This window comes from Flavobacterium sp. (assembly GCF_031411595.1).
Taxonomy (GTDB): Bacteria; Bacteroidota; Bacteroidia; order Flavobacteriales; family Flavobacteriaceae; genus Flavobacterium.
This window is the reverse complement of sequence record NZ_JANOBI010000052.1, coordinates 1-57,671: the sequence shown is the minus strand read 5'-3', so window position 1 is coordinate 57,671 and position 57,671 is coordinate 1. Positions and strand designations below refer to the sequence as shown.

General features: G+C 37.1%; 48 protein-coding genes (1 of these 48 running past the window's edge). 19 read left to right on the top strand and 29 right to left on the bottom strand.

The annotated features are described in order from the left end of the window. The 3 genes in view from RMO03_RS12265 to RMO03_RS12255 are tightly spaced (at most 21 nt apart) and all read left to right on the top strand, a layout consistent with a single transcriptional unit that may run on beyond the window. Positions 1–702: the 3' portion of a 2,3,4,5-tetrahydropyridine-2,6-dicarboxylate N-succinyltransferase gene (locus RMO03_RS12265; RefSeq protein ID WP_309642396.1), read on the top strand. The gene continues 114 nt to the left of window position 1, outside the view; the window shows 702 of its 816 coding nt (coding positions 115–816); the start codon falls outside the window, past its left edge; it ends in the stop codon at positions 700–702. Between the two features lie 21 nt (positions 703–723). Next, a complete protein-coding gene (locus tag RMO03_RS12260; protein WP_309642395.1) occupies positions 724–2,595 on the top strand; it encodes a sulfatase-like hydrolase/transferase in 1,872 nt (623 codons plus the stop codon). A gap of 6 nt (positions 2,596–2,601) precedes the next feature. Next, entirely contained in the window at positions 2,602–4,458 is a 1,857-nt protein-coding gene (locus RMO03_RS12255) for a glycosyltransferase (protein ID WP_309642394.1), read from the top strand. On the opposite strand, the gene RMO03_RS12250 is transcribed toward RMO03_RS12255, so the two are convergent. Beyond that, positions 4,459–5,223, bottom strand: a complete 765-nt coding sequence (locus RMO03_RS12250; RefSeq protein WP_309642393.1) for a lipopolysaccharide kinase InaA family protein — start codon at positions 5,221–5,223, stop codon at positions 4,459–4,461. Between the two features lie 171 nt (positions 5,224–5,394). Here RMO03_RS12250 and RMO03_RS12245 point away from each other — a divergent pair, with 171 nt between their 5' ends. Next, entirely contained in the window at positions 5,395–7,245 is a 1,851-nt protein-coding gene (locus RMO03_RS12245; protein WP_309642392.1) for a DUF3413 domain-containing protein, read from the top strand. 67 nt (positions 7,246–7,312) lie between these two features. Here RMO03_RS12245 and RMO03_RS12240 read toward each other — a convergent pair whose 3' ends face one another. From RMO03_RS12240 to RMO03_RS12215, 6 genes are read right to left on the bottom strand one after another with little or no spacing between them, the layout of a single operon-like run. After that, positions 7,313–8,179, bottom strand: coding sequence for a hypothetical protein (locus RMO03_RS12240; RefSeq protein ID WP_309642391.1), 867 nt, complete (start codon positions 8,177–8,179; stop codon positions 7,313–7,315). Positions 8,180–8,187: 8 nt separating this feature from the next. After that, positions 8,188–9,021 (bottom strand): glycosyltransferase family 2 protein, encoded by an 834-nt coding sequence (locus tag RMO03_RS12235; RefSeq protein ID WP_309642390.1) that lies wholly within the window; start codon positions 9,019–9,021, stop codon positions 8,188–8,190. 10 nt (positions 9,022–9,031) lie between these two features. Continuing rightward, positions 9,032–10,012, bottom strand: a complete 981-nt coding sequence (locus RMO03_RS12230) for a glycosyltransferase family 61 protein (RefSeq protein WP_309642389.1) — start codon at positions 10,010–10,012, stop codon at positions 9,032–9,034. Next, positions 10,005–11,297, bottom strand: coding sequence for a glycosyltransferase (locus tag RMO03_RS12225; protein WP_309642388.1), 1,293 nt, complete (start codon positions 11,295–11,297; stop codon positions 10,005–10,007). Before RMO03_RS12225 ends, RMO03_RS12230 begins: the two co-directional genes overlap by 8 nt. A gap of 37 nt (positions 11,298–11,334) precedes the next feature. Continuing rightward, entirely contained in the window at positions 11,335–12,465 is a 1,131-nt protein-coding gene (gene rffA / locus RMO03_RS12220) for a dTDP-4-amino-4,6-dideoxygalactose transaminase (RefSeq protein ID WP_309642387.1), read from the bottom strand. Continuing rightward, on the bottom strand, positions 12,462–13,166 hold the full coding sequence (locus RMO03_RS12215) for a GNAT family N-acetyltransferase (RefSeq protein WP_309642386.1): 705 nt from the start codon (positions 13,164–13,166) through the stop codon (positions 12,462–12,464). Before RMO03_RS12215 ends, rffA begins: the two co-directional genes overlap by 4 nt. A gap of 153 nt (positions 13,167–13,319) precedes the next feature. Here RMO03_RS12215 and RMO03_RS12210 point away from each other — a divergent pair, with 153 nt between their 5' ends. From RMO03_RS12210 to RMO03_RS12195, 4 genes are all read left to right on the top strand, one after another. Next, entirely contained in the window at positions 13,320–13,886 is a 567-nt protein-coding gene (locus tag RMO03_RS12210; protein ID WP_309642385.1) for an L-threonylcarbamoyladenylate synthase, read from the top strand. Next, entirely contained in the window at positions 13,886–15,313 is a 1,428-nt protein-coding gene (locus tag RMO03_RS12205) for an HD domain-containing protein (protein ID WP_309642384.1), read from the top strand. Before RMO03_RS12210 ends, RMO03_RS12205 begins: the two co-directional genes overlap by 1 nt. 166 nt (positions 15,314–15,479) lie before the next feature. After that, positions 15,480–16,502 carry a COX15/CtaA family protein gene (locus tag RMO03_RS12200; RefSeq protein ID WP_309642383.1) on the top strand — a complete coding sequence of 341 codons (1,023 nt, stop codon included), beginning with the start codon at positions 15,480–15,482 and terminating at the stop codon, positions 16,500–16,502. Between the two features lie 41 nt (positions 16,503–16,543). Then, on the top strand, positions 16,544–17,317 hold the full coding sequence (locus RMO03_RS12195; protein ID WP_309642382.1) for a CDP-alcohol phosphatidyltransferase family protein: 774 nt from the start codon (positions 16,544–16,546) through the stop codon (positions 17,315–17,317). Between the two features lie 93 nt (positions 17,318–17,410). Here the strand turns inward: RMO03_RS12195 and RMO03_RS12190 are convergent, their stop codons facing one another. The 6 genes from RMO03_RS12190 to RMO03_RS12165 all read right to left on the bottom strand — a co-directional run bounded on the left by RMO03_RS12190 (position 17,411) and on the right by RMO03_RS12165 (position 23,115). Beyond that, positions 17,411–18,166, bottom strand: a complete 756-nt coding sequence (locus tag RMO03_RS12190) for a LytTR family DNA-binding domain-containing protein (protein ID WP_309642381.1) — start codon at positions 18,164–18,166, stop codon at positions 17,411–17,413. Positions 18,167–18,188: 22 nt separating this feature from the next. Further along, the gene (locus tag RMO03_RS12185; protein ID WP_309642380.1) at positions 18,189–18,497 is read right to left on the bottom strand and encodes a 2TM domain-containing protein; all 309 of its coding nucleotides are present in this window, start codon (positions 18,495–18,497) and stop codon (positions 18,189–18,191) included. A gap of 2 nt (positions 18,498–18,499) precedes the next feature. After that, on the bottom strand, positions 18,500–18,811 hold the full coding sequence (locus RMO03_RS12180; RefSeq protein WP_309642379.1) for a 2TM domain-containing protein: 312 nt from the start codon (positions 18,809–18,811) through the stop codon (positions 18,500–18,502). Beyond that, entirely contained in the window at positions 18,802–20,142 is a 1,341-nt protein-coding gene (locus RMO03_RS12175) for a histidine kinase (protein ID WP_309642378.1), read from the bottom strand. The genes RMO03_RS12180 and RMO03_RS12175 overlap by 10 nt, the downstream gene beginning before the upstream one ends. Before the next feature lie 26 nt (positions 20,143–20,168). Continuing rightward, positions 20,169–20,792, bottom strand: coding sequence for a hypothetical protein (locus RMO03_RS12170; RefSeq protein WP_309642377.1), 624 nt, complete (start codon positions 20,790–20,792; stop codon positions 20,169–20,171). A 160-nt stretch (positions 20,793–20,952) separates the two neighbouring features. Next, positions 20,953–23,115 (bottom strand): TonB-dependent receptor, encoded by a 2,163-nt coding sequence (locus RMO03_RS12165; RefSeq protein ID WP_309642376.1) that lies wholly within the window; start codon positions 23,113–23,115, stop codon positions 20,953–20,955. A 162-nt stretch (positions 23,116–23,277) separates the two neighbouring features. On the opposite strand from RMO03_RS12165, the gene RMO03_RS12160 reads away from it, so the two are divergent. Continuing rightward, on the top strand, positions 23,278–24,297 hold the full coding sequence (locus tag RMO03_RS12160) for a hypothetical protein (protein WP_309642375.1): 1,020 nt from the start codon (positions 23,278–23,280) through the stop codon (positions 24,295–24,297). 20 nt (positions 24,298–24,317) lie between these two features. On the opposite strand, the gene RMO03_RS12155 is transcribed toward RMO03_RS12160, so the two are convergent. Beyond that, positions 24,318–25,355, bottom strand: coding sequence for an acyltransferase family protein (locus RMO03_RS12155; protein WP_309642374.1), 1,038 nt, complete (start codon positions 25,353–25,355; stop codon positions 24,318–24,320). A gap of 51 nt (positions 25,356–25,406) precedes the next feature. Continuing rightward, complete coding sequence (gene corA, locus RMO03_RS12150) at positions 25,407–26,489, bottom strand: magnesium/cobalt transporter CorA (protein ID WP_309642373.1); 1,083 nt, start codon at positions 26,487–26,489, stop codon at positions 25,407–25,409. An 83-nt stretch (positions 26,490–26,572) separates the two neighbouring features. Between corA and hutI the strand changes: the two genes are divergently transcribed. Beyond that, positions 26,573–27,811, top strand: a complete 1,239-nt coding sequence (gene hutI, locus RMO03_RS12145; RefSeq protein ID WP_309642372.1) for an imidazolonepropionase — start codon at positions 26,573–26,575, stop codon at positions 27,809–27,811. Between the two features lie 46 nt (positions 27,812–27,857). Here hutI and RMO03_RS12140 read toward each other — a convergent pair whose 3' ends face one another. Further along, positions 27,858–28,742 carry a hypothetical protein gene (locus RMO03_RS12140; RefSeq protein ID WP_309642371.1) on the bottom strand — a complete coding sequence of 295 codons (885 nt, stop codon included), beginning with the start codon at positions 28,740–28,742 and terminating at the stop codon, positions 27,858–27,860. A gap of 95 nt (positions 28,743–28,837) precedes the next feature. Here RMO03_RS12140 and RMO03_RS12135 point away from each other — a divergent pair, with 95 nt between their 5' ends. After that, positions 28,838–29,935, top strand: coding sequence for a formimidoylglutamase (locus RMO03_RS12135; protein ID WP_309642370.1), 1,098 nt, complete (start codon positions 28,838–28,840; stop codon positions 29,933–29,935). Positions 29,936–29,992: 57 nt separating this feature from the next. Then, positions 29,993–31,243, top strand: coding sequence for a DEAD/DEAH box helicase (locus RMO03_RS12130; RefSeq protein ID WP_309642369.1), 1,251 nt, complete (start codon positions 29,993–29,995; stop codon positions 31,241–31,243). A 77-nt stretch (positions 31,244–31,320) separates the two neighbouring features. Here RMO03_RS12130 and RMO03_RS12125 read toward each other — a convergent pair whose 3' ends face one another. From RMO03_RS12125 to ettA, 3 genes are all read right to left on the bottom strand, one after another. Continuing rightward, on the bottom strand, positions 31,321–31,818 hold the full coding sequence (locus RMO03_RS12125) for a hypothetical protein (RefSeq protein WP_309642368.1): 498 nt from the start codon (positions 31,816–31,818) through the stop codon (positions 31,321–31,323). 9 nt (positions 31,819–31,827) lie between these two features. Beyond that, on the bottom strand, positions 31,828–34,005 hold the full coding sequence (locus RMO03_RS12120) for an ATP-binding protein (RefSeq protein ID WP_309642367.1): 2,178 nt from the start codon (positions 34,003–34,005) through the stop codon (positions 31,828–31,830). Positions 34,006–34,083: 78 nt separating this feature from the next. Beyond that, the gene (gene ettA, locus RMO03_RS12115) at positions 34,084–35,778 is read right to left on the bottom strand and encodes an energy-dependent translational throttle protein EttA (RefSeq protein WP_309642366.1); all 1,695 of its coding nucleotides are present in this window, start codon (positions 35,776–35,778) and stop codon (positions 34,084–34,086) included. Between the two features lie 76 nt (positions 35,779–35,854). Between ettA and RMO03_RS12110 the strand changes: the two genes are divergently transcribed. Then, on the top strand, positions 35,855–39,175 hold the full coding sequence (locus tag RMO03_RS12110; RefSeq protein WP_309642365.1) for a T9SS type B sorting domain-containing protein: 3,321 nt from the start codon (positions 35,855–35,857) through the stop codon (positions 39,173–39,175). A gap of 85 nt (positions 39,176–39,260) precedes the next feature. Here RMO03_RS12110 and RMO03_RS12105 read toward each other — a convergent pair whose 3' ends face one another. The 3 genes from RMO03_RS12105 to holA form a co-directional block, all read right to left on the bottom strand. Further along, positions 39,261–39,452 carry a hypothetical protein gene (locus RMO03_RS12105; protein WP_309642364.1) on the bottom strand — a complete coding sequence of 64 codons (192 nt, stop codon included), beginning with the start codon at positions 39,450–39,452 and terminating at the stop codon, positions 39,261–39,263. Positions 39,453–39,548: 96 nt separating this feature from the next. After that, positions 39,549–39,725, bottom strand: a complete 177-nt coding sequence (locus tag RMO03_RS12100; protein WP_309642421.1) for a CAL67264 family membrane protein — start codon at positions 39,723–39,725, stop codon at positions 39,549–39,551. Between the two features lie 73 nt (positions 39,726–39,798). Further along, positions 39,799–40,803, bottom strand: coding sequence for a DNA polymerase III subunit delta (holA, locus tag RMO03_RS12095; RefSeq protein WP_309642363.1), 1,005 nt, complete (start codon positions 40,801–40,803; stop codon positions 39,799–39,801). Between the two features lie 197 nt (positions 40,804–41,000). Here holA and RMO03_RS12090 point away from each other — a divergent pair, with 197 nt between their 5' ends. The 3 genes from RMO03_RS12090 to RMO03_RS12080 all read left to right on the top strand — a co-directional run bounded on the left by RMO03_RS12090 (position 41,001) and on the right by RMO03_RS12080 (position 43,463). Next, entirely contained in the window at positions 41,001–41,453 is a 453-nt protein-coding gene (locus RMO03_RS12090) for a type I restriction enzyme HsdR N-terminal domain-containing protein (RefSeq protein WP_309642362.1), read from the top strand. A gap of 66 nt (positions 41,454–41,519) precedes the next feature. Continuing rightward, positions 41,520–42,512, top strand: coding sequence for a glycosyltransferase family 2 protein (locus RMO03_RS12085; protein ID WP_309642361.1), 993 nt, complete (start codon positions 41,520–41,522; stop codon positions 42,510–42,512). A gap of 111 nt (positions 42,513–42,623) precedes the next feature. Next, positions 42,624–43,463 carry an OmpA family protein gene (locus tag RMO03_RS12080; protein ID WP_309642360.1) on the top strand — a complete coding sequence of 280 codons (840 nt, stop codon included), beginning with the start codon at positions 42,624–42,626 and terminating at the stop codon, positions 43,461–43,463. Positions 43,464–43,549: 86 nt separating this feature from the next. Here RMO03_RS12080 and RMO03_RS12075 read toward each other — a convergent pair whose 3' ends face one another. The 4 genes from RMO03_RS12075 to RMO03_RS12060 all read right to left on the bottom strand — a co-directional run bounded on the left by RMO03_RS12075 (position 43,550) and on the right by RMO03_RS12060 (position 49,310). Beyond that, on the bottom strand, positions 43,550–44,170 hold the full coding sequence (locus RMO03_RS12075; protein WP_309642359.1) for an L-threonylcarbamoyladenylate synthase: 621 nt from the start codon (positions 44,168–44,170) through the stop codon (positions 43,550–43,552). A 64-nt stretch (positions 44,171–44,234) separates the two neighbouring features. After that, on the bottom strand, positions 44,235–46,559 hold the full coding sequence (locus tag RMO03_RS12070) for a UvrD-helicase domain-containing protein (protein ID WP_309642358.1): 2,325 nt from the start codon (positions 46,557–46,559) through the stop codon (positions 44,235–44,237). Positions 46,560–46,709: 150 nt separating this feature from the next. Next, on the bottom strand, positions 46,710–47,915 hold the full coding sequence (locus RMO03_RS12065; protein WP_309642357.1) for a carboxypeptidase-like regulatory domain-containing protein: 1,206 nt from the start codon (positions 47,913–47,915) through the stop codon (positions 46,710–46,712). A 51-nt stretch (positions 47,916–47,966) separates the two neighbouring features. Beyond that, positions 47,967–49,310 (bottom strand): peptide-N-glycosidase F-related protein, encoded by a 1,344-nt coding sequence (locus RMO03_RS12060; protein WP_309642356.1) that lies wholly within the window; start codon positions 49,308–49,310, stop codon positions 47,967–47,969. 128 nt (positions 49,311–49,438) lie between these two features. Here RMO03_RS12060 and RMO03_RS12055 point away from each other — a divergent pair, with 128 nt between their 5' ends. Next, positions 49,439–49,960 (top strand): hypothetical protein, encoded by a 522-nt coding sequence (locus RMO03_RS12055; RefSeq protein WP_309642355.1) that lies wholly within the window; start codon positions 49,439–49,441, stop codon positions 49,958–49,960. 120 nt (positions 49,961–50,080) lie between these two features. Here RMO03_RS12055 and guaB read toward each other — a convergent pair whose 3' ends face one another. Then, positions 50,081–51,553, bottom strand: a complete 1,473-nt coding sequence (gene guaB / locus RMO03_RS12050) for an IMP dehydrogenase (protein WP_309642354.1) — start codon at positions 51,551–51,553, stop codon at positions 50,081–50,083. A 155-nt stretch (positions 51,554–51,708) separates the two neighbouring features. Here guaB and RMO03_RS12045 point away from each other — a divergent pair, with 155 nt between their 5' ends. Next, the gene (locus RMO03_RS12045) at positions 51,709–54,201 is read left to right on the top strand and encodes a cation-translocating P-type ATPase (RefSeq protein ID WP_309642353.1); all 2,493 of its coding nucleotides are present in this window, start codon (positions 51,709–51,711) and stop codon (positions 54,199–54,201) included. Between the two features lie 142 nt (positions 54,202–54,343). Here RMO03_RS12045 and RMO03_RS12040 read toward each other — a convergent pair whose 3' ends face one another. Together RMO03_RS12040 and RMO03_RS12035 are read right to left on the bottom strand one after the other, a co-directional pair. Then, complete coding sequence (locus RMO03_RS12040; RefSeq protein ID WP_309642352.1) at positions 54,344–55,207, bottom strand: hydroxymethylglutaryl-CoA lyase; 864 nt, start codon at positions 55,205–55,207, stop codon at positions 54,344–54,346. Between the two features lie 45 nt (positions 55,208–55,252). Beyond that, positions 55,253–56,275 carry a quinone-dependent dihydroorotate dehydrogenase gene (locus RMO03_RS12035; protein WP_309642351.1) on the bottom strand — a complete coding sequence of 341 codons (1,023 nt, stop codon included), beginning with the start codon at positions 56,273–56,275 and terminating at the stop codon, positions 55,253–55,255. A gap of 115 nt (positions 56,276–56,390) precedes the next feature. Here RMO03_RS12035 and xerA point away from each other — a divergent pair, with 115 nt between their 5' ends. After that, the gene (gene xerA, locus RMO03_RS12030) at positions 56,391–57,434 is read left to right on the top strand and encodes a site-specific tyrosine recombinase/integron integrase (RefSeq protein WP_309642350.1); all 1,044 of its coding nucleotides are present in this window, start codon (positions 56,391–56,393) and stop codon (positions 57,432–57,434) included. Positions 57,435–57,671: the final 237 nt, after the last annotated feature.

Sequence of the window (57,671 nt, the reverse complement as noted above, 5' to 3'; positions counted from 1 at the left end):
TTGCGCGTCGCTGAACCTATTGCCGGCGGTTGGCAAGTAAATGAATGGGTGAAAAAAGCAGTCGTATTGTACTTCCCAATTCAAAAAATGGAAACTTTCGAAGTGGGTATTTTCGAGTATCATGATAAAATTCCATTGAAAAAAGGTTATGCTGAAAAAGGAATTCGTGTGGTGCCGCATGCTGTTGCAAGACATGGTGCTTACATTTCTAAAGGCGTGATTTTGATGCCGAGCTACGTCAATATTGGTGCTTATGTAGATGAAGGCACAATGGTAGATACATGGGCAACGGTTGGAAGCTGTGCTCAAATTGGGAAGAACGTACATTTAAGTGGTGGCGTGGGTATCGGTGGTGTTTTAGAACCACTTCAAGCCGCACCGGTTATTATAGAAGATGGTGCGTTTATAGGTTCACGTTGCATCGTCGTGGAAGGTGTTCGTGTTGAAACCGAAGCTGTTTTAGGCGCCAACGTCTGTTTGACAGCATCCACTAAAATCATCGACGTTACCGGCCCGACGCCAATCGAAATGAAAGGTATTGTGCCTGCCCGTTCCGTAGTGATTCCTGGAAGTTATACCAAGCAATTTGCAGCAGGAGAATACCAAGTGCCTTGTGCTTTGATTATTGGGAAAAGAAAACCATCTACCGATTTGAAAACTTCTCTGAATGACGCATTGAGAGAATATGATGTTGCGGTGTAAACATAAATTTACCTATCAAACATGAATAACCATCATAGTGTATTGAAAATTCTAATTCGAAGAATTGTTGTCATCTTCTTTATTTATCAAGCTTGCAGGGTTTTATTTATTCTTTTCAATAAAAGTTATTTCCCCAATCTTACGCCAAGTATTTTTTTTGGTGGCGTGATCTATGATTTGTCGGCGATTGGTTATATCAATTTGCTTTTCATATTACTGCATTTAATTCCGGGCCATTTCAAATACAAACCCAATTATCAAAAAGGATTGAAAATTGCTTTTTTTGTGGTCAACATTATTTTCATTGCGACCAATTTTGTTGATTTTGAATACTTTAAATTTACGGGAAGAAGGAGTTCATTTGGTTTGATTACTGCCAAAGGAATGGAAAATGAAATTGGAGGTCTAATTCCTTTATTTTTAATAAATTACTGGTATTTACCTGTTGGATTCATACTGATTTCAATACTGATTTGGAAACTGCTTTCGAAACCCAGAATAGTGATTCAAGAAAAAATTTCTCCAAAACAAATCGCTCAAGAATCTATGGTTTTGGTGATTGCTTTGGGATTTGGTTTTTTGGCGGCGCGTGGTGGTATTCAAGAAAAACCCATACGAATTGTCGATGCGGTCAATTACACATCCATCGGAAATACTGCCGTTGTTCTCAACACACCGTATAGCATTTTAAAAACTTTAGGAAGCAAAGAAACGTTGGTCGACCCTAAGTTTTACAGTAAAAAAGAACTTGATCAAATCTTCAATCCGGTTATAACAAGCAGCCCAACTGGAGCTCCAACCAAAAAAAATTTAGTGATTATCATACTAGAAAGTTTCGGCGATGAAAACATTCATCGCGGTTATTCACCATTTTTAGATTCCCTCATCACCAAATCTTACTATTTTAAAAATGGTTTTGCCAATGGAAGAGTTTCTATTGATGCGGTTCCATCTACCATGTCGAGCATTCCGAGTTTGATGAATACCCCGCTGATTTCGTCGGGATATTCTTTAAATGAAGTGTATGGTTTACCTAAAATTTTGAAGAAGCAAGGTTATAATACTTCTTTTTTTCACGGCGCATTCAATGGCAGTCAAAACTTTGATCAGTATTCTAAAGTGGCCGGTTTCGAAAATTATTACGGTAAAAATGAATACCCAAAGGAAGGTGCGTTCGATGGTTCTTGGGGCATTTTCGATGAAGAGTTTTTACAATTTTTTTGCGACAAAGTGACTGCATTTAAATCGCCTTTCTTTGCATCTATCTTTACCATTTCATCGCACATTCCTTTTACAATACCCGAAAGATATGCCGGAAAGTTCCCGAAAGGAACTACAGAAATTCATGAAAGCATTGGTTATACTGACTATTCATTGCGGCAATTTTTCAAAAAAGCTAAAACGCAAGATTGGTATAATAACACTTTATTCATTTTCACTGCCGATCACACTTCATCTTCAGGTACTGGAAAATACACCACAAATGTTGGTAAATTCAGAATTCCGATTTTCTTTTTCGATCCGTCGAAACCCGAATTTCATGGTGTAATCGAAAAGAATTTTCAACAGATTGATATTTTACCCAGCGTTTTAGATTACTTGAATATCAAAGACACGGTTGTAACATACGGAAAATCATATCTTTCAGATAAAGACTTCGTGGTTTCTTATATCGACAACGTCTACAATTATATTCATCAGGATTATTATTTGGCTTTTGATGGTACAAAATCGATTGGATTGTTTAATTTTAAAAAAGATCCGTTATTCAAAGACAATCTATTAAATAAAGCGCCGCAAATCCGAATCAGTATGGAAAAATTCATTAAAGCCTACATTCAATCTTTCAATGAAAGAGTCAATAATAATCAACTTATTGTAAAGCCAAATTAGTCATTCATGAAAATTCTTGTAATTCAACAAAAGATGATTGGCGACGTTTTGGTGAGCAGTATTATCTGCAACAACCTTAAAAAAGCTTACCCGAATGCACGAATTGATTATTTGGTCTACGAATCGACTACGCCTGTTCTAGAAGGCAATCCGAATATTGACAACCTTATTTTATTTAAAAAAATCCATCGAAAAAGCAATATCGCTTTTATGAAATTGGCTTGGCAAATCCGTCAAGAGCATTACGATTTGGTGATTGATGCGTATTCAAAATTAGAAAGTTGGATTTTTGTACTTCTAAGTGGAGCCAAACGTCGTATTTCCTATAAAAAACCCGGAAGAAGTTTCTTATACACTGACAACCTTCCTTTCACTTCTTTTCCAAAAACCAATTTAGGTTTGGCAATAGAAAGACGACTTTCACTACTAAAACCATTGCACTTAACCATCGAAATCGATCCGTACCCGAAACTTTATGTGACCGAAGCCGAAAACCAACAAGCTTTGGCATTGTTTCGAGAACATGGTTTGCAAGAAAATCGCAAAACGGTGATGATTAGTCTTATTGGTAGCGAGCCGTCGAAAACCTATCCGCTCGATTATATGGCGCAAGTGGTCAACCAAATTGCCGAAAACCACAACGTTAATATACTTTTCAATTATTTTCCGAAGCAAATCGACTTGGCAAAGAAAGTCTATGCACTTTGTTCAAAACCTACACAGGAAAAGATTTATTTTGATTTATTAGGCGATGATTTGCGTTCGTTTATTGCCATTATGAACCAATGTGATATGATTGTTGGTAATGATGGCGGAGCAATCAATATTGCGAAATCTTTGCAAAAACCGGCATTCATTATTTTTTCGCCTTGGATAGAAAAGAAAGTCTGGGCTACATTTGAAGACGGCATCCATCAAACATCGGTGCATCTTAAAGAGTTTCATCCTGAACTTTTGGCCGCATACACTGAAAAAGAACTCAAAGAAAAGACACCCGAATTATACCAGTATTTTATACCTGAACTATTCCGTGACGTATTGAACGAATTTCTCGACACGAACCTCACAGCAAGTTATATTGAATCGACGTTGAACATAGTACAGGTACGATTGCCACTAAGCGCGCTGATTATCACTTACAACGAAGAAAAACACATCAAAGAAGTATTGCAAGATATTGATTTTGCTGAAGAAATCATCGTTATCGATTCCTTTAGTAAAGACAATACGGTTGCGTTGGTGAATGATTTCGAAAAGGTAAAATTGATTCAAAACAAATTCGTGGATTATAGTTCACAACGAAATTTCGCCATCGAATGTGCTAAAAACCCATGGATACTTTTTATTGATGCGGACGAACGATTTACGGAAGAACTCAAAGAAGAAGTCATCGAAACCATCCAAAAACCAGATGCATCAAGTGCTTATTTGTTCTATAGAACTTTCATATTTGAAGACAAAAAACTGAATTTCAGCGGCTGGCAAACCGATAAGATTTTCCGCCTTTTCCAGAAAGACAAAGCCAAATATGTTACCGAACGATTGGTGCACGAAAAACTCACGGTTGATGGGAAAATTGGCAAACTCAAACACAAACTGATTCACTTCTCCTATACCGATTACGAAACTTACAAAAGTAAAATGGTAAGCTACGGAAAGCTCAAAGCCAAGGAAGAATTTGCAAAAGGCATCCGTCCGAATTTTTATCATTTCTACTTGCATCCAGCGTACAAATTCCTGTATCAGTTTATCGTGAGACTAGGATTTCTTGACGGTAAAAAAGGGGTGATTGTTTGTTATTTGAATGCATTGAGCGTAGTAGTACGATATGAGGAACTCAAAAAAATGCGTTCAAATAAGTAACTATTTTCTAAACAAAAAGCGTTTTTTAAACTTGATTTTCTGTTGAAATTTCTTTTGAAAATCATCCGTATAAAACCACATACTTTGCATGATTTCTGATTCCGTTTTGGCTGAGTACAGTTTGGCATATTCATTACTCATCAACACAACCATGTCTTTTTTAGGCGTCAGATGCGATAGGTTTTTCATGCGGGTTTCGAAGTTCAAATGGTCATGAAAATTCATTCGATTCAAATCGACCAAGTAAAATTCGTATTGCCCATTTTCCCTTTTTTTAATCAAGGTATTGCCTGGTGAATGATCTAAAAACTCAATGCCTTTCTCATGCAATCGAAACGAAAACTGTACAAACTGGCGCAAGATATTTTCCGCATCGGGATAATCCGGAATTTCTACCAATTCGCGATAAGTCAAATCTACGGCAAGATGTTCACTCACATAATAGCTGTTTCCAAAACCTAAAAACGTGCGTTTTTCGAAGTAAGCAATGGGTTGTGGCGTCCCGATTCCGTTTTCTAAAAGGCGAGTCGCAAATTCGAACGAACGCTTGGCTTTCGATTTTCTAAAGAACTGATAAGCGACACGATTGATGATATTCGGAACTTTGAATGACTTGATATTGATGGTCATATTACCCAATTCAAACAGCTTAATTTTATTGCGCTCGCCATCAACGAAAACCGTTCCCGAAGTATTGAAGTTCTCAATATATTCGATTAGCGTGGGTTTAAAGCTTTGAAATTGGGAATGAATCTTTAAGTGCATCAATACGTTTATCTGGCAACAAAAGTAGGTATTGCATTATATTTTTCCAATTTAATCGCTACTTTTACTGCAGGTTGCTATCGATTTAACGCAAAAATAATGATTATCATATAGTAGCCTTCTGAAAATTAGACCATTAATTAAAATTGATTTGCCAACAATTTGAATACTATGCAGCAAACCCATACGCCATTTATCAAACAACTTTATTTGGTCTTTCTTTTCAATCTTGTCATATTACTCTTCATTGCATTACAATACATCAATTTTCTAGAAAATATTGACGGCTTTTTTCTGAAGTTGTATTTAGCCATTACTACGGCAAGCCATTTCTTTTTAATTGGGGTTTTGCCGTTGTTATTGAGCTTGCTGATTTATTATTTGACGAAATCGAGTAAAGTCACTCAAGGTATCAACATCGTGCTTTCCACTTTTATTTTGGTTGTTGTCAAACTTGATGCGGTGATTTTCGAACAATTCCGCTACCACATCTCGCCTATCGTTTTAAAATTGGTTTTTGGAAAACGTTCTACTGATATCTTCCAATTTTCAGCAACCAATATTGTAATGGCTGTGCTTTTCATCATCGTTTTATTGGGATTGCAATTTCTTTTCTTTTATCTATCGAAAAAAATCCTTTCGAAAAAATCGAATGTGAAAGTCAAACCTACCATTATGGTATTTTTGCTTTGTATGCTGACAAGTCATTTGGTTTATGCTTGGTCGGATGCCAATTACTTTCGTCCGGTAACTCAAATCAAAAATGTATTTCCAGTTTTTTATCCTTTGACTGCTGACGGTTTGATGATGAAACTCGGTTTGGTAGATTTAGAAAAAGCCAAACAAAACGAAAAAATGCAGACGCAATCGACTACCAATACGATTCAATATCCATTAAAAAGCATTGTTTCTGAAAGCCTTACACCCAAAAAAAACATACTCTATCTCGTGATTGATACTTGGCGCAATGGTTTCATGAATGATCAAATCACGCCCAATATTGCGGCATTTTCGAAACGATGTCAAGTGTATACGAATCATCTAAGCGGTTCGAACATGACAACCGGTGGGATTTTTTCTTTGATTTATGGCATTCCGGCTACTTATTTCGACACGTTCACGGGTCAGGAAGTTGCCCCTGTTTTGATCAAGGAATTGCAAAAGCAACAATATCAAATGCAGGTTTTGAGCAGTTCAACTTTAGAAAATCCGCCGTTCAATAGGAATGTATTTGCAGGAATTCCAAATTTGAGATTGAATTCTAAAGCAGAAAGAGCTTCCGCCCGCGATATCGAAATCAATGATTTATGGCTCCAAAATTTTGACAAAATCAACCAAAAACAGCCGTTCTTTGGGTTTTTATTTTATGATTCCGCACACGGTTTCGACTATCCTAACGATTACAAACTGGCTTTCAAACCAACATTAGAAGGCGTGAATTATTTAGAGTTGGACGACAATTACAATCCAGCTTTGCTGATCAACTGCTATAAAAATTCACTGCATTTTATTGACAGCCTGATTGGAAAAGTGTTGCAACAGCTCGAAGCAAAAGGCACTTTAGACAACACGATTATTGTCATAACATCGGATCACGGACAAGAATTTAATGACAATAAAAAGGGTTATTGGCAGCATGGTGGAAACTTTTCAGATTATCAAATTCATGTACCGATGATGATTTTCGATGCTTCGAAACCGGCAAAAACTTACAACCAGCAAACGTTACACTATGACATTGCACCTACCATTATGCAACATTATTTGGGTGTAAAGAACGATGCGGCTGATTATAGCTTCGGCCATGATTTATACGATCCGATTACAAGAACGAGTTTTATTTGTGGCTACAACCAACGCTACTCCATTATTGAAAAGAAACAGATTACAAATATTTATCCATCCGGGCTTTTTGATGTGACGGATCAGCAGCTCAATTCGCTTGATGATGCGCATATCAATTATGATTTGGTCGCTAAGGAAATGAAGACGATGAATCGGTTTTATAAGTTGAAGAAGTAAAATTATGTGGAATCGTTGATTTGGCAAGAACGATTAAACGATTCCACAGTTAAACGATTAAACGAATTCAGCGCTTAAACAAAAATTTAAACCACTGTCCAAAATTCCGCAACATCAAATGCGACTTCGTAATCTTTAAATTCTTCGAAGTAGCTACGTAGTTTTTGATTTCTTCAATCTTTTTGGTTGGGAAATAACTCAGTGTTTTCCAGCGTTTGGGTTCGATGTAATAAAAATCCGTCATCGTTTGGTAATTCGTTTCGTCGACGGCAATCCATTTGTTTAAGAAGTCTTTGTGCACATCAACGTTGTGTCCCCAATTTTCGAGTTTGAAACGCAACTGCGCTTCGGTTCTAGCTACCGATTCATGCAGAACAATACTATCGAGATAAATGACTCTTTCATTGGTTCTTCGCGCGACTTTGTAATTCGGATAATTGGTGGCAAAAGCGGCTTTCATCGGTTCATCAATATATAAAATGCCGTTGGCAGTGTATTTAAATATAATCGCCCAAAAAGCAAAAATCTGGATTTTATTGTTTTCCGGATCGTCTAAATAGGAATCATATTGCCTTAAATCGGAAACGAACTTTTTGAAGTCGATAAAGTATTCATCAGAATCCACTTGAATCAACCAATTGCCAATGCCCATTTTCTGTGAAAGCATCGTACGTTCACGCGTATCATTTTCAATTGTTGAAAGCTCCGGAAGGTAAAAATCGCCTTCATAGATTTCTATTTTATGTTGCGTATCGAATGCTTTAATCCATTCATAAAAACCAGGATCGACATCAAATTTTTGGCCTTTCCAAGTTCTTGAATCTTTGTCTTTGGCTAAAAATATGCGATCGGCTTCTTCATAAACCGGCGGCAAAGAGAACTTCAGGAGTTCATAATCATACGATAACAAAAAACCTACGTGAATTTTTTTCATGATTAACTTTAGTCTTTGGGTGTTGCTTTAGCCATTTTTGGTAAAAAAAACAAGAGCATGCTCATCGTTGCTTTTAAAATCTTGTAAGCAATCTTTTTACTTTTAATGTATTGAAATTGCAAATATCTTTTGGAGTTGAGTTCATTAACATCCTTGTAATCATCAACAAATGCTGGGAAAAATTTTTCCATGGATTGTTTTTTTTCTTTCAAAAGCAAAGCAGCGAATTTGGGATTGGACGAAATTCCGGTGAAATCATACATGGCAATTGTCTTTTTCAAATATTTGTACGGGACATTTGCATAACATATTACATACACAAAAAACTCCCAATCAGATGCTATTTTATAATCTTCATTATAATAAAAATACTTTTCAAAAAGCGATCTTCTGATGAACGTAGATTGATGATTAATGCAACTGTGGTAAAAAAACGAAAATTTGAGTTCCTCAGGATAGGTTTTCAGTCTTTTAGAATTCGGGCTTATCTTATAGTTATCGCCATAATAAATATCGAATTCGTCGGTTAACATCGGCGCTATTTCTTCGAGAAGTTTGTCGTTGTAAAAGTAATCGCCGCTATTCATGAAAATAATAAAATCGCCCTTAGCAGCTTTAATTCCTTTATTCATTGCATGATACACGCCTTTGTCGGATTCGCTTACCCAATAGTCGATTTGGTTTTGGTGTTCCTCAATCAATTCTTTCGAACCATCGGAACTTCCGCCATCGATCACGAGAAATTCAAAATCCTTGAAAGTCTGGTTCAACACGCTTTCGAAAGTTTTCTGCAAACCCGCTTTGTCGTTGTATGTGATGGTGATGATCGATACTTTTTTCATGATGATGCGATTAATTCAGGATTTTTTGCAGTTCCGTTTCCAATTTATTGACGTCGACTGTGATGTCGGCCGTATGCGTAGTTGTTGAAGTTCCCGTATTGGTAAGGTAATAATACTCGTGATTTAAATCCGAAGCCAATGAAAAAAAACAATTCAAACGCGATTCGGTTTCATTTCGCAGCTCTACTATTTTCGCGTTCTTGGGCATGAATAACATATTGGTCAGTCCGGCACCGTGAATGCTCATCAGTATCTTAGTATCCTGCATGATTTGTATTTGCTGGGCTAAAGTATAGTCTTCAAAAAAATGGATTTCAAAATGATGCTTCAATAAAACCGCAATCACTTCTTCTTCATTGGTGACTTTTCTTCGATTGGCTTTTTGCCTGCTGATATAAATATATTTCGACGGCTGCTTATCGCTGTCGATAAACCGGTCTCTGACCTGATTAATTAATACCTTATCGTAATTACCAGTAATGCCTATTTTGGGCGTTAGGATTAGGTTATTGAAATGAACATTTTTCTTTTCAAGAAAAGTATAGGAAACGCCCAATAAATCCAATGACTCAGAAATGTATTTGTATTTTTTATGAGCATGTGGAAGCACAATCACATGCCCTTTGATGTATTCTTCTGCAATTAAAATCCGCGAGATTACATCGGCAAACCAATGGAAATATTCTTTGCTCCAATTATCCGTAACCCAAACGGCTTGGTCTATCGTTTGGCTTTTATGGGAATAGTAGATCAGTCGCGCCAGTAAATTGATAAGCGGTTTCTTAAGAACGAAGCAGTAGTCATCATAGAATTTGAAATGGCGCTTGTCGAATAACGTATCTTTTAGATAATCGATATTTTTGAGAAACAACATCGATTTTTCTTTATTGGTATGCTTCAAATCTCCTTCGAACAGGCACAAATCTTCCTGCTTAAAATTGATGGGCAATTTTCGGTGGCATACTTGTTCGGGATATTGGATACTATTCATTTAATAATGTTTTCATTAATGAAGCACCATATTCAAGCGAGGAATTTTCTTGTATCTGATCCACGGCATTTTTTGAGTAAATGTTATATTCCTCCGGACTTAGGCTAAAAATGGTTTTGATGCCACGCGCTAAATCTTCCGAATCCATTAAAGTTGCTTTATAGCCATTAACTCCAGTGATCACCAAATTATGCACGACGCCCATATCGAAACCGACAACTGGCGTGCCACAAGCCATAGCCTCAGAAACCATCATCGGTCCTGAATCTTCGACGGATGAATTTACAAAAACATCTACAGCTTGATACAGTAATGACAATTTATTGTAATCTTTTATATAGTCAAGTTGTGTGATTTTGAATGGAATTTCATCCTGAATTTGCACAGGCTTGCTCGAAACAATGATGACATTGATTTTATCTCGGGCTTCAATACTAAGTTCTTTGTGTAAAATTTCGAGGCTTTCTAATAAATACCGAAACCCTTTACGCAACTCATTAGCATTTTGACAACCCATCAAAATATAGAATTGATCATGCTCTAAATTAAAAACATCTTTGGCTTCATTTTTACCGGAAGGTTTCATAACACTGGTGTCAATCAAACTATTGATATTGATGATATTCTTTTGATTCTTGTATATTTTTGATTGTCTGGCTTGATGCAATGTCCATCCTGAGCCAGCGATGATTTCAAAATTTCCTTGCTGCGCATTGTTGAATTTGATTTCAAAATTCGTTTTGGCCAAATCTTTAAAATGGGAATTCAAAATTGCGGGACAAGTCGAACAACCTTCAATATAACCATTGCAATCCCATGCATAATGGCAACCTCCGGTGAAGTGATTCATATCAACCGTAATCGTGTAGACTTTTGCCTTACTGAATTGTTGCAAAAGCAATATTTCTGATGAATTGATGAATCCCGATGTCCAGCCCGCGAAAATAACATCAGGAACAAATCCTACTTTGTCGAAGAATTTTTGCGGCGATAGATTTACCGATGATTCCTCTTTGGCATAAAAATGATATTTCTCGTCGAGTCGGATTTTATATTTTTTCTTGTTTAATTTTTGAATAATCTTAAAGAAAATAGAATGCTTTGGTCTTTGTTTGTTTTTGAATGGCACAATAAAATCGTCGGCCTTTGTTTTTTCTTTGACAACCATAGCAATCTGATGCCCTTGGTTCTTTAAAATATTCGAAAGTTTGTAGATATATTCAGCCGCTCCGCCATGATCATAGGTTACTAACAAGACTATTTTTTTGGGTTTTATGTTTTCCATCAGTATTTGGGTTATGATGCTGTGCAGCGCTTCAACTTTACTTATTCAAAATTATAGAAACAATCCGATCTACTTGTTCTTCAGACAATTCAAAATACATCGGCAAACGCAACAAGCAATCGGTATACAAATCGCTCCAAACAAGTGCTTCGCCTTGGTATCTGTCTTTATAAAATTCGCTTTTATGCAAACTCAAATAGTGGAAAACCGATAGGATATTATTTTGTTTGAGCCTATCAATGCATGCGGTTCTCTCTTCAATGCTTTTGAAAACAATAAAAAACATATGCGCATTATTGGTCGCAAAAACAGGGATTTTAGGTAATCTAAAAATATCATTTTCAAAACCTTTGAGCCCGGCGTAATAGCGCTTCCATAGTACAATTCTTTTGCTCTGAATAGCATCTAATGCCTCCAATTGCGCCCAAAGAAATGCCGATATAATTTCAGATGGCAAAAATGAAGAACCCGTATCAACCCAGCCGTACTTGTTGATTTCACCTCTGAAAAATTCAGCCCTATTGGTTCCTTTTTCCCAAATAATCTCGGCTCTTTTAACAAATCTATCATCATTGATTGCCAACATTCCGCCTTCTCCTGAAATGATATTTTTCGTTTCATGAAATGAAAAAGCCGAAAGATGTCCAATCGAACCGAGTGCTTTCTTAGTTCCATCGCTGAAAGTATAATAGCTTTCTATGGCTTGCGCCGCATCTTCGATTACGATAAGATTATATTTGTCGGCCAACGCCATAATGACTTCCATATCACAGGCAATACCCGCATAATGCACCGGAACTATAGCTTTGGTTTTGGAAGTAATCAACGATTCTATTTTAGAAACGTCGATGTTTGGGTTTTCGCGGCTCGAATCTGCAAAAATAATTTTGGCACCTTGGCGAATAAAAGCTAAGGCCGTCGATACGAAGGTATAGCTCGGAATGATTACTTCATCATCTTGATTGATGTTAGCAAGAATGGCTGCCATCTCAAGCGCATCGGTGCACGAAGTTGTCAATAAGCACTTTTTGAAATCATAGCGATTTTCAAAAAAATCCTGACAGAGCTTGGTATACTTACCATTTCCGGAAATTTTTCCTGTACTAACCGCATCTTCAATATACTGGGTTTCTTTACCTACTAAATAGGGTTTGTTAAATGGTATCATAAATTCCAATAGTGATAAACAAATGTTCTTTCTTTAATTTCAAAACCTGCATTTTGATACAAACGCATGGCAGGCAGGTTGTTGAATTGTGTCACGACCTGAATGCTTTTAAAGCCTAACCGTTCTGCGATTTCGAATGAATGCTGCAATAATTTTCGTGCTATGCCTTTTCCTCTCGATGCTGCTGATACTGCCAACAGGCCAATATCGGCAAGCACATCACTTTTTTTATTCAAGGTTATAAACCCTAAAATTGTTTTGCTTTTGTTGGCTGCAACCAATACTTCAAAAGCGATTTTTTTATTGATTGACTGTTCGATCCATTCGGTGTACAATCTTTCATACTCGTTGTTTTTGAAATTTCCATCGATGTTGAACCTTGAAAATTCGCCACTTTCCAATGCGAGTTTTTTGATTTCATCTGAACTGTGGATGCGTTCGTCAAATGACTTGATGATTATACTATCGACATTTTCATTACTTTGATTAGTATCAAGACTTCTACCCAATACAACTTTATCATCCACTAATTTCAGCAAGCTATTGTCAATTTTCGTTTTGCTGAAAACATACACCAGTTTAAACGAGCGATTCGAATTCAAAAATGCCTCAGCATCAAAAGATTCATCGTCGCTACAGACCACTTTACCCACATTAAAATTAAAAAAATCACTGTCCCAATCTAGCCTTTCAACAACCATATTTTATTAAACCTTATATGCTGAGCCTTGCCCTATAGTATTTGTCTTTCATTGATGCAAAAAACAAATATACTTAAAAGTAACGCTTTTATGAATCTAAATTAGGCACTTTTTTGCTTTCAAATAAATATCTTTGCATCAAAATTTTATACGATGGATATCAATTCAGAAGTTCATAATGCCTACGAAGCAATCAAAAATGGCGGTATCATTCTCTATCCTACTGATACTGTTTGGGGAATCGGTTGTGATGCCACGAATGCTGATGCGGTTGCCAAAATATACAAACTCAAACAAAGAGCGGAAACCCAAAGTATGATTTGCTTGATGAATGGCGAAAAAATGATGTACAATGTTTTCAAAGAAATTCCCGAAGTCGCTTGGCAAATCATGGATTTATCTGAAAAACCAACGACTTTAATTTTAGATAATCCCCGAAATGTAGCTGCGAATTTAATCGCTGCTGACAAGACTTTAGGAATCAGAATCGTCAAAGAACCGTTTTGCTTTAAGCTCATGGAACGCATGAAAAAACCATTGGTTTCTACTTCAGCCAATATATCGGGGCAACCTACTCCCAATTCGTTTAAAGAAATCAGTCAAGAAATCATTGATGGTGTTGACTATGTTGTAGATTTGCACCGCGAAAAAGTCGGAGGAAAACCTTCTACTATTATTAAATTGACTAATGATTCGCAGGTAAAAGTGATACGTCGTTAATGAAAACCAATTACAAAGAAGCTTTACAACACCCAATTTTTGAAGTCGTTTCTCGTGCTTCTGAAACACTTAATATGCCCAGTTACGTCATTGGTGGCTTCGTGCGTGATTTGATTTTACAACGCGATTTCAAAAAAGACATTGATATTGTGGCCATTGGCAGCGGCATTGAATTGGCGCTTAAAGTCGCCGACTTGCTTCCGAACAAACCCAAAGTGCAAGTCTTCAAAAATTACGGCACAGCTATGCTTCGGTTTGAAGATACTGAAATCGAATTTGTGGGTGCGCGGAAAGAAAGTTATCATTTTGAAAGCAGAAATCCGGTAGTCGAAAATGGCAGTTTAGAAGACGATCAAAACCGACGAGATTTTACAATTAATGCATTGGCATTATCTTTAAATTCAAAAACTTACGGCGATTTACTTGATCCTTTCAATGGCTTACAAGATATCGAAAACAAAACCATTAAAACGCCTTTAGATCCCGATATTACTTTTTCAGATGATCCGTTGAGAATGATGCGTGCCATTCGTTTTGCCAATCAATTGGGATTTGATATTGAAGCGGATTCTTTGCAATCGATTGAACGAAATAAAGAGCGCATTGGCATAATATCTGGCGAGCGTATCGTTGAGGAACTCAATAAAATTTTAGCAACAGAAACACCTTCTGTTGGTTTTTTACTGTTATACAAAACCGGTTTGTTGCCACTTATTCTGCCTGAATTGACCGATTTGAACCAAGTCGAAGAAATTGAAGGGCAAACCCACAAGAACAATTTTTATCACACACTTGAAGTCGTTGATAATATTTGCAAAAACACGGATGATGTTTGGCTTCGCTGGGCAGCGCTGTTACATGACATTGGAAAAGCACCCACCAAACGTTTCAACAAAAAGCAAGGCTGGACGTTTCATGGGCATGAATTTTTGGGTGGCAAAATGGTTAAAAAAATATTCGAGCGTTTGCACATGCCGTTGAATCATAAGATGAAATTTGTGCAGAAAATGGTGGTGATGAGTTCAAGGCCCATTGTTTTATCGCAAGATTTGGTTACAGATTCCGCGGTGCGTCGTTTGGTGTTTGATGCCGGCGAAGATGTTGACAGTTTGATGACGCTTTGTGCTGCTGATATTACTACGAAAAATCCAGCGAAGTATAAGAAATACCATAGCAATTTTGAAACGGTTCGCCAGAAAATTGTGGAAGTCGAAGAACGCGATCATGTGCGCAATTTTCAACCGCCGATTAGTGGTGAAGAAATCATGGAATTGTTTCAGTTGAAGCCTTCACGCGAAATCGGAATTTTGAAAGAAGCGATTAAAGAAGCCATTTTAGAAGGCGAAATTGCAAATGATTACGATGCGGCTTATGCATTTATGATCAACAAAGCTAAAAAAATTGGGTTGAAGATTAACGATTGTTGATGGCTGCATTGGTTGAATTTAAAATAAATTTGCAACATCAATCAACTGCCCTAGCCCCGATAGAAGGGAAAATCCTTGGTATTGCGCCGTAAGCATCAAACAGATTGCTTCACTACGTTCGCAATGACAAGATTGGAATGATAGCGGGATTAAGCTCCTAAAAAAAATGAAAAAAGAAAATAAATCTGTAATTGTTTGGCTGCTTTCGGGCTGTGTTCTGGTTTTTATTATGGTTGTGGTTGGTGGCATAACTCGACTGACGAATTCGGGTTTATCGATGACCGATTGGCATTTGATGACCGACACATTTCCGCCGCTTACAGAAGCCAAATGGAACGAAACTTTTGAGCAATACAAGCAGTTTCCGGAATATCAGAAGATCAATATTCATAATGATTTTTCTTTGTCGGATTATAAATTTATTTATTTCTGGGAATGGTTTCACCGTTTGATTGGACGTGTGATTGGATTGGTTTTTATAGTTCCGTTTGTGTATTTTCTAATCAAGAAAAAGATTGACAATGCCACGCTTCAAAAGTGCTACATCCTTTTAGGAATGGGCGCTTTGCAAGGTTTCTTCGGTTGGTTTATGGTGAAAAGCGGCTTGGTTGACAACCCTGATGTGAGTCATTTTCGCTTGTCATTGCATTTGACTTTTGCCTTTCTAACTTTTGCCTATACGCTTTGGGTTGCTTTAGATTTGATGTATCCAGAACGAAAAGAAGCCGTTGTTTCGTTGCAGAAAATTGCGCGAATTGCTTTGGTTTTCTTATTGATTCAAATCATTTATGGTGGCTTTGTAGCGGGATTGAATGCTGGACTAATCCACAATCATTGGCCTTTGATGAGCGACGGACAATGGATGCACGACAGCGTTTCATTAGAAAAAGATACATGGTTATTGCGTTTCACAGAAGGCAAAAGCGGTGTTCAATTTGTGCACCGAACCATGGCTTATGTTGTCGTTGGATTGATTGTGTTTTTATATTTTAAAAGCAGGCAATATTCGCTTTCGACACAACAAAAAAACGGATTGATCGGCTTGATTTTTATTGTATTACTACAGTTTTCATTAGGCGTTTTTACGTTGCTTTATAGTGTGCCTTTATGGCTTGGATTAACGCATCAGGTTATGGCTTTTTTTTTATTAGCAACCATGACTTTTACTTTACATCGATTATCAAAATAAAAACAGACTATATTGTCGCAGTTCATTTGAGTCACTAATACATGTCCAAACTCGAAGTTCAAGATCAATTTCTTGATTTATCAGATTACGGAAGACCTTTCGGTAAATTTCTTGCTAATCAACTAAAAAATACGCGTTTTACGCCAGTTCATGTTACATTGCTTTTCGGTATAAGCGGTTTGATAGCGATGTATTCTATTTTACAACATCAGTATTTTCTAGCTGGATTTTTTATCATTTTAAAATCCGGAATTGATGCCGCAGATGGCGAATTGGCAAGGTTAAAAAAGACACCTTCATATTTCGGCAGGTATTTAGACAGTGTGTTTGACATTGTCTTGAATTTCGTTTTGCTGATGACCATTTGCTATGTTTCTAAAACCACAATTGAAATGACGCTATTGGCCTTTATCGGTATTCAAATGCAAGGAACGCTATACAATTATTACTATGTGATTTTAAGAAACAAGTCGATTGGAGGTGATGGCACAAGCAAGGTTTTCGATTACAAAACACCTAGAGCATTGCCTGGTGAAACCCAAAGATCAGTCGATATTTTGTTTGGAATTTATTTTTTATTTTATGGTGTTTTCGATAAAACCATTCACTTTTTAGATTCGAATGCCTATAAGGTAAAAACGTTTCCGAATTGGTTTATGACATTGCTTTCATTGTATGGATTAGGATTTCAATTGTTGATTATTGCTTTGATGTTGTCCTTGCATTTGATAGAGTATATCATTCCTTTTTTTATTGTGTATACCGTTTTTATTTTTGTTTTAATTGGCATTCGAAAAACAGTTTTTAAGCTATGAAATCGTCATAGAGATAATCTATATCGATTATTTAAAAATCTAAAAACGAGTAGTTTATACTAATTTACTTTATTACATCAATTAAACTAAAATCTAGCCAATCCAAGTTTTGAAATCGTTGACTTTTTCGCGACTTACGATAACTTCGTCTTCTTTATAAGTGGGTAAAATGACTTTCAATCTGGAGTTGCTGTAGAGTTGAATTTCCTTAATTCCTTTCATCGGAATGATAAATTTTCTACTGACGCGATAGAAATGTTGCGGATCTAATTCGGTTTCCAATTGTTCTAATGTCGTATCCAAAAGGTAATTTCGATTGTCGAAAGTATGCAAGTAAGTGCCTTTGTTTTCGCTGTAAAAACATTCAACCTCATCAATGGTAATCATTTTTAATTGCTGCCCCATTTTGATGGTGAATCGTTTCTTGTAAACTCTGTCGATTGGGTTGATGAGCATTTTCTTAATCATTTCAAAATCTAATGATAAATTAGACGCGCTACTGTTTCTGGCTTTAAATTTTTGGACGGCTATTTCCAAATCATCTTCATCAATCGGTTTTAATAAATAATCGATGCTGTTGAGTTTAAAGGCACGCAACGCATATTCATCATACGCGGTCGTAAATATTACAGCGCTTTTGATATCGATACTTTCAAATATTTCAAACGACAAACCGTCGGAGAGTTGGATGTCGAGAAAAATCAAATCGGGATGCATGTTGTTTTGAAACCAATCGATTGATTCTTCAACGGAATGCAACATCGTATTGACTTGCAAACCTAGTTTTTCTACTTTGCGTTGCAACAATCTTGCGGCTGGTTTTTCGTCTTCAATAATGATAATATTCATGCGTGTGTACTTTTGTGAGCTATTATTCCCATTTGTTGTTTTTCTCTTGATCCATCAATTGTTTGATTTTTTTCTCTTCCCAATTTTTACCCAATAAAACAGTTGGCAAGAAAACCGAAAGTGCGTGTCCTAATAATCCGATGCCCCAAAAGAATACTGTCGTGAAGTTATGCCAATGAAAATAACTTTCGCCGGCTTTGAGGTTTTGAATATTGACAATAATAATCATAATATTAACTACAATAAATACAATCAAATGCGTATAAAAACCTTTAATTTTTTTGACTCTTTTTAGCGCTTCCTGATACCGTATTTCGTCTAAATTTTCCATAGTTATTCGTATTTTCTCTTGTTTTTTTCTTCTTCCATAAATGCTTTTATTTTTCTTTCTTCCCATTCTTTATTAAGGAAAGGAAACCAATTGAAAACTTTCAAAGCGTGACAAAAAACACCTATTCCCCAGCCCAACATCGACCAAAAAAACCATAAATAATCGGGTGTGTATTTTAAATTGACATAAATCAAAACCATCATCACTAAGATAAAAGAAGCCAAATGACTGTAAAATCCTTTAATTTCGTCGACTTGCTTTCTTGCGTTTTGATATCTTTCGAAATCATTTTTATTTTCCATGACTATTTCCATTTAGTATTTTGACTGTTTTGTTTGTTTAGAATTTCCTGAATTTTCTTTTCTTCCCATGTTTTTCCGTATCCAAAAGTTTCAAAAGCATGAAAACAAACGCCCATACCCCAACCCATCATCGGGAACCAAAACCATTGAAATCCACCTGAATTCAAATTGATAATGGCTAGAATCGGAATCACAGTACAGTAAGAAGCCAAATTTCCATAAAATCCTTTTAGCTTTTCTACACGATCTTTAGCTTTGGCATACGCGTTGTTTTCATTAAAAATATTTTGTGTATCCATAGTGACAATTTGTTTTGTTAGTATTGGAATTTTAATTTTAAAATAATTGGCGTGCTCTTCAATCAGCACTTTTCTTTCTGAGATTAAGGCATAACGATTGACAATATTCTGCAAGCCAACGCCTTTTCTGTCCTGCAACACTTCTTTAATTTGGAGATTGTTTTCAACGATAAGATAATGATCGACAATATCAATTTTGATGTGTAAAGGCTTTTGTTCGCTAACCACATTATGCTTGATGGTATTCTCTAATAACAACTGCAATGAAAGCGGAACTACTTTGGCTTCATCGTTATCAAAATCTTCGGGCAATTCGTAACTAATGCTGTTTTCGAAGCGCATTTTGAGTAAGTTCATGTAGGTTTTTGCGAAAGTCAATTCCTCTTTCACAGTCACTAATTCCTTGTCTTTTTGTTCTAAAACATAGCGATAGATTTTCGACAATGACGTGGTGAATCGTTGGGCGTTTTCAGGGTTTTCTTCTATCAATGAACTCAAAACATTCAAACTATTGAATAAAAAATGCGGATCGATTTGGTTCTTTAAGCTTTCAAATTGCGCATTGGCGTTGCCTGCAATAACTTTTTGTTCTTTGACTTTACTTTCATTGTATGCTTTGTAGAAATGAAAAGCGTGAAATGATAGTGTTACTATAAAAGTCAAAATTATCGCCACTAAGTAATTAGATAAGCTTTCTTTGTTTAAGAATTCTGCAAAAGTCCTTCCTTCGATCAAGACATCTTCAAAGATGCGAAGTAAAAAAATCACAAAAACGGAAATCAAAAAAGAAAATACAAAGCCAATAATAATTCTCTTTTTGGCAAACCTTTCAGTGGCAAATATTGTATCTAAATAAAGAAACAAGAAAGCGTTCGCGAAATACAATGAAAGTCCATAGAGCATGGTGTAGCCGAAGTTGGTCAACAAACCGTAATCGAGGGCAATGGTATTTCCTGTTATCAATCGGATTAGCAACAATACCAAGAATATCAAAACTGATATTACAACCGCTCGTGGAACTTCCTTAATCAATCTATTAATCATTTCTTTGTTTATTTGGATTCAAGCCATTATTTCGCGCATTCTTTTTGAGCTTCTAAAGCTCGATCTAAACCCCATTTAGGAGAAAAAGTTGTTTCGGGTTTAAACTTGCCAAAAAGTTCAATAGCTCTGTTAATTTCAGCACACATCGGCTTGGTATCCGTTCCGAAGTATTTGGCGCCACCGATTTCGTATTCCGCTTTTCCAAAAACAGCTCTCGGATTTTCGGGTGCTAATGCTTGTGCTTTGCTATACAATTCAATCACTTTACCCGAATATTTCATACCATTGGTTATCGGATCGTAAGCTACCCATCCTGTGTAAATCATAGCTTGCATCACCAATATTTCGGCGTTGTTTGGATCTTTCGCCATTTCAACATCCAAAGCATTTTGCGCTTTGTTTAAAACGGCGTTGACCATTTCTTTGTCTTTCATGCCAAACGAAGCAGTGGTATTGACTAAAGCTACATAATAATTCGGTAACCAACTCCCTTTTTCCGCTGCTGCAATTCGTTCGAACATATCGGAAGCTTCTTTACTTTTTCCTTCTTTCCAAAGTGAGAATGCTTTGCCCATGCCTTCTTCAAATTTGCCTTGTGCTTGTGTTAAGCTTGATGCTAAAATCGCTAGTACTAAAATTACTTTCTTCATGATGTTTATTTTTTAATTGTTTTAAATTCTTGAACAAACTTAAGTCGTTCGTTGATGGTTTGAAATTTATAGTTACTGAACTGTTGGTTTTTTGGGATGAATCGGTTTTTGGATTATTAGATTATTGGATTTTTAGACAACTTAGATTCGAATAATCCGTCTACAAGTTATTCAATTGATTGTCTTTCTTGTTGTCGCTGATGGTCCAAAAGAAACCTACGAAGAAAAAGCGGTCTGCAGTTGGCGTGATTTCCCTTCTGTTGTAGACGTTATTGGTTTTTTCATTCGCATATTCATATCCAAAAATGTTTTGTGTTCCTAAGATATTCGATACCGAAAAATACAAAATCTTTTGTTGTGTAAGCAGATACGCCCAATTGAAACTAAAGTTGCTGAATGATTTGGTTTTTTCATTCATGAACTCATTGGTATTCAATTCGCTTTTGTTTGGGTTGTTGTATGGTCGCCCTGAACTAAACGATTGCGTAAATCCTATTTGTGATTTCCAATCTGAAATCCAGTATTTGGTTACTAACGATAATGTGTGAGTCGCCACGAAACTTGGCGTTGCAGCCACAGGAAAGTTTTTATAATCTCTTTTGGAATCGATGAAGGAATACGAAATCCAATATTCTAAGTTTTTAACAGTGTAACCATCGCGCCAAAACAAATCCAAACCTTTCGCATAACCGCTTCCATCGTTAGCATATACTGAATTGGATTGCGCAGTTTGAGTATTGTATTGAATCAAATTGCGATACTCTTTGAAATATGTTTCAGCTCTAAATGTCTTTTTATTTTTACTGTATTGGAAGTTCAAAATATAATGCGCGGCGTTTTCATTTTCAAACGAATGGTCTTTCGCATACTTGATGTAATTCGCATTTGGCGATTGAGAAAACTGCCCATACGCCAACGAAAACTGAGCATATTTCGCCACTTTATAAGCCAAAGAAATTCTCGGTGACAAGCTAGTTTCTTTAAGCAAATCATTATTCGACAAACGAACGCCCACTTTAGCCGCTAATTTTTTCGAAAAGAAAATATCGGCTTCTGTGTATAGTGCGGCAATACTAGAATTATAATCGCCAACGCCAAATTGATTATAATGCTCATCAAATTGTGTGATGAAATAATCGGCACCAAAAGACAATTTGAACCGATCTGAAAAGCTTTTTCTGAGTTTTAATTTCAAATGCGCGGCGTTTTCGGTATTCTTTAATTGGTTCAAATCTAATTTGATGTTATTATGCCCGTAACCAAAACTCAATCCTGAAGTAATCTGCCACTGGTGTCCAAAATTACCTTTGTAAGAAGTGTTTACATAAAGATTTCTGTTGTTCAAATTGACTCTGGTTTTCTCTACGGTATTGATGCTTTCTTGATTCAAATCAAATCGAGATGCATCAAAAGCGGCATACAACTTAAAAATACCACTATTGAAATTATAACGGTAAACCGATTCACCCGACAACGATTGAAAAGGTTTATTCCAATCAACATTCTGAGGAATGGCCAGTTGATAGGGTGCTAAATCAATATAAGTTGTGTTCACACTCAAAGAACTTTTTTTCCATTTTTGTGTATTGCCAATCCCTAAACCAACGGTCATTATAGCAATATCGGTTTTATTTTGATCAGGTTCGTCTTGCGTATTCAATAAAAGTACACTCGACAAAGCTTCGCCATATTCTGCAGAATAACCACCGGTTGAAAATGAAATACCACTAAACAAAAAAGGTGAAAATCGCCCACGTGTCGGCAAATTATTAGTCGATGCGTCATAAGGCTGTGCCACGCGAATACCATCAACAAAGGTTTGGGTTTCGTCTGCTTCACCGCCACGGACAAACAATCGGCCATCTTCACCGACATTATTCGTTCCTGGTAAAGTTTGCAAAGCTGCAATAATATTGCCTGCAGAACCTGCTGTAGTAACAATGTCTAATGGTTTCAGCACTGAAACGCGCGCTTTATCACCCGATTCCATAGTTCCGGCAGTGACGATAACGGCATCTAACGAAGTGACACTTTCTCGCATCTTGATGGTTCTGTCTTTAAAATCAGCAACATCAATCGCCAATTTGACCGTTTCAAACACCAAATAACTCACGACTAAAGTTTGGTTTCCGGTGATGGTAGTCTTGAATGAAAAGTCGCCTTTGTCATCGCTAGAACCACCGTCATAAGTGCCTTCGATATAAACATTAGCACCGACAACCGGTTTTCCTTTTTGATCTAGTACTTTTCCTGAAATCAAATTTTGTGATGAAAGTAATGTGGTAAACAATAAAAGTGTCAGTAGAAAAAAAATGGTTTTCATAGTGGTTGTTTTATGCGACAAATCTATTGTAGTGACATCAACTGTAAAACAATTAATCACTGAGTTGTAGATTTTTTAGGATGAATTGTAAATCTTAGAATGAAATTTCAACTCATACTTTATTTTTTGTATAATTGCGTCATCAATGCTATAAATATAAACATGAATACCAAAGAAACTGATATTCTCAATATAATTTTAATCATAGTTTCATTAGCATTGGCTTTTAACGTGCCTTATGGGTTGTTGATTTTTTCGTACGCCTTTCTTGGCCCTTTGCACTATTTGACGGAAATCAATTGGCTCAAAGAAAAAAGATATTTCATTCAAGAAACCAAATGGATGTGGCTATTTATCGCTTTAGCAGTGATTTCGACCATTCCTGTCATTTTGAATTTGGATGTATTTTCCGATTTTAATAAAATGCCGGAAATAAAAAAGGTAAAATTTTTTATAGCCAATTGTTTCGATGAAGTTTTTATGATACTGATTTTATTTGCGATTGGATTAATTCATTTTAAAAATAAAATACACCTGAGTTTATTTCTAATTGCGAGTATCATCGTTTCTATTCTGTTTTTGAATTATTTAACGGATTATTCGATGTTCGTGGTGGTTTTTGTGCCGACTTTAATTCACGTTTTTCTTTTCACCTTACTGTTTATGATTTATGGTACTATAAAATCGAAAACAACACCTGGAATTATCGCTATTATATTATTATTATTAGTTCCCGTAATTATCATGGTAAGCAAAATTAATCCGATGGAATATAATACCGTAACTGAATTTACTAAGGATTCTTTCCGTAAAAGTTCATTCGGATCTTTAAACTTTCGTATTGCACAATGGCTTGCTCCCATAAAACCTGAGCAATTTGGGCTCTTATCCGTATTGGGTATTAAAATACAGATATTTGTTGCTTTTGCTTACACCTATCATTATCTGAATTGGTTTTCAAAAACATCGATTATTCGTTGGGATAAAAGCTTGACAAAATCGAAAATTATTACCATTCTTGTGATTTGGCTTGTGAGTGTTTCGATTTATCTTTATAATTTCAAAGTGGGCTTTATCGTCTTAACATTCTTAAGTTTGATTCATGTGTTTCTCGAATTTCCTTTGAATATGACTTCCATCAAAGTAATTTTAGAAAAAGTAAAATCGCAATTCATTCGTTAATCATCAAAACTGCTTTTCATTTATCCCGAAACAATGCGTCCGTATGGAATTTTATTAATGGAATAAGTAATCAATAATGAAATCATCAAACACAACACGGTCGTCAATGGAATTCCCAGAATTGGATTGATAAACAATCCCGAAATTCCCAATTTTGACAATACCATTAAAACAAAAACATGCGATAAATAAATGCCGTAACTGTATTTACTAATCGATGTAGAAAGGATTGCTATCCATTTATTACTGAAACTCGAATGTTTAAAAATCAAAAAAACACCGATTGAAGTCAGTATCACATTTGGACTCAAATACGAATAAAAGCCACTAAAAAAATGATTTTTATTCGCCGTCATCCAATAAGTTCCCGAAATCGTAATGGCAATTCCTATTAAAAACAAGGCAAGTGCTGCCCATTTGATTTTTCTATTCGTGAATTTTATATTGAGCCAATACCCTAAAATCGGATAACCCAAGAAACCTGAAAAATAAGTTAGGTTGACATTGGGTTTAAATTTATTGATTAATGGAAGATTCAATGCAATCACTACAAGCCATAGCAGAATATAATAAGCGATTTCATTTTGCGTACTGTTTCTAATCCATTGGCTGATGATTGGTAGAAATAAATAAATGCCAATTAATAAATACACATACCATAAATGATAGGAAGCGCCATATTGAAATTGCTTCAAAACAAAGCTACTCTTTTCTGAGACATTCCAGTTTTCTCCGCGATACCCAATCGAAATCAAATCATACAGTATGTAAATACAACTCCAAAACAAGAATGGAAATAGTATTCTGGAAAATCTTTTCTTCAAGAAATCTGTCAAGCGATCTGCTTTTGGCAATAACAATGCGCCGGTTAACATTAAAAAAATAGGCACACAAAATCTTGAAAATCCATCAAAGACATTGCTTACACACCAATCATAATTGGAAACCTTACCATACTGATAAATTCCCGGTGCAGCTACATGTATTAAAATAACTGAAAACGTCGCAAAAGCTCTTAGATGATCGGCCCAAATTATTTTGCTGTCGTTATTTTGCATTGATCGTGAACTTTTTGGAGTTAGATTGATGAAGGTTTTGCTTTTGAATGATTAAAACCAATTTTTCTTTTTGAAGTAAAAAATCATCGCCAAAACCAACACAAACATCACCATCATTACCATAAAATAGCCGTATTGATAGCGCAGTTCGGGCATCACGTCGAAGTTCATTCCGTAAACACCAACGATAAAAGTCAATGGCATGAAAATAACGGAAACTGCTGTTAGGATTTTCATAATTTCATTCATGCGATGGCTTTGCGAAGAGAAATAAAAACTCGACGCGCTATCCAACGTATTCATGTCGTATTCGATTTGCTCTAAAATCTCCAATGATTTCTGGTGCAAGCGTGCAAAGAAACCATAATTCGATTTTTCGATACCGTCGTAATCACTTTCATCATGCTCGCTTTTCAAGTTGAATAAAGCATCTCGCAAAGGCAGAATCGATCGCTTTAAAAAGTTGATATCTTCGCGTATTTTCTCTATGCGAACAAGCACATCAGGTTTATCGCTTGTTTTGGATTCGGCCAATAATGCATCAATCACATCTTCATAGTATTCAATCGAAATATAAAAATTTTCCATCACAGCATCGAGCAGTAAATACAACAAATAATCGTTGCCTTTTTTACGGACAATGCCGCTGTGGGTTTTAATACGTTCCCGAATGTGCGTGAAAAATTCGCTTTTTTTCTCTTGAAAAGAAACGAGCAAATTGTCTTTCAATAAAAAACTGATTTGCTCCACGTGAACATGATTGTTACCTTCACCGGGCAAAATCGATTTGATGCTAAAAAACAATACTTGATCTAATTCTTCCATTTTACTGCGACGCGAAACATTCAATATGTCGCTGACAATGAAAGGTTCAACCGACAGCATCTCGCCTATTTTCTGGATCAACTCTACGTGATGCAAACCATGCACATTGAGCCATTTGACATCATCGGCTTGCAATTCGTCCTCAATTTCTTTTTGGATTCTATCGAGTGATACTTTTTTATATTCTTCATAACCGTCGTCATCGTATACAAACAGTTGCATTTCTACTGGATCTGTGCAATGAATTCCGGTGTATTCATAATAATTGGGTTGTACTTTCCGTACTTTTTTATATCTCACTCTTTTCATCCGAAGCTTTTTAAATGCAGAATAATTTGACCTAAAGATAGGAGTTTTTAAATTTCCAATTTACATTTACAAAAAAAACGCAGATGCAAATATTAATCATCAATATCAAAGAACTGTTGCAGGTAAGAGAAACTAATGTTGATAAGGTTTCAGGTGCTGAAATGGCGACATTACCCAGTATCAAAAATGCGTATTTGGTGATTGAAGATAATCTGATTAAAGATTTTGGTTCGATGGAAGATTGTCCGCAAATCAACCCTGAAAAGATTATTGATGCTTATGAAAAAATCGTATTGCCGACTTGGTGCGATAGCCATACGCATATTGTTTATGCAGGAAATCGCGAGCAAGAATTTGTAGATCGCATCAATGGTTTATCTTATGAAGAAATTGCGAATCGTGGCGGCGGTATTCTAAATTCTGCTAAAAAATTACAAGCAAGTTCTGAAGATGATCTTTACGAACAATCGAAAACGCGTTTAGAAGAAGTCATGCAAATGGGCACCGGCGCGGTTGAAATCAAATCTGGTTACGGCTTAACAGTCGATGATGAAATCAAAATGTTGCGCGTTATCAAACGACTTAAAAAAGATTATCCTATTGCGATTAAAGCCACTTTTCTCGGTGCGCATGCTTTTCCGTTGGAATTTAAAAACAACCATCAAGGTTATATTGATTTGATGATTAACGAAATGATTCCCAGAATTGCCGATGAAAAACTAGCGGAATATATTGATGTATTTTGCGAAAGCGGTTATTTCTCGATTGCAGAAAGCGAACAAATTTTAGAAGCCGGTTTGAAGTATGGTTTGATTCCAAAAATACATGTCAATCAATTCAATGCTATTGGTGGTGTGGCGTTGGGCGTAAAATATCAAGCACTTTCAGTAGACCATCTTGAAGTCATGAATCCCGAAGACATCGAAGTTTTGAAAAACTCACAAACGATGCCTGTTGCGTTGCCTTCTTGCTCCTACTTTTTAAGCATTCCTTATACACCGGCACGTGAGATGATCAAAGCTGGTTTGCCTTTGGCTTTAGCGACCGATTTTAATCCGGGCTCAACGCCTTCGGGGAATATGAATTTTGTCGTAGCTACAGCCTGCATCAAAATGAAAATGACACCCGAAGAAGCCATAAATGCAGCCACTATTAATGGTGCATACGCCATGGGGATTTCCAAAACACATGGTAGCATTACCATTGGTAAAAAAGCCAACATTATCATTACCAAACCCATTCCGTCGTTCTATCAATTGCCGTATGCTTTCGGAAGCAACTTGATTGAGCAGGTTATTATTGAAGGCAAATTGATTGCATAAAAAAAGGAACCCAAATTGGATTCCTTTTAGTAATAGATATTGTTGATTATTTCAAACTGAAACTTGATTTAGAAACCAATTCTCCTTGGTCGAATACATTCACAAAGTAAGTTCCTTTTTCGAAGTTCTTACCCGGCAAATCTTGCGATACATCAACCGATTTGTTTTCGTATTTTACCGTTGTTTCGAAACTGTACGTCAATGAAGTTTCTCCGAACGATTGTGTTTTCTTTTCACCCAACACATTGTTTTTGCTGTCGATTACTTGAACATAATACGTTTTATCGCCTTGTTTAGCCACTTTGTTTTCATTGATGTTGAAACTGATTTTCAAAACATCTGCTTTTCTGGCTTTTTCAGTTTCGATTTGTTTTCCTGAGCTTCTTAATTTATAAGCAGCTGTTTTCAAATTCGATACGGTAAGTTTTTGAGCAACTTCAACAGTTTTGGCCAAATCTTGATTTTGACCTACCAAAACTTCGTTGTATTTTCTCGACTCTCCTAAAACGGTTACTGTACTATCACGTTGAACTGTTAATTTGGCATTGTCTTTTTTCAATGCTTCATTTTCAACCATCAAAGACTTCATTTTTGTCTCCAAAGTGAAGTATTGGCTTTTGTATTTTGCCATCGATGCGGCATCACCTTTTGATTTTTTCAAATCAGACATCAAATTCACCACTTTTTCTCTTTCTGCGATTAATTCGTCAGACATTGAAGTGTTTTCAGCAATCGCAGCGTCATATCGTGCTTTCAATTCTTCCAAGTCTTTCATTACAGATTCTTTATCTGATTTAGTACCTGTGAGTTCAGTTTGCAAAGCTTTTGCATCTGAAGTCATTTTGAAAATATACACCAAACTACCTACAAGAAGCACTGCCAAAATAGCTATGACGGCTTTTAAATTTGAATTACTTTTTTGGTTTTCCATAGTTTTATAATTTTATTTTAACAAAAATAATAATATTTGAGGTAATAACGTAAGTTTGTCTGAATATATTACTTTTGAATGTTAAAAAACTTTTTATGGAGAAGTTGATTCCCTTTAGTAGCATCGATTTAGCTAGAATTACCAACCATCGAAGTGGTGAACTTAAGTTTGGCGAAAAAATGGCGGTTGTGCCCAAAGGAACAGCTTCGATTGAGGATTTTCTTACCCATTCGTCTGTTCGTTACGTACTTTTTGGTGTGCCAGAAGACATTGGTGTCCGCGCTAATTTTGGTCGACCTGGTGCTTGTTCTGCTTGGGAAAGTGCTATTAAAAGTATTGCCAACATTCAATTTAATAAATTTTGTAAAGGAAACGAACTACTCGTTTTAGGCCAATTGGATGTCGCAGAAGAAATGACGGAAGCAGAATCTTTAAACTATCACAACATCGCTGATAGAAAAAAATTCAATGATCTTGTAGTCAAAATTGATAAAGAAGTCGCCCATATTATTTCAATCATTGTCAAAGCCGGGAAAATTCCAATCATTATTGGTGGCGGTCACAACAATTCATACGGAAATATTAAAGGAACGGCGCTCGCCAAAGGAAAACCTGTAAACGCCATTAATTTTGATGCCCATTCCGATTTTAGAATACTCGAAGGCAGACACAGCGGCAATGGGTTTTCGTATGCTTTTGAAGAAGGTTTCCTCAATAAATATTTCATCTTCGGTTTGCATGAAAATTATACCTCCAAAAAGGTGTTATCCAAAATCAAAAAAATTCATGCTCGTGTTCGTTACAACACGTATGATGAAATCGCGATTCGAAAATACAAAACGTTTGAAACCGAATTGGAAACTGCGCATGACTTCATCAAAAACGAACCTTATGGTATCGAAATCGATTTGGACGCGATTCCCAATATTGCCAGCAGCGCGATGACCATCAGTGGTTTTTCCGTAGAACAACTGCGTCAGTTTGTGCATCTTTTCGGAAAGAATCAAAACGCGAGTTACTTGCATATTTGTGAAGGCGCACCGGATTTGGGAGAAGAAAAAAACAACCACCTTATTGGAAAATTAATCGGTTATCTGATTACGGATTTTATGAAAGCCAACGATCCTATGATTGGTATTATCAGTAATATGGATGTTGATTTTTCCGAGGTAAAATCCACTTCAATTAAATAAACTATCTTTGCGGGGATTTTCAGACGATTGATTGCTGAAAACCTAATACACTTATTTATGTTATTTGAAGATTTATCACTCTCGAAGAGTATCCAAAGAGCCGTTTTTGAAGAAGGCTATACCGAGGCAACGCCAATACAAGAACAATCCATTCCAATCGTTTTAGCGGGTAGAGATTTAGTGGGCTGCGCACAAACAGGAACGGGAAAAACTGCAGCATTCGCCATTCCAATTATTCATCAGTTGCACCGTATTGTCGGTTCATCAAATAAAAAGAAATTGATTCGCGCTTTAGTCGTTACGCCTACTCGTGAACTTGCCGTTCAAATCGGGCAGAATTTCGAGCGATACGGAAAATACACCAACCTCACACAATTGACCATTTTTGGTGGTGTTTCTCAAATTCCACAAGTTGATGTTTTGAAAAAAGGTGTCGATATTTTAATTGCCACACCAGGAAGACTACTCGACTTAAACAAACAAGGTTATATCGATTTAGATCATTTGCACACTTTGGTTTTAGATGAAGCCGATCAAATGCTCGATATGGGTTTTGTGAATGATGTCAAGAAAATCGTAAAACTCACACCCAACAACAGACAAACTTTATTGTTCTCAGCTACGATGCCTATTGCCATTCGTGAATTGGCAGAAATGTTTTTGAAAGATCCTGCAACCGTTAGCGTTTCGCCTGTTTCTTCTACAGCAGAAAAAGTGGAGCAACGTATTTATTTTGTGGATAAAACGGAGAAAAGAAATTTATTATACCATTTAATTCGCAATGAAAAATTATCGGATGTATTGGTTTTTTCAAGAACCAAACACGGTGCGGATAATGTTGTGAAAGCCTTGCGCAAACATGGTGTTGCTGCCGAAGCCATTCACGGTGACAAATCGCAAACGGCAAGACAACGTGTTCTCGATGCATTCAAAAGAAAAGAAGTTGGCGTTTTAGTAGCCACAGATATTGCAGCACGTGGTATCGACATCGATCTTTTACCATACGTTGTGAATTTTGATTTGCCTAATATTCCCGAAACTTATGTGCACCGTATTGGAAGAACCGGTCGTGCCGGAAGTACCGGAATTGCGATTTCATTTTGCAGTAAAGATGAAGCGCCGTATTGGAAAGACATTCAGAAGTTAATTCAAGTGGATGTACAAACGATTTCCGATCATCCTTATCCTTGGCATGAAGGCAGTCCTGAAGTGGCAGCAACGCCACCAAAAAATTCTAACCGAAGTGGCGACGCACACAAATCGAGAAAATCAACAAACTCGAAACAGAATAAGAAACGCTGGTATTAAACCTAAGTGTTTATAAAACTAAAACCGCAGATTAGCAGACTATTGACTGTAAATCTGCGGTTTTTGATTTATAAATGTTACTCTATTTTTTTAAAAGACTTTAAAGCGATTGTCATAATCAACAGCAAAACGCCAAAAAAAATAAAGAAACGTGCACTCCATTTTCTATTGCCTCTTATGTAATATGTTTTATTGGCCTTATCGATATATTCCACATTTCTATTGATACGTGGGTCAAGGCGGTCTTTTTGCATGAGCAATGTTTCAGAATGATAGACCACTATTTCATCCCCAAGATGCAATTGATCCAATTGCTCAAACTCCGGACTGAAATCACCAGTTTTTTTTCCAATAAAAATATCGAATACACGATCATTGCCTTCTAAATGAATAAATCGATTATCTATTGGATGATACTTTTCAAAACTCTTGTCGATAAAATCGATTTTACCTTTAACCATTACGTGTTCGGTTTTTGATTTTGAAGTACTACTATACATCCAGAAACCAAGTACAATAATAATGGTACTTCCTGTAAGTAATTTTATAAAAATCGGCTTTCGATTGTTGCTCATTTGATTTTTTTAGTCAACTTTTTTTACCTGCTCCTGAATCATCTCAAACAATTTTACAAGTTCAAATGGTTTGATGATAATGTCATTCATGCCCGATGTAAATACTTGCTCTTTGATTTCTTCTTTATCAAAAGCGGTTAAAGCGATGATTGGCGTATTAATTCCTAGGCTTCGAATTCTTTTACTCGTATCAAATCCGTTGATGATGGGCATATTGATATCCATCAGAATCACATCGTATTTTTGGGTTTCCAATAAATGCAACGCCGCAAAACCATCAGCCACCATATCGCATTTGATATTGTTCTTGTCCATGATTTTCTGCGTCACCAATTGATTGATTTTGTTGTCTTCAACGACCAATACTTTCAATAAATGATTCGAACTCATATCCATTTCAACAGCAACATCGATATTTTCCGTTACCGACGCAGCATCAAAACCAATCACAAACGTAAAAGTCGTTCCTTCGTTTAGCTTGCTTTCCAAATGAATTTTACTACCAAAAAGCGCAATCAGTTTTTTTACAATCGACAAGCCCAATCCGGTGCCTTGGTAATCTTCATCGGTGCGACTGACTTGCACAAACATATCGAAGATTTTCTCTTGATCTGCAGGCGCAATTCCAACGCCTGTATCGATGATTTTAAATTCAATATTGTGAACATTTTCTTTTACATTCAGTTGATTGATGGCAATCGTCACTTTTCCGTTTCTGGTAAATTTGAGTGCATTGCTCGTCAAATTCATAATGATTTGTGACAATCGAAATTTATCGCCTAACAAAAATTTTGGAATGTCATCATCAATTTGAACTACCAATTCATTCGCATTATTGTTCGCAATGTATTGCACCGAATTGGTAATCGCAGCTATTTCGTCTTGCATGCTGAAAACCGCTTTTTCTAAAACGATGCGCTTTTCATCCATTTTATTGAGCTGCAAAATATCATTGACTAATGACAACAGATAGCGTGCTGAGAATTTCAATGAGCTCAAATGTGGACTATCGGCCAATTCTTTGTGTTCATCCGTAATAATATCCGTAATGCCAACCACGCCATACAAAGGTGTGCGCAATTCGTGGGTAATCGTAGATACAAATTGCGATTTCATCAACGATGCCTCTTCTGCTTTTTCTTTGGCTTGCTTTAATTCATCGTTGGCTTGTACCAATTTTAAATTGGCTTTTTTTCTGAAATTGTTGGAACGATATAACGTAAAAATCAATACTAAGAAAGCCATCATTAATACTAAGAAAAGCACGGTAATGATATTAGATTCCTTTAATTTTTGAAGGTGTTTCTCGTTTTCCAATTCGATGCGTTCCAACTGAATTCTGTATTCATCGAGTTGTATTTGCATCGCCGATTCTTTCAACAAACTTTTCTTTTCTTCGGAATAAATCAATTTACTCAAAGCATTGAACTTGTCTTTATATACTTTTTCTAAATCAGCTTCATGGTATCGCTTGTAGTGCACAGCTATATTTTCATACACATTAATCAAGAAACTATCCATCTTATACTGTTGTGCAATCGCAACCGCTTTTGAATAATATTGCATTGCCAATTCAGGTTGATCATTATTGGTATAATACACACCAAGCAATGATGTCAATGTAAATCGCATTTCATTTTCACCTTTTCGATTCACATAACTTTCCGTTTCTTTTACGTATCGAATACCATTTTTAAAATCATTAATCGCAAAATAAGCACTCGCAATATTCAATTTTGTGTAGGTAATTTGTAAGCTGTCATTGATTTTGGTAGCATAATGCAATGACTTTTTGTAGTATTCAATTCCTTTGGCTACATCGACTTTATTGAAATAATAAGCACTTCCAAGATTGCTGTAAATCCAATCGTTTAAAGAATCATTTTCGATGCGGGAAGCGTACGATAAAGCTTTATTGTAGAAAGCAATGGCATTTTTTGCTTGGGAAAACTCGTCGTAAATAACGCCAATAGCATTGTACGATTGTGCGATTAGATGATCATCGTTGATTTTGAAAGAGCGCACCAATGCCGATTTGGAAAGATTTAAAGCCTTGTCATATTCGCCATTAGTAAAACATTTTCCGGCTTTATTAATTTGATTTTCAATGCTTTTCTTTTCGATGGCATTTTGGGAATAGCCAAGATTCATTACAAAAAGGAATGCAATCAGTATAAATTTTTTCACAAAAAAGAGTTCATATGAGTTCACAAAAACAATCCCAACAACGTTGTCGGGATTTCTTCAAAAATATTAATTAAAATATTAATTCCTAATCAATTTTCTATATTTCAATCTTTTCGGTGTCAAATCGCCACCCAAACGTTTCTTTTTATTTTCTTCATATTCAGAAAAACCGCCTTCAAAATAATACACATCTGAATTGCCTTCGAAAGCGAGAATGTGTGTGCAAATTCTATCTAAAAACCAACGGTCGTGGGAAATCACTACGGCACAACCGGCGAAATTTTCCAAACCTTCTTCTAAAGCTCGAAGCGTATTAATATCAAGGTCATTCGTCGGCTCATCCAATAACAATACGTTGCCTTCTTCTTTCAAAGTCATCGCCAAATGCAAACGGTTGCGTTCCCCACCGGAAAGCATACCGACTTTTTTGTTTTGATCGCTGCCGCCAAAATTAAAACGTGACAAATACGCTCTAGAGTTTACTTGTCGGCCGCCCATCATAATGAGTTCTTGCCCGTCGCAGAAATTTTCCCAAATGGTTTTGTTTGGATCGATGTTGGAATGTGCTTGATCTACATAAGCTATTTTTACGGTATCTCCGACAGAAAACTCACCGCTATCGGTTTGTTCTTCACCCATAATCATTCTGAAAATGGTCGATTTTCCGGCGCCATTGGGTCCGATGATGCCAACAATTCCGGCTTGTGGTAAAGTGAAATTTAGATTGTCATACAACAATTTATCGCCAAAAGCTTTGGCTACATTTTTAGCTTCGATGACATTGGTTCCCAAACGTGGGCCATTTGGAATGTAGATTTCTAACTTCTCATCGAGTTGTTTTTGATCTTCATTAAGTAATTTATCATAATTCTGCAAACGTGCTTTTTGCTTGGTTTGTCTGCCTTTCGCGCCTTGACGTACCCAATCTAATTCGCGCTCTAAAGTTTTTCTGCGTTTCGAAGCCACTTTTTCTTCTTGCTCCATGCGTTTCGATTTTTGATCTAACCACGAAGAATAATTACCTTTCCAAGGAATGCCTTCGCCTCTATCGAGTTCTAAAATCCAACCCGCTACATTATCTAAGAAATAACGGTCGTGCGTTACGGCGATTACGGTTCCTGCGTATTGTGCTAAATGTTGCTCGAGCCAAAGTACACTTTCCGCATCAAGGTGATTCGTGGGTTCATCAAGAAGCAAAACGTCCGGTTGCTGCAATAACAAACGACACAATGCTACACGGCGGCGTTCTCCACCTGAAAGGTTTTTAATGGGTGTATCGCCTTCCGGAGTTCTCAAAGCATCCATGGCGATTTCTAATTTTGTATCGATTTCCCAGGCACCAAGCGCATCGATTTTGTCTTGCAAATCCGCCTGACGATCCATGAGTTGTTGCATTTTATCAGCATCTTCATAAACTTCAGGCAAACCGAATTGATCATTGATTTTGTTGAATTCATCCAATACAGCCATGGTTTCAGCAACACCTTCACGAACAATTTCAATGACAGTTTTAGAATCATCGAGTTGCGGATCCTGTTCTAGATACCCAACGGTATAACCTGGTTGAAAAACCACATCACCTTGATAATTTTTATCAACGCCGGCAATGATTTTTAATAAGGAAGATTTTCCCGAACCATTGAGTCCGAGGATACCGATTTTCGCTCCATAAAAGAAGCTTAAATAAATGTTTTTTAGTACTGGTTTGTCGGCGCCTGAGTAGGTTTTACTCAGTTTCTGCATCGAGAATATTACTTTTTTATCGTCTGACATTGTTTGATTGTTTTTCATTAAAGTGGACACAAATATAGTTTTAAATGCAAAGAATTCAAAAGATGTTTAATTGTTAATGAATACTACTTATATTTGGCGTCATACATCCTTTGGTATGGGTAAAAAAATAGTATTCCTTTTCATTTTAATTCCATTCATTTCTTTCGGGCAATGCTTGACTTGTGCCAAAAATTTCGGTTCCTGGACTGACGACTTTGTATACGATTATAAGAAAAGTGTAGACGGCATTTATTTTATGGGAAGCGGGCTCATTAATAAATACGACTTTAATTGTAATTTACTTTGGAGCAAGACATTAGGCGCAAATAAAATGACTTCAGACGATCAAGGAAACATATATGTCCTGACAACATATTCTGGTTCAATTCCAGTAACTATCAGTGGATTACTATTCTTTCCCGGCCTAACGCTTTTAAAGTTTGACACCAATGGCAATTTCATCTGGAGCAGGTCGCTGGGCTTGGGCATTAATTACGGCATGCGGGATGTTTATTTTAATAATGGCAATTTGTATGTAACAGGCACCTTTGTACAGAGTATTACCATATGCAATCAAATTACTTTGAGTTTTACTTACAATGGGGATGAAAAAGCATTTGTTGCAAAACTAAATCTTGCGGGAGATTTATTAGACGCCAAAGAATTCGGAGATGGTCACAACACATATGCTACTTCTGAAATTGACACTAACGGCAATATATACCTGTCGAGTTATAAAAGAGGTTCGAACGCGCATTCAGATCTGTATAAGATTAACAGTAATCTTCAATTGGATTGGTCGGTCCAGATTTCCAATGATGCGAACGGTCCGGCTCAGTCGATTTATGAGCCGAGGTATCTGCATTTTAATCCGATAAACAATAAATTGTATCTGTGGGGCCACTTAAGGGATGATGTTACCATACTCGGCAATTTGATACCGGGCAACACTAGTGGCGAACAAAGGAGTATCTTAACCGAATTCAACGTACAGAATGGGGCACTCGAAAGATTTAAAAAAATCAATAATACCTCATTGAACTGGGGCAATTATGTCAATCCCATAGCAAGCGCTTACATGGCAGAGAAAAACAACGATCTTTATATCCTGACAAATTTCAGGAATTACCTGCAATTTACGAGTTCAACCATTGCAAGCTCGCCGGGTATTAATGGTCGTAATTATGACCTGGTTTTATTCAAGGTTGATTTAGCGAGTTTTGCTACAAGCTTTGTATTGAAATCATCCAGTAACCCAAACGATGCATATGGACCTTCTCAGGATATGGCCGCTCCGATGTTTTTCATCAATGACAGCCTTTATTTGTCTTCAACTTTTGAAAGCAAACCATTAACAATCAATGGTACAGCGATAAATAACAACAGCGGGAATGGCGATTCAGATGCAATGTTTTACAGGTACGATCTAAATGGTCAAAATACCACTGACGCTATTGATGTCAATACCACATGCCTGACTGAAGCAACAAATTTCAATTTAAGCGGAAGTTTTGATACTATCAATTGGGATTTTGCAGATCCGGCTTCGGGAAGCAACTCCGCCGCCATTAATAATCCCCAGCATCAGTTTTCGACACCCGGAAATTACCATGTAACAGCCACCGTTACTTGCGGAGCCAATACGCAAACTTTATTTACGGATGTTGTAATCGATAATAAACCGACTATTACTGCGATAAGTCCGTTAAGCGAATGCGAAACAATTTCGGGTTCAGGAATCTCTTCCGCATTTAATACTTCAACCATCCAATCACAATTGATCGGAATCCAGCAAAATACAACCGTTGAATATCGAAATTCCAATGGAATCATTTTACCGAGCCCGCTTCCAAACCCATACACCAATACGACCGTTGGTGGAGATTTGATAACTGCCCGGGTTTTCTTTACGAATAATCCTGATTGTTACATTGAGACAACGATTCAGTTCAACACGCTACCAAGGTCGCTTTCTCCAACGATGGCAAGTCCACAAAAATTCTGCATTCAGCAAAATGCCACATTAAATGATATTGTTATAACAGGTTCGAATATTAAATGGTATGATGCAGCCACAGCAGGAAATTTGTTAGCCGGAAGCACCGTTTTACAGGATAGTATTACATATTATGCCTCCCAAACGCTTATTGGCTGTGAAAGTTTGAGGGTTCCCGTGGTTATAAAAATTCAAAATACCGCAACACCAACAGGTACTGATCAGTCTTTTTGCGCTACACAGAATAATACTTTGAATGATGTCATTGTAAACGGAACCGCGATTCAATGGTTTAATTCCTTGAGCAGCACTCTGCCACTTCCCGCTTCTACGCTATTGACAAATAATACAACCTATTATGCCATGCAAACTGTCGATGGTTGCGAAAGCATTGGCCGGCTTGCTGTTGCCATTAGTTTAATTTATACTTTGAATGCTTCAAATTATGCCACAAATGTTTGTGATGAGGACAATGACGGCAATGAAGATGTTGTTTTATCTGATTTTGATAGTTTTATGATTATGCCAACAACGGGCAACATTTTTACTTATTATAGCTCAGCGAATGGTGCCGAGAATCAAATCGCATCGGAACAGATTGGCGTCGACCGTTCTTTGAATATTGGTTTGAATTCTATATACGTTAGAATAGACGCCAGCAGTGGATGCCATCAGGTTGTAACGCTACAACTCACCTTAGTGAGCAAACCTGTAATTACGATATTGGATGAGCTGGCAATTTGTGAAGACACAAGAAGAATAATAGTGACCGCAGATACCGGTTTCGACAGTTATGCCTGGTCTACCGGTGCAACTTCTTCCTCAATTATAGTCACGCAACCAGGGAATTACTGGATAACCGTTTCTCAGAATCATGGTCCGGTCGTTTGCGCCACTACGCATAATTTCACGGTTGCCTTGTCTAATGCTCCAACCATAACTTCGATAGACACTATTGATTGGACAGATAATCAAAATAGCATCATTGTAAATTTAAGCGCCACCAGTTTAGGCAATTATGAATATTCTATTGATGGTACCACGTTTCAGGACAGTAATGTTTTTTCAGGATTATTAAACGGCGAGTATATCGTTACCGTAAAAGATAAAAATGGTTGTGGATTGGATACAAAAGAAGTCCATCTGCTTAATTATGCTAAATTTTTCACTCCAAACGGCGATGGTTATAATGACAATTGGCATGTGGAATTTGCGGAATTTGAACCCAACTTTGAAGCAAAAATATTCGACCGCTACGGAAAATTATTAAAAGTATTGGGCAATATCGGGTTTTGGGACGGAACCTTTAATGGAAAATTACTGCCCTCTGATGACTATTGGTTCTACGTTACCCGAAATGATGGCAAAATATATAAAGGCCATTTTGCTTTAAAAAGGTAATCCTATTTTTTCCCGGTTGCATTAGCCGCCGACAATCACGCCGCCATTGATGTGAATCACCTGCCCTGTCATATAACTGCTGTCGTCACAAGCTAGAAAAATGCAATGCGACACTTCGGACGATACCACTATCCGCTCCGGTAATTAAGGCGATTTTGTTTCTTAATTTCGCGCTTCCCTTATAGGATTTCCTTATGATTTCAGGTTGGGGATGCATTTTGGATTCGCGACCCGGCGCTTTTTGACGCTGTTCTGGAAATTGGATTGGCTTTGACATCTTCGGTTGATTTTAAAAATTATCATGTCCATAAAATTAACCCATACCATCAAAAATTCATAACGCTTTAATGTTTTGTTAAGATGGTTTTATAAATCACACCCTGCCTTTGAGTGCATTGAAAACCCAGGCATTGGCGAAGAAACCTACACCGACAGCTACGAAACCCCAGCCAGCTACATCATCATACCGGAAAGCACCTAAGGCAATCAGGATTAATCCCATGACAATCATGATTAATGTTGCCCAGCCCAGAACGGTATTTTTATTCATCATGCTAATTTCATTTTAATTTTAGAGGCACAAATATCGGGAATATTACTCGAAATTTTTACGGTTTTTATAATCAATTAAAAACACTCACCAACATTTCCTTGAGCAAATCATGATTGGGTAACGCATTAGCACCAACACCTTTACTCTTCACATCAATATCACGCAGTTTGGCTACAACAGCACTCACTTTTTTCATCGGATAATTTTTCAGGGCAATATCATAATCCTTCAAAAAATAAGGGTTCACTTTAAGCACCGAAGCCACATTTTTAGGATTTCTGTCTTTCAAACCATGATACTGCAACAGATTCACAAAAAAGCTAAACACCAAACTAGTCGTCACTACCATCGGATTGTCTTTCGGGTTATCGGCAAAATACTGTGCAATTTGATACGCCTTCAATTGGTTCCGATCGCCAATCGCTTTGCGCAATTCAAACACATTATAATCCTTACTAAACCCGATATTGTCTTCAATATGCTTGGCGGTAATGGTGCTGCCTTTGGGAATGATGATTTGCAGTTTCTCAAGTTCATTATTAATTTTACTCAAATCCGTTCCCAAAAATTCCAACAACATCGCCGCAGCTTTAGGCTCAATAGCATAATTTTTTCCTTGCAAAACCCGCTTAATCCAATCGCCAATTTGGTTTTCGTAGAGTTTTTTACTCTCATAAACGAGTCCATGTTTGTCTAAAAGTTTAGTAACTTTTTTGCGTTTATCTAAAGTTTTATATTTATAACAAACTACCAAAACCGTCGATGGCATGGGGTTTTCAGCATAACTTTCTAACTTGTCGATGGTTTTGGTCAAGTCCTGCGCTTCCTTTACAATCACCACTTGTCGTTCGGCCATCATTGGATAACGCTTGCAGGTAGATATAATATCTTCCACCGAAACATCGCGCCCATAAAGCACGGTTTGGTTGAAGCCTTTCTCTTCTTCACTGAGCACATTTTCCTCAATAAAATCAGACAATTTATCAATATAATAAGGCTCCTCACCCATCAAAAAATAAATCGGTTTGATGTTACCGTTTTTAATATCGTTTACAATTTTTACAACTTCATCCATTGATTTTATTATTATTTAGGAGCTATTTCCCGCTATCATTCCAATCTTTTGCGCCGAACGCCGGCACAAAAGGATTTTCCCTTCTATCGGGGCTAGGGCAATCTGCTACTAAGATTATAAGACTGTAAGATTTTAAGATTGTGCTGTCTTAAAGTCTCACAGTCTCAAAATCCAAAAATCTTATTTACTTTTACCACATGCAAAAACTCCATTTTCCAACCTATAACTTTCGTTTCAAAAATAGTGAAAATAAAGTCGCTATTTTCGACGAAATCCGGAAAAAATTTGTGATTCTTACACCTGAAGAATGGGTGCGCCAACACGTAGTGCAGTATTTGTTAACCGAAAAAAACTACCCGAAATCCTACATCAACGTAGAAAAAGTATTGAAAATTAACGGCTTAACCAAACGCTACGATGTCGTGGTTTTCAATGCCGACGGTTCGATTTTCCTCTTGGTAGAATGCAAAGCGCCTGAAGTCAAAATCACCCAAACCACCTTCGACCAAATCGCGCGATACAACCTCACGATGAAAGCGCAATATTTGATGGTAACCAACGGACAGAATCATTACTTTTGCCAAATGGATTTTGAAAAAGAACAATATGTCTTTTTAAAAGAATTGCCGGAAAGGATTATAGGATTGTAAGACTGCAAGATTATCCAAAATCTTAAAATCTTAATGTCTTAAAGTCTAAAAATCTTAAAGTCTAAAATGAAAATCGCAGTAGTCATCCTAAACTGGAACGGTCGAAAATTGCTGGAAAAATTCCTGCCATCAGTCGTTCAATATTCGTCCGAAGCCAGCATTTATGTTGCTGATAACGCGTCGACGGATTATTCTGTTGCTTTTGTAAAATCGAAATTTCCTACCATACAAATCATCCAAAATCAAAGCAACCTGGGTTTTGCCGGCGGTTATAACGAAGCATTGAAAAATGTCGATGCTGATATTTACGCATTGGTCAATTCCGATATTGAAGTAACCGAAAATTGGCTGCAATCGATTACTGAAAAATTTCAAAACGAACCACAAACCGCGATCATTCAACCCAAAATTCTCGATTACAAAAACAAAGATTATTTCGAATATGCTGGCGCTGCCGGTGGATTCATCGACCAATATGGCTATCCGTTTTGTCGTGGGCGTATATTCGAAACTGTCGAAAAAGACACGCACCAATACGATGATGAAACAGCAATTTTCTGGGCTTCAGGCGCGTGTTTCTTTATCCGAAAATCGGTGTTTGATGCACTAAAAGGTTTCGATTCGGATTTCTTTGCACATCAAGAAGAAATCGATTTGTGTTGGCGCGCTTTCAATACCGGACATCAAACACAATACACTTCAAAATCAGTCGTATACCACGTTGGCGGTGCTACATTGCAACAAGGAAATCCAAGAAAAACATTTCTAAATTTCAGGAACTCGTTATTAATGCTCGTCAAAAACCTACCGAAGTCAAGTTTATTTCAAATACTTTTCACACGTTTCCTTTTAGACGGATTGGCCGGCATTCAATTTTTATTCAAGGGAAAACCACTTCATACTCTCGCCATCATAAAAGCCCATTTTTCATTTTACGGTATGTTTTCTAAAAATTATAAAAAGAGAAATGACAAACAATTTCCCAATTATTACATAACAAAAAGCATTATCTACCGTTACTTTATTAAGAACAACACTATATTTGCAAAAATTTTTTAACATTAGTTTAAGTCGTTTTCTTTAACATTCAATATTTAATGATTTAAATTTGAAAAATAAACTTTTTGTACAACAACAAACATCTTTAATACAAACTCAAAATTTTAGACCATGAAAAAAATCCTTTTCGCCTTATCGTTATTGGCATTAATATCCACTACTTCGTGTGGAACCAAAAAGAAAATTGCCGAATTAGAGAAACAAAACAAAGATTGCCAAGATTTGTTGAACTCAACAACCGTAAAACTCAACCTTTGTCTTACTGAAAAAGCAGCCATGTCAAGCCAAGTGGATTTCCTTAAGAAGAACAATTCCGATTTGATAAACAACATGGGCAATATGACAACCCTCACTACGCAAGGTGCAACGAACATCGAAAAAGCGTTGGAAACCATCAAAGAAAAAGATTTGAAAATCACCAGAATGCAAGATGCCTTGACCAAAAAAGACAGCGTAACTTTAGCCTTGGTTACGAGTCTTAAAAGTTCCGTAGGCATTTCAGATCCGGACATTGAAGTGAATGTAGAAAAAGGGGTAGTTTTCATTTCGATTGCTGATAAATTGCTTTTCAAAAGCGGAAGCTATATGGTCAGCGACAGAGCCAAAGAAGTACTAGCGAAAGTAGCGAAAGTCATCAATGACAAACCCACTTTTGAATGTATGGTGGAAGGTCATACTGACAACGTTCCATTCACAGGAAATGCAATCTTAATCGACAACTGGGATTTGAGCGTAAAACGTTCGACAGCCATCGTAAGAGTTTTAACCAAAGAATTAAAAGTCAATCCAGCGCAATTGATTGCTGCGGGAAGAGGCGAATTTATTCCATTGGTTGAAAATAACTCTGCAGACAACAGATCCAAAAACAGAAGAACTCGTGTGGTGATTCTACCAAAAATCGATGAGTTTTATGATATGATTGAAAAAGAAATGAAGAAACCGACGAAGTAGTAATCAGTGTTCAGTACTGAAGTGTTCAGTGATTTAGTTTATAAAAAACGTCTTGTTAATCAAGGCGTTTTTTTTTGCCTAGTAATTTAAAAAATATCCACATCGCCTTTTCCTTCGCGAACAACCACCGGTTCATATCCCGACAAATCAATAATAGTCGAACCCATATTATCACCGTAACCACCATCGATTACTACATCCACAAGGTTTTGCCATTTCTCGAAAATCAATTCGGGATCGGTCGAATATTCTAAAACCTCATCTTCATCATGAATTGAAGTTGATACAATTGGATTGCCTAACATCTTTACGATTTCTAATGCGATGTTGTTATCTGGAACCCGAATTCCGACCGTTGTTTTCTTTTTGAATTCTTTTGGAAGGTTGTTATTTCCGGGTAAAATAAAAGTATAAGGCCCGGGCAACGTGCGTTTGAGTAATTTGAATGTAGATGTATCAATCTGTTTCACATAATCTGACAAGTTGCTCAAATCGTGACATATAAATGAGAAATTGGCTTTCTCGAGTTTGATGCCTTTGATTTTAGCAATGCGCTCCAAAGCTTTAGAATTGGTGATATCGCAACCCAAACCATAAACGGTATCCGTTGGATAAATGACTAAGCCACCATTTTTTAAAACATCAACCACCTTTTTGATGGCGGACTCGTTGGGTTTGTCTTCGTATATTTTGATGAATTGCGACATTTCGATTGTTGGATTGTTAGATATTTAGATTGCTTCGCCAGTTCGCTGACGCTCGTGTGTTAGATTATCCTATAACGTCGAGTTTTGCGAAACGCAACAATAGTTTTTTAATACCGCCAACTTCAAAACGGATTTCCGCTTTTTTGTCTGCGCCTACGCCTTCGAGATTGATGACTTCACCTTTGCCAAAACGCTCGTGCATGACCACATTTCCAACTGTTAATTTTGAATCAAATAAATTCGGTGCATTGGAAGGCGCATTACCGGAAACCGGTTTTAATTTTCGAATGATCGCTGTAGGTTCTTCACCGTATTTTTTTGGAGGCGAACTACTTACAGGTTTAGCCAAACGCAATTTCGATTTGTCGATGTCGCCAAAAATATCGGTATCAATCATCGGTTTGTAACGATAATTACTTTCTTCTACAGACAAATATTCGAGATACTGTGAGTCGATTTCATCAATAAAACGCGACGGTTCACTGTCGGTTAATTTCCCCCAACGGTAACGCGATTGCGCATAAGTCAAATAAGCTTGTTTTTCCGCTCTGGTTAAAGCTACATAAAACAAACGACGCTCTTCTTCGAGTTCATTTCTAGTACTAATACTCATAGCACTTGGAAACAAATCTTCTTCCATACCGACTACAAACACATATGGAAATTCTAATCCTTTCGCCAAGTGAATCGTCATCAACGCTACCCTATCATCATCGCCGGTATCTTTATCTAAATCGGTAGCCAAGGCCACATCTTCGAGGAATTCAGACAAAGCACCACGAGCACCATCAACTTCTTTTTGGCCTTCCGTGAAGTCTTTTATACCATTGAGCAATTCTTCAATGTTTTCAATGCGAGCAATACCTTCAGGCGTAGCATCTTTCTTTAATTCCTGCACCAATCCGGTTTTTTTCGTCACATGATCGGCAAGGTAAAACGCATCTTGATTTTGATTAATGACTTGGAAACTCTGAATCATCGTCACAAAATCCTGCAACTTGGCTTTGGTTCCGGAGTTTAATTTCAAATCAATTTTATCGATGTTTTGCATTACTTCAAAAACCGAACGTTTGTAATGATTCGCGGCAATGGTAAGCTTCTCCACCGTCGTATCGCCAATGCCTCGCGCGGGATAATTAATCACACGAATCAATGCTTCTTCATCTTTAGGATTAATCACCAAACGCAAATAACACAACACATCTTTGATTTCTTTTCTTTGATAGAACGACAATCCTCCATAAATTCTATACGGAATATCACGTTTTCTAAGCGCATCTTCCATAGCACGTGATTGTGCATTGGTTCGATACAAAATCGCAAACTGACCATTCATCATTTGGTTGAGCATCTTCTGCTCCCATATCGTGCTCGCAACATAACGCCCTTCCTCACTATCGGTAATGCTTCGATGCACTTTGATTTTATTTCCCAAATCATTGGCGGTCCAAACGACTTTATCCAATCGGGTTTTGTTTTTTTCAATAATCGAATTGGCCGCTTCAACGATATTTTTCGTCGAGCGATAATTCTGTTCAAGGCGATAGGTTTTTACATTGTCATAATCCTTTTGAAAATTCAAAATGTTATTGATGTTGGCGCCACGAAATGCATAAATACTTTGCGCATCATCACCAACGACACAAATATTTTGAAACCGATCCGATAAAGCACGAACAATCAAATACTGCGAATGGTTGGTATCTTGGTACTCATCGACCAAAATATACCGAAACCGATCTTGGTATTTCGCCAACACATCGGGAAAACGATTCAGTAATTCGTTGGTTTTCAATAATAAATCATCAAAATCCATCGCACCGGCTTTAAAACAGCGATCGACATAATTTTGATAAATCTCACCCAAACGCGGTTTCTTCGACATCGCATCCGATTCTTGCAATTCGGGATTATTGAAATAGGCTTTCACCGTAATCAAACTGTTTTTATAAGAGGAAATCCGACCTAAAACTTGCTTCGGTTTATAAATATCTTTATCCAACTGCATTTCTTTGATAATCGCTGAAATCAATCGCACGCTATCTTGGGTATCGTAAATCGTAAAGTTCGATGGATAACCCAGTTTATCGGCTTCCGCGCGCAGGATACGGGCGAATACCGAGTGAAAGGTTCCCATCCATAAATTCTTGGCTTCATTCGTTCCGACAATTTGTGCGATACGACTTTTCATTTCACGTGCCGCTTTGTTCGTAAAGGTCAATGCCAAAATACTGAACGCATCAACACCCAAGCTCATCAGATAAGCAATTCTAACGGTGAGTACACGCGTCTTTCCAGAGCCAGCGCCAGCAATAATAATCATCGGCCCGTCTTTCTGGAGAACAGGCTCTTGTTGGGCTTCGTTAAGTTGATTGATATATTGTTGCATTCTTGAGTTACTGAGTTACTGAGTTGCTGAGTTACTGAGTTAACTTAGACAGCATGCAAAAATACACATTTAGTAGTGAGGAACGAAAGTGAGTTTTCAACATTTGTGAAAATAAATCTAACTCGGGTTGCATAGATTAATTTTGTGAAATTATTCTGATTTTGGTACACCGTAAACTGCTTTTTCAAGGGAAGAAATTACTCTTTCTTCTTCATCGGTTAATACAATGGCGTTGTTTTTTTGCCAAAATTTACCATTGCAACTGGTTGGCTTATCATAAAGATATTTCTTTTTATAAACCTCTTTTTTATTGTAAGTCAGGTCGTCTTTTTCGAAATCGGTTACAATCAAATCACTTCTGGATTCTACAAGTTCATTATATTTTTTTGTCCACGTTTTATATTTAACGAATCTGTTGTTATGCGACAATACATAATTATTGGTCATTTTATATACTGCTTTGACCTTCATGTCCAACATTGACGCATGCATACCCAAAAAACTGATTGTTCTCGCAAAGGATTTGTGTGATGCTGCGTAATGCAAATCGAATTCGTAAATCAATTTGGTTTCAGGGTCATAGATTACAGTACCTTCAAACAATGGTTTTTCAATGTCTTTTTTGGGCTCTATGATGATGGCATACAATTGATGACCTTCAGCATTCTTTCTAGATTTTAAAGAGAGTTCATAGTTTTCAAGGTTCTTTTCTTTTAAAATATTGCGTTCTAAAAACTCAAAACTATAACTATTGAAAATCCCTCGTTGTACATTGAGCGTAGGGCTTAACTGTTCGTCTTCTTCCTCATCGGTTGTGGTCAAAGAAAAAGAACGGTTTTGCTTCACAATCAAATCAGTTTTTGTCTTTTTCGAGCCGCCGCTAGCGTGATAATCCAACAATGCATCGGAGAATTTTTTGTATTTATTATCGACTTTTACAAATTCCCTGTAATAAGTATGCAACACAATTGGCTTATTGAAACGGGCTTTAGATGCATCAATAACATCCTGCATCACTTGTTCCAAGGGAACTTTCGTCACAATCACTTCCTCTATAGTTTCTTCGCTTTGTTCTAATAGAATCGTTTTGGTTTCTTCTTTAAATTCCGTTACGGGAATCACCATCGTTTTATAACCCAAATACGTTATTCCAATCGTTGCCGTTTGGGGAACAGTCATTTGAAAGTCCCCTTCTTCATTGGAAATGGTTCCAAGTCCAGAATGCTGAACGCCAACCGAAGCAGCAATAATGGGTTCTTTGGTGATGGCATCTTTTATGATACCGCGAATCGCAATATTTTGAGCCACAGTAGTAAAACAAAAAAGCAATGTTATGATGGCGTATACATTTTTCATTAGGCAGTGTTTTGATTTAAATTAATTAAGAAATTTTCGACAGAACCCAACTTAATTTTTAATGACTTTCTCTGTTACTTTCATGTTGTTTTCGAATTCAATTTGAAGCAAATACAACCCTTTCGAAAAACTAGAAATATCGATACGCTTCAGATTTCCTTCATACACTTTTTGCCCTATCGAATTGACGATAACGCTGTTTTTAATACTTTCTCCCGAATCAATCGTAATAAAATCTGAAGTCGGATTTGGGAAAACAGCATATTCAACCATCGTTGGATGATCCAAACCCAATGCAGTATTGGTTCCTTGCAAGTACAAAGAAATTGGAAAATACCCTTCTCCTCCAGTAAAAACAGCAGTAGGAACACTGATTCTAAAATTATGAGTTCCGGCAATTATAGTTCCCATAACCAATTTTCGGATGGGTATATTATAGCCTGGACACCAGTTACTAAACGATTGCCATTGGGCATCGGTTCTTGGTGTTGCTCCATAAATTCCATTGCCTTGTGTATTGTATACTCGGTACGGTTCACATGTTAATTCACCCGGTCTGTAATTTAAAATATTAGTGGTAAAATTGTCAAAATAGATATAATGTCTTCTTCTAACATATTCTTCGCCACCGGAATTAGCGCCATGATTTGAAGTAATCAAATAAAAACTGGCATCGGCAATATCCGTCGGCAAATTCATACTGATGGTTCTCACCGTCGTTCCAACAGCATCGGAAGCACCCACTTGGTAATTATTCAAATAGTTTTTAAAATTTAAAGGCAAAATAAAATTATCGCTTGAAGTAAAAGGATTCGAATCAGACACCAATGCCAAAGTGCCAAAAAACACACTATTGATTCCCGCACATCCGGCCACTTGGGTTTGTGCTGCATAAGGAACTCCAAAAACTTCAAACTCTATCCAGAAATCATAAGCGGCTATCAATGCAGGATCTTTAAAGATTTTCGCCATATTGTCGATATTAAAAGTATAAGGAACTTCAAAAGGCGCAATATTTTTATTCATGAAAGGCGTAATAAATCGGGCCAATTCAAATTTAGGTACCGCATTGGTATCATACGTTGTAGCATCTTTAGGTACAAAAGCCAAATTGACATTCCCAATACGATCGTAATTATCACAATCCGCTTTTATCGTAACATTAAGCGTCATCGTGCTACCAAAAGCCAACAGTTCTTCTGGGGAAAGTTTTTTGGCATACAAATCATTTCGATGGCGGATAATGCCATCAGGAACGGGTTGATTTACAACAGCCGCGTAGCCGTCATAAAAACGAATTTGATCGAAAACCGTGAGTGTTGTAGTTTGCGCTATTGCATTAAAAGCAATACAATTGAAAATAGCAACAAAAAGAATGAGTAGTGTTTTTTTCATAATGGTTTAGTTTCTGTAAAAATATCTAAAATTTTATTAGGAATCTTTTATCCTTTAATTATTTTTAATGGATAAAAAAAATGAAAGTAATGTTTTACTTTTGCCAACACTAAAACAAAATATTTCCCATGAACGCTGATAAAATCCTAGAATTGTTATTTTACACGATACCGTCATTAATTACCGGTGGCGTAGCTTATTATTTATTCACAGCTTATTTCAATGACCAACAAAATACCCGACGCTGGTTGTTGCAAAAGGAAAATCAAAAAGATGCTTTGCCATTGCGACTTCAAGCATTCGAACGCATGGCTTTGTTTCTCGAACGCATCAATCCAACGAAATTATTGATTCGCATCAAACCGCTTTCTCAAGATAAAAACGACTATGAAAACTTGGTCATCGCACAAATCGAACAAGAATTCGATCACAACTTAACCCAACAAATCTACATGACCGACGAATGTTGGACAATAATCGTAACGGCAAAAAATGCCACAATCCAAATGATCCGCAAAGCCAACATGAGCGAACGCGTAGACAGCGCCGACAAACTGCGTGAAACCATCTTAAGCGATTTAATGGAAAAAGCGACACCAAGCAGTGCCGCTATGAGTTATTTGAAGAATGAGTTGAAGGATTTTCTTTAGAAGCCGGGAACCTGCTATCCGCCATATCTTTTGCGCCGAACGCCGGCACAAAAGGATAAATGCTCCTATCAGGGCTAGGCTTTTCATAAACCAAGACGAACTCAGAAACTCAGGTACTCTTTATCTAGAATAATTCGGGGCTTCTTTAGTAATCGTCACATTATGCGGATGACTTTCATTAATGCCACTTGCAGTTATTCTTACAAACCTTCCAGTATCTTGTAAAGTCGGAATATCCTTAGAACCGCAATAACCCATTCCGGCACGCAGTCCACCAATGAATTGTTGCATGCTTTCATTCAATTCGCCTTTGTATGGAACACGACCTACAATTCCTTCAGGAACTAATTTCTTCACATCGTCTTCCACATCCTGAAAATAACGGTCTTTTGAACCTTCCTGCATAGCTTCAACGGAACCCATTCCGCGATAAGATTTAAATTTTCGCCCCTCAAAAATAATGGTTTCTCCAGGTGATTCTTTCGTTCCCGCCAACAACGAACCCAGCATCACAGAATCGGCACCGGCAGCAATCGCTTTTGGAATATCGCCCGTATAACGAATCCCACCATCAGCAATTACAGGAACACCACTGCCTTTAATCGCAGCAGCGACTTCAAGCACCGCAGAAAATTGTGGAAATCCAACACCGGCTACTACACGAGTAGTACAAATAGAACCTGGACCAATACCGACTTTCACACCATCAGCACCATGATCAACAAGGAATTTTGCAGCTTCTGCCGTAGCAATATTGCCAACAATAACATCAAGTTTTGGGAATTTTGCTTTGACTTCTTTCAAAACACGAACTACACCTTCTGTATGTCCGTGTGCCGTATCAATGATAATCGCATCAACACCAGCATTGACCAATGCTTGCGCTCTTTCAACGGCATCACCAGTAACACCAATTGCTGCAGCTACACGCAAACGCCCAAATACATCTTTATTGGCAATAGGTTTTTGGGTGAGTTTGGTAATATCTCTAAACGTAATCAATCCAACCAATTTATAATCGGCATTGACCACAGGAAGCTTCTCGATTTTATAACCTTGTAAAACAACTTCAGCTTGTTCGAGTGAAGTGCCTTCTGCAACAGTAATTAAATTTTCACTTGTCATTACCTCAACAATCGGACGTGCATTGTCTTTCTCGAAACGCAAATCTCGATTGGTGACAATTCCCTTTAAAATTTTCTGATCATCAACAATTGGAATCCCACCAATGCCGAATTCTTTCATCGCATTTTTGGCATCTGCAACATTAGCCGTCAAAGGTAAAGTCACCGGATCGATAATCATCCCAGATTCAGCACGTTTTACTTTGCGCACCTTCGCAGCTTGTTGTTCAATAGTCATATTCTTATGCAACACTCCAATACCACCTTCTTGCGCCATAGCAATCGCCATGGAACTTTCAGTCACCGTATCCATAGCAGCAGAAACGATTGGTACATTAAGTGTAATATTCCGTGAAAATTTCGATTGAATACTGACTTCGCGCGGTAATACATTAGAATAATTGGGAACGAGAAGTACATCGTCGTAGGTTAATCCTTCACCGACAATTTTGGAGTTGTGTGCCTTCATTGCAATTTGTAGTTGTAGTTAAATTGCGAGCAAATATAGACAATTTTAAGCGGAATAGTGTAATAATATTATCATAAAAATAATTAAATTGCAGCAAGTAAACGATTGAAAAAGAAAAAACTTCCCTCAATCTTAACTGCACCTAAATCGTGATTATGACAGCACAAAACCAAACTATATCAGGGCTTTCAGAAAGCGAAGTACTACAATCCAGAATCAAAAACGGTAGCAATTCTTTAGAACATCAAGAAAAAAACCACTTGTTACATTCGCTCATAGAAATGGTTAAAGAACCCATGTTTCTATTGCTGGTTGCAGCGACCACCATTTATTTTATCACGGGCGATTATGGTGACGGGATTTTTATGGCTGCCGCAATTCTTTTGGTTTCCACCATTTCGTTGTATCAAGAATCTCGGAGTCAAAATGCCATCGAAAACTTGCGAAAATTATCACAGCCAAAAAGCAAAGTGATTCGCAACGGAGATCTCACCGAAATATTAAGCGATGAAATTGTCATAGGCGACTGCATGCAAGTCGAAGAAGGTACCTTTATTCCAGCAGATGGCATGATTCTACAATCCAATGATTTTTCGGTGAATGAATCGATACTCACCGGAGAATCGCTTGCTGTTTTTAAAAATTCCGATTCCGAAAACAACCAAGTTTTTCAAGGAACTATTACTGCCAGCGGTTTAGCCATTTGCCAAGTAACCGCAATTGGCAACCAAACCCAACTCGGAAAAATTGGCAGCAACATCGCTTCCATTGAAGAAGAAAAAACACCACTACAAATTCAGATTGGCAACTTCGTCAAAAAAATGTCGATCATTGGACTGATTATTTTTGCCATTGTATGGGGCATTAATTACTATCATTCACAGCAACTTTTAGAGAGCTTGCTCAAAGCGCTTACGATTGCCATGAGTGTCATTCCCGAAGAAATTCCGGTGGCTTTCACCTCGTTTATGGCTTTAGGTGCTTGGCGTTTGATGAAGATGGGCATTATTGTCAAACAAACCAAAACCGTAGAAACTTTAGGAAGTGCTACCGTAATTTGCACCGATAAAACGGGAACAATCACCGAGAATAAAATGGCGTTGGCCCAATGGTATACGTTGGCCGATAATGCGATTCAAAATCCTAAAGAAAAACTTAATCAAACCGACCAAGAACTGTTGAGTTTGTCGATGTGGTCGAGCGAACCCATTCCTTTCGACGCCATGGAAGTCGCATTGCACGAAGCCTACTCCAAAATGAAAATTAAAGATGAACGTCCTCATTATAAATTAATACACGAATACCCATTGAGTGGCAAACCACCAATGATGACGCATGTTTTTGAGAATGCTAAAGGCAATCGAATCATCGCCGCCAAAGGGGCACCAGAAGCATTAATCGCCTGTTCGAAGCTTTCCAAAAAAGAAACCCAACAAATTCTTGCCGCTATAGATACTATGACCCATGAAGGTTATCGCGTATTGGGCGTTGGTGTAGCGGAATTTTCAGGCAAAAATTACCCCAAAACACAACAAGAATTCGCCTTTCATTTTAAAGGATTGGTGGCTTTTTATGATCCGCCGAAAGCCAATATCAAATCGGTTTTTGAAACATTTTACAAAGCCGGCATCGACGTGAAAATTGTCACCGGAGATAATGCCGCAACCACAACAACCATTGCGAACCAAATTGATTTTAAAAACACAACCGATGTTTTAAATGGCGATGCATTGATGGCCATGAGCGACAAAGTTTTAAAAACAAAAGTCATGGAAACCAGCATCTTCACCAGAATGTTTCCCGAAGCCAAACTCAAAATCATCAAAGCATTAAAAGACAACAACCAAATAGTAGCAATGACTGGTGATGGCGTAAATGACGGACCGGCTTTAAAGTCAGCACACATCGGAATAGCCATGGGTAAAAAAGGTACTGAGATAGCCAAAGATGCCGCAAATTTAATCTTGATTGACGATGATTTTGCCAAGATGGTGGACGCGATTGCGATGGGAAGAAAGATTTACCTCAACTTGAAAAAAGCCATCCAATATATCATATCGATTCACATTCCGATTATATTAATCGTCTTTATTCCACTGGCTTTGGGTTGGATGTATCCCAACATTTTTACTCCGGTACATATTATATTTTTGGAAGTAATTATGGGGCCAACTTGCTCTATTATCTATGAAAACGAACCTATGGAAAGCAATCTGATGCTGCAAAAACCAAGACCGCTAAGCAATACTTTTTTCAATTGGAAAGAAATCCTGATTAGCATCATTCAAGGTTTGGTGATTACGTTGGGACTACTATTTGTATATCAATATTGCCTTGCGGAAAACTGCACCGAAGCACAAACGAGAACCACGGTTTTCCTAACATTAATCGTTTCCAATATCATTTTGACGCTAGAAAACAGATCGTTTTATTACTCGATTTTCACTACCATTCGATACAAAAACAATTTAGTCCCAATGATTATTGGAGTTACCATTTTGATTACATCGTTGCTATTGTTTATACCAGCCTTTTCAATGTTTTTTGCTTTCGATGCCATCACGACAGCACAATTAGCCATGAGCATTTTAGTCGGCAGTGTAGCCGTATTGTGGATTGAAATCTATAAGTGGATTAAAAGACGATAGCCTAGCCCGGATTACCTCACCGAGTTTCTATTTTTTATAGGTGTTCGGTGAATGCTACGCATTTGAAGGGAAAATCCTTGGCATTGGGAGATTGCCACGCAAGCTCGCAATGACAAGATTGGAATGATAGCCGGATTAGCTTCTAATGAAACTCGCCAAACAACTTCGAAGCTTCATTATAACTGCTTTCGAAACTCATCGGACTAGTGTTCGTATTTTCCTTTTGCGCAGTGAAATACGACAGCAATTTCTCAGTCGGCATATTACCCGTCAAGTCATCAGTAGCCATCGGACAACCTCCAAAACCCTGAATAGCGCCATCATAACGACGACAACCAGCCTTATAAGCAGCATCGATTTTCTCGAACCATTTGTCAGGCGTAGTATGCAAATGCGCACCAAACTCGATTTGCGGATATTGTGGAATCAGATTCGAAAACAAATACGTAATAACATCGGGCGTAGAACTACCAACCGTATCCGAAAGCGACAATATCTTGACGCCCATAAGGGATAATTTCTCGGTCCACTCGCCCACTATTTCCACATTCCACGGATCGCCATAAGGATTCCCAAAACCCATCGACAGATAAGCCACAACTTCCTTATTGCTTTGATCAGCAATGCTTAAAATTTCTTGCAAAGTGACCAACGATTCAGCAATAGTTTTATGCGTATTCCGCATTTGAAAGTTCTCAGAAATCGAAAACGGAAAACCCAAATACTGAATCTCTTGGTATTGTGAAGCCGAAATCGCGCCTTGCGTATTGGCAATAATAGCGAGCAATTTACTAGTAGTTTGTGACAAATCGAGTGCTGCCAAAACTTCAGCCGTATCTTGCATTTGCGGAATGGCTTTGGGTGAAACGAAGCTTCCGAAATCGAGCGTATCAAAACCAACTCGCAACAACGATTGAATATACGCAACCTTTCTTTCAGTAGGAATAAAAGGTTTGATGCCTTGCATGGCGTCGCGTGGACATTCGATAATTTTGATTGGTGTCATTTGAGGTGCTAAGGTTCTGAGGTACTAAGGTTTTGAGTCGCTAATTTAGGAAGTTTTTTTTAGAATTGCCTTATTGATTTTTTTAATCAGACTTGGGCCTTCGTAGATGAAACCTGTATACAATTGCACCAAACTCGCACCCGCTTCGAGTTTTTCGAGCGCGTCTTGCGCCGAGTGAATGCCACCTACTCCAATAATCGGAAAGGCTTTGTTGTTGTTTTCGGAAAGAAATCGAATGACTTCAGTAGCTCTTTTGGTTAGTGGTTTTCCTGAAAGTCCACCGGTTTCGTTTTTATTTTCAGATTGTAAACCTTCGCGTGAAATGGTAGTATTAGTAGCAATAACGCCTGCAATTTTTGTGGTTTTTACAATATAAATAATATCCAAAAGTTGCTCATCGGTCAAATCAGGAGCGATTTTCAAGAGTATAGGTTTAGCTTTTGGCTTGGTTTCATTCTTATTTTGAAGCGTTTGTAGCAATTCCGTCAATGGCTTTTTATCTTGTAGTTCACGTAAATTCGGCGTATTCGGCGAACTCACATTAACCACAAAATAATCAACAACATCATACAAAGCATCAAAGCAAATTTCATAATCAGAGGTAGCTTCCTCATTTGGTGTCAATTTATTTTTGCCAATATTGCCGCCAATCAAAACACCTTTATTTTGTTGCAGTCGCAAAACAGCCGCATCAACGCCACCATTATTAAAACCCATACGATTGATAATCGCCTGATCTTCTTTCAATCGGAACAGTCGCTTTTTAGGGTTGCCTTCTTGAGGTTTTGGTGTCAGTGTTCCGATTTCGATAAACCCAAATCCAAAGTTAGAAAGTTCTTCATAGAGCTTGGCGTCTTTATCGAAACCTGCTGCGAGTCCAACCGGATTTTTGAATTTCAATCCAAATACTTCACGTTCCAATCGACTATCATCCACTAGATAAAGCCATCGAAATAATGAAGTAAAACCCGGAATTTTAGACAATCGACGAATCCAAGTGAACGTAAAATAATGCACTTTTTCAGGATCAAACCAAAAAAGTATCGGACGAATTAGGAGTTTGTACATAGTTGCGTTGTTGTCATGCAAAAATAACATTCTACAATAAAAAGAAAAGGCATCATCGATTTATTATTTTTTATATCTTTAATTTTAATTACAAGCCTTTAAAATTAATTACGCCATGAAATGGAAAGCCAAACTGATCATCCACAAATCCGAGAAACGCATTGCCGTTTTTTTTGAAAAAAATCCAATACTTATCGAGCGAATCAAAGCCATTGAAGATGCGCGATGGAGCCAGTCCTTTATGGCTTGGCATGTTCCGAATACCGAAGAAAACAGATATCGTTTTCAAATTGATGTTGCACCGCTGAAGATTCCAACGGTAGATAATCTGGAGCAAGTTCAGAAATTCAAAAACTGGTTGTCATCGAAACGCTACAGTCAAAACACCATTAAAACCTACACCGAATGTTTAGGTCAATTTCTATATTTTTTTAAAGACAAAATGGTTACGGAAATCACGAATGATGACCTTATCCAGTTTAATAATGATTATATTTTGAAGAAGAATTTATCGCCTTCGTATCAGAATCAAATCGTTAATGCGATCAAGCTATTTTACTCAACAATACAAAACAAGCAAATTGAAATAAGCAGTATTCACCGGCCAAAAAGAGCCAAATTATTACCGAATGTATTGAGTAAAGAAGAAGTAAAACTCATTTTAAATGCTCACGTAAATTTGAAACATCGAGTAATGTTGTGCCTGATATACAGTTGTGGGCTTCGTCGTGGTGAGTTATTAAATCTAAAACCCGCCGACATTGATTCTAAAAGAAACCTAATTTTTATTCATCAAGCGAAAGGAAGAAAGGACCGAATAGCACCATTATCTACAAAAATCTTAAGCATGTTACGTGAATATTATATAGGCTACAAACCCAAAGTTTGGTTGTTCGAAGGGCATAACAAAGGCGAACCTTATTCAGAAAAAGGCCTGCAAAGTGTATTAAAATTCGCATTAGAAAAAGCCGGAATACAAAAGCCTGTTTCGCTGCATTGGCTTCGTCATAGTTATGCAACACATCTATTAGAAAGTGGCACAGATTTGCGTTATATTCAAGAATTATTAGGCCATAACAGTAGTAAAACCACCGAAATATATACGCATGTTAGTACAAAAAATTTGCAACAAATCAGAAGCCCATTTGACGACTTATAAATAGTTAGTATATTAGCAAAATAAACACTCTATAATTACATACATATCCATTCTAGAAAAGGTGTTTTTGAATGCTTTTTGTGGATGTATATGTGAGTTGTCGGCAACCGCATGACAACCGGAATCCAAAAGTTCGCTTGGAAAGTGTTACCTGAAAATTGGAGTGGAAATTAACTGGAAAGTTGATGGCTATTTGTAGAAGTTGACTGCAAATCAAAAGTCAAAAATGATGGCAAA

Bases quoted from the DNA above. Each gene is read 5' to 3' on its own strand.
- RMO03_RS12255 (WP_309642394.1), top strand. From the start codon at position 2,602: ATGAAAATTCTTGTAATTCAACAAAAGATGATTGGCGACGTTTTGGTG.
- RMO03_RS12250 (WP_309642393.1), bottom strand. From the start codon at position 5,223: ATGCACTTAAAGATTCATTCCCAATTTCAAAGCTTTAAACCCACGCTA.
- RMO03_RS12175 (WP_309642378.1), bottom strand. From the start codon at position 20,142: ATGATTAATAGATTGATTAAGGAAGTTCCACGAGCGGTTGTAATATCA.
- RMO03_RS12210 (WP_309642385.1), top strand. From the start codon at position 13,320: ATGGATATCAATTCAGAAGTTCATAATGCCTACGAAGCAATCAAAAAT.
- RMO03_RS12170 (WP_309642377.1), bottom strand. From the start codon at position 20,792: ATGAAGAAAGTAATTTTAGTACTAGCGATTTTAGCATCAAGCTTAACA.
- RMO03_RS12165 (WP_309642376.1), bottom strand. From the start codon at position 23,115: ATGAAAACCATTTTTTTTCTACTGACACTTTTATTGTTTACCACATTA.
- RMO03_RS12180 (WP_309642379.1), bottom strand. From the start codon at position 18,811: ATGGAAATAGTCATGGAAAATAAAAATGATTTCGAAAGATATCAAAAC.
- RMO03_RS12105 (WP_309642364.1), bottom strand. From the start codon at position 39,452: ATGTCAAAGCCAATCCAATTTCCAGAACAGCGTCAAAAAGCGCCGGGT.
- rffA (WP_309642387.1), bottom strand. From the start codon at position 12,465: ATGATACCATTTAACAAACCCTATTTAGTAGGTAAAGAAACCCAGTAT.
- corA (WP_309642373.1), bottom strand. From the start codon at position 26,489: ATGAAAAGAGTGAGATATAAAAAAGTACGGAAAGTACAACCCAATTAT.
- RMO03_RS12135 (WP_309642370.1), top strand. From the start codon at position 28,838: ATGGAGAAGTTGATTCCCTTTAGTAGCATCGATTTAGCTAGAATTACC.
- RMO03_RS12100 (WP_309642421.1), bottom strand. From the start codon at position 39,725: ATGAATAAAAATACCGTTCTGGGCTGGGCAACATTAATCATGATTGTC.
- RMO03_RS12080 (WP_309642360.1), top strand. From the start codon at position 42,624: ATGAAAAAAATCCTTTTCGCCTTATCGTTATTGGCATTAATATCCACT.
- RMO03_RS12070 (WP_309642358.1), bottom strand. From the start codon at position 46,559: ATGCAACAATATATCAATCAACTTAACGAAGCCCAACAAGAGCCTGTT.
- RMO03_RS12090 (WP_309642362.1), top strand. From the start codon at position 41,001: ATGCAAAAACTCCATTTTCCAACCTATAACTTTCGTTTCAAAAATAGT.
- hutI (WP_309642372.1), top strand. From the start codon at position 26,573: ATGCAAATATTAATCATCAATATCAAAGAACTGTTGCAGGTAAGAGAA.
- RMO03_RS12130 (WP_309642369.1), top strand. From the start codon at position 29,993: ATGTTATTTGAAGATTTATCACTCTCGAAGAGTATCCAAAGAGCCGTT.
- RMO03_RS12065 (WP_309642357.1), bottom strand. From the start codon at position 47,915: ATGAAAAATGTATACGCCATCATAACATTGCTTTTTTGTTTTACTACT.
- RMO03_RS12190 (WP_309642381.1), bottom strand. From the start codon at position 18,166: ATGAATATTATCATTATTGAAGACGAAAAACCAGCCGCAAGATTGTTG.
- RMO03_RS12235 (WP_309642390.1), bottom strand. From the start codon at position 9,021: ATGAAAAAAGTATCGATCATCACCATCACATACAACGACAAAGCGGGT.
- RMO03_RS12205 (WP_309642384.1), top strand. From the start codon at position 13,886: ATGAAAACCAATTACAAAGAAGCTTTACAACACCCAATTTTTGAAGTC.
- RMO03_RS12200 (WP_309642383.1), top strand. From the start codon at position 15,480: ATGAAAAAAGAAAATAAATCTGTAATTGTTTGGCTGCTTTCGGGCTGT.
- RMO03_RS12225 (WP_309642388.1), bottom strand. From the start codon at position 11,297: ATGGAAAACATAAAACCCAAAAAAATAGTCTTGTTAGTAACCTATGAT.
- RMO03_RS12245 (WP_309642392.1), top strand. From the start codon at position 5,395: ATGCAGCAAACCCATACGCCATTTATCAAACAACTTTATTTGGTCTTT.
- RMO03_RS12160 (WP_309642375.1), top strand. From the start codon at position 23,278: ATGAATACCAAAGAAACTGATATTCTCAATATAATTTTAATCATAGTT.
- RMO03_RS12035 (WP_309642351.1), bottom strand. From the start codon at position 56,275: ATGTACAAACTCCTAATTCGTCCGATACTTTTTTGGTTTGATCCTGAA.
- RMO03_RS12140 (WP_309642371.1), bottom strand. From the start codon at position 28,742: ATGGAAAACCAAAAAAGTAATTCAAATTTAAAAGCCGTCATAGCTATT.
- RMO03_RS12240 (WP_309642391.1), bottom strand. From the start codon at position 8,179: ATGAAAAAAATTCACGTAGGTTTTTTGTTATCGTATGATTATGAACTC.
- RMO03_RS12125 (WP_309642368.1), bottom strand. From the start codon at position 31,818: ATGAGCAACAATCGAAAGCCGATTTTTATAAAATTACTTACAGGAAGT.
- RMO03_RS12185 (WP_309642380.1), bottom strand. From the start codon at position 18,497: ATGGAAAATTTAGACGAAATACGGTATCAGGAAGCGCTAAAAAGAGTC.
- RMO03_RS12110 (WP_309642365.1), top strand. From the start codon at position 35,855: ATGAATACTACTTATATTTGGCGTCATACATCCTTTGGTATGGGTAAA.
- RMO03_RS12045 (WP_309642353.1), top strand. From the start codon at position 51,709: ATGACAGCACAAAACCAAACTATATCAGGGCTTTCAGAAAGCGAAGTA.
- RMO03_RS12155 (WP_309642374.1), bottom strand. From the start codon at position 25,355: ATGCAAAATAACGACAGCAAAATAATTTGGGCCGATCATCTAAGAGCT.
- RMO03_RS12230 (WP_309642389.1), bottom strand. From the start codon at position 10,012: ATGAATAGTATCCAATATCCCGAACAAGTATGCCACCGAAAATTGCCC.
- RMO03_RS12040 (WP_309642352.1), bottom strand. From the start codon at position 55,207: ATGACACCAATCAAAATTATCGAATGTCCACGCGACGCCATGCAAGGC.
- RMO03_RS12055 (WP_309642355.1), top strand. From the start codon at position 49,439: ATGAACGCTGATAAAATCCTAGAATTGTTATTTTACACGATACCGTCA.
- RMO03_RS12215 (WP_309642386.1), bottom strand. From the start codon at position 13,166: ATGGTTGTTGAAAGGCTAGATTGGGACAGTGATTTTTTTAATTTTAAT.
- RMO03_RS12260 (WP_309642395.1), top strand. From the start codon at position 724: ATGAATAACCATCATAGTGTATTGAAAATTCTAATTCGAAGAATTGTT.
- guaB (WP_309642354.1), bottom strand. From the start codon at position 51,553: ATGAAGGCACACAACTCCAAAATTGTCGGTGAAGGATTAACCTACGAC.
- xerA (WP_309642350.1), top strand. From the start codon at position 56,391: ATGAAATGGAAAGCCAAACTGATCATCCACAAATCCGAGAAACGCATT.
- RMO03_RS12195 (WP_309642382.1), top strand. From the start codon at position 16,544: ATGTCCAAACTCGAAGTTCAAGATCAATTTCTTGATTTATCAGATTAC.
- RMO03_RS12060 (WP_309642356.1), bottom strand. From the start codon at position 49,310: ATGAAAAAAACACTACTCATTCTTTTTGTTGCTATTTTCAATTGTATT.
- RMO03_RS12085 (WP_309642361.1), top strand. From the start codon at position 41,520: ATGAAAATCGCAGTAGTCATCCTAAACTGGAACGGTCGAAAATTGCTG.
- holA (WP_309642363.1), bottom strand. From the start codon at position 40,803: ATGGATGAAGTTGTAAAAATTGTAAACGATATTAAAAACGGTAACATC.
- ettA (WP_309642366.1), bottom strand. From the start codon at position 35,778: ATGTCAGACGATAAAAAAGTAATATTCTCGATGCAGAAACTGAGTAAA.
- RMO03_RS12075 (WP_309642359.1), bottom strand. From the start codon at position 44,170: ATGTCGCAATTCATCAAAATATACGAAGACAAACCCAACGAGTCCGCC.